Source organism: Brevibacillus sp. SYP-B805 (genome assembly GCF_011059135.1).
Classification (GTDB): Bacteria; Bacillota; Bacilli; order Brevibacillales; family Brevibacillaceae; genus Brevibacillus_F.
Map to the genome: position 1 here is coordinate 456,754 of NZ_JAALGD010000001.1, position 57,671 is coordinate 514,424.

General features: G+C 56.3%; 61 protein-coding genes (2 of these 61 only partly in view). All 61 read left to right on the plus strand.

Annotated elements, in window-relative coordinates:
* A protein-coding gene (gene flgC, locus G3578_RS02305; RefSeq protein ID WP_165208192.1) for a flagellar basal body rod protein FlgC crosses the window boundary here: on the plus strand, window positions 1-49 show its end. Its footprint begins 413 nt before the window's first position; only the last 49 of its 462 coding nucleotides appear in the window; its start codon lies beyond the left edge, outside the window; its stop codon occupies window positions 47-49.
* A 14-nt stretch (window positions 50-63) separates the two neighbouring features.
* Window positions 64-369 carry a flagellar hook-basal body complex protein FliE gene (gene fliE / locus G3578_RS02310; RefSeq protein WP_165208421.1) on the plus strand — a complete coding sequence of 102 codons (306 nt, stop codon included), beginning with the start codon at window positions 64-66 and terminating at the stop codon, window positions 367-369.
* A 31-nt stretch (window positions 370-400) separates the two neighbouring features.
* Window positions 401-1,981: a flagellar basal-body MS-ring/collar protein FliF gene (gene fliF, locus G3578_RS02315; protein WP_165208194.1), complete on the plus strand. Its 1,581-nt coding sequence runs from the start codon at window positions 401-403 to the stop codon at window positions 1,979-1,981.
* A gap of 13 nt (window positions 1,982-1,994) precedes the next feature.
* Window positions 1,995-3,008 (plus strand): flagellar motor switch protein FliG, encoded by a 1,014-nt coding sequence (gene fliG / locus G3578_RS02320; RefSeq protein WP_165208196.1) that lies wholly within the window; start codon window positions 1,995-1,997, stop codon window positions 3,006-3,008.
* A complete protein-coding gene (locus G3578_RS02325; protein ID WP_165208198.1) occupies window positions 2,992-3,822 on the plus strand; it encodes a FliH/SctL family protein in 831 nt (276 codons plus the stop codon). The genes fliG and G3578_RS02325 overlap by 17 nt, the downstream gene beginning before the upstream one ends.
* Entirely contained in the window at window positions 3,809-5,128 is a 1,320-nt protein-coding gene (fliI, locus tag G3578_RS02330; protein ID WP_165208200.1) for a flagellar protein export ATPase FliI, read from the plus strand. The genes G3578_RS02325 and fliI overlap by 14 nt, the downstream gene beginning before the upstream one ends.
* On the plus strand, window positions 5,128-5,574 hold the full coding sequence (fliJ, locus tag G3578_RS02335) for a flagellar export protein FliJ (RefSeq protein WP_165208201.1): 447 nt from the start codon (window positions 5,128-5,130) through the stop codon (window positions 5,572-5,574). Before fliI ends, fliJ begins: the two co-directional genes overlap by 1 nt.
* Before the next feature lie 14 nt (window positions 5,575-5,588).
* Window positions 5,589-6,479, plus strand: a complete 891-nt coding sequence (locus G3578_RS02340; RefSeq protein ID WP_165208203.1) for a MotE family protein — start codon at window positions 5,589-5,591, stop codon at window positions 6,477-6,479.
* Window positions 6,480-6,537: 58 nt separating this feature from the next.
* Complete coding sequence (locus G3578_RS02345; RefSeq protein WP_165208205.1) at window positions 6,538-7,929, plus strand: flagellar hook-length control protein FliK; 1,392 nt, start codon at window positions 6,538-6,540, stop codon at window positions 7,927-7,929.
* 22 nt (window positions 7,930-7,951) lie between these two features.
* Complete coding sequence (locus tag G3578_RS02350) at window positions 7,952-8,344, plus strand: TIGR02530 family flagellar biosynthesis protein (RefSeq protein ID WP_165208207.1); 393 nt, start codon at window positions 7,952-7,954, stop codon at window positions 8,342-8,344.
* Window positions 8,345-8,445: 101 nt separating this feature from the next.
* Window positions 8,446-9,270: a flagellar hook-basal body complex protein gene (locus tag G3578_RS02355; RefSeq protein WP_165208209.1), complete on the plus strand. Its 825-nt coding sequence runs from the start codon at window positions 8,446-8,448 to the stop codon at window positions 9,268-9,270.
* Window positions 9,271-9,351: 81 nt separating this feature from the next.
* On the plus strand, window positions 9,352-9,573 hold the full coding sequence (locus G3578_RS02360) for a flagellar FlbD family protein (RefSeq protein WP_165208211.1): 222 nt from the start codon (window positions 9,352-9,354) through the stop codon (window positions 9,571-9,573).
* A gap of 13 nt (window positions 9,574-9,586) precedes the next feature.
* On the plus strand, window positions 9,587-10,045 hold the full coding sequence (locus G3578_RS02365) for a flagellar basal body-associated FliL family protein (protein WP_165208213.1): 459 nt from the start codon (window positions 9,587-9,589) through the stop codon (window positions 10,043-10,045).
* Window positions 10,046-10,088: 43 nt separating this feature from the next.
* Window positions 10,089-11,084 carry a flagellar motor switch protein FliM gene (gene fliM / locus G3578_RS02370; RefSeq protein ID WP_165208215.1) on the plus strand — a complete coding sequence of 332 codons (996 nt, stop codon included), beginning with the start codon at window positions 10,089-10,091 and terminating at the stop codon, window positions 11,082-11,084.
* Window positions 11,077-12,378: a flagellar motor switch phosphatase FliY gene (gene fliY, locus G3578_RS02375; protein ID WP_165208217.1), complete on the plus strand. Its 1,302-nt coding sequence runs from the start codon at window positions 11,077-11,079 to the stop codon at window positions 12,376-12,378. Before fliM ends, fliY begins: the two co-directional genes overlap by 8 nt.
* Before the next feature lie 28 nt (window positions 12,379-12,406).
* Window positions 12,407-12,769 (plus strand): response regulator, encoded by a 363-nt coding sequence (locus G3578_RS02380; RefSeq protein ID WP_165208219.1) that lies wholly within the window; start codon window positions 12,407-12,409, stop codon window positions 12,767-12,769.
* A 2-nt stretch (window positions 12,770-12,771) separates the two neighbouring features.
* Window positions 12,772-13,461, plus strand: coding sequence for a flagellar biosynthetic protein FliO (locus G3578_RS02385; RefSeq protein ID WP_165208221.1), 690 nt, complete (start codon window positions 12,772-12,774; stop codon window positions 13,459-13,461).
* The gene (gene fliP, locus G3578_RS02390; RefSeq protein WP_165208223.1) at window positions 13,458-14,216 is read left to right on the plus strand and encodes a flagellar type III secretion system pore protein FliP; all 759 of its coding nucleotides are present in this window, start codon (window positions 13,458-13,460) and stop codon (window positions 14,214-14,216) included. Before G3578_RS02385 ends, fliP begins: the two co-directional genes overlap by 4 nt.
* A gap of 36 nt (window positions 14,217-14,252) precedes the next feature.
* Complete coding sequence (gene fliQ, locus G3578_RS02395; RefSeq protein WP_165208225.1) at window positions 14,253-14,522, plus strand: flagellar biosynthesis protein FliQ; 270 nt, start codon at window positions 14,253-14,255, stop codon at window positions 14,520-14,522.
* Window positions 14,523-14,525: 3 nt separating this feature from the next.
* The gene (fliR, locus tag G3578_RS02400; protein ID WP_165208227.1) at window positions 14,526-15,308 is read left to right on the plus strand and encodes a flagellar biosynthetic protein FliR; all 783 of its coding nucleotides are present in this window, start codon (window positions 14,526-14,528) and stop codon (window positions 15,306-15,308) included.
* Window positions 15,305-16,402 (plus strand): flagellar biosynthesis protein FlhB, encoded by a 1,098-nt coding sequence (flhB, locus tag G3578_RS02405; protein WP_165208229.1) that lies wholly within the window; start codon window positions 15,305-15,307, stop codon window positions 16,400-16,402. Before fliR ends, flhB begins: the two co-directional genes overlap by 4 nt.
* Before the next feature lie 169 nt (window positions 16,403-16,571).
* Window positions 16,572-18,554, plus strand: a complete 1,983-nt coding sequence (gene flhA / locus G3578_RS02410) for a flagellar biosynthesis protein FlhA (protein ID WP_241254430.1) — start codon at window positions 16,572-16,574, stop codon at window positions 18,552-18,554.
* Window positions 18,554-19,879, plus strand: a complete 1,326-nt coding sequence (flhF, locus tag G3578_RS02415; protein WP_165208233.1) for a flagellar biosynthesis GTPase FlhF — start codon at window positions 18,554-18,556, stop codon at window positions 19,877-19,879. The genes flhA and flhF overlap by 1 nt, the downstream gene beginning before the upstream one ends.
* Window positions 19,872-20,738, plus strand: coding sequence for a MinD/ParA family protein (locus G3578_RS02420; protein WP_165208235.1), 867 nt, complete (start codon window positions 19,872-19,874; stop codon window positions 20,736-20,738). Before flhF ends, G3578_RS02420 begins: the two co-directional genes overlap by 8 nt.
* Window positions 20,739-20,773: 35 nt before the next feature.
* Window positions 20,774-21,868, plus strand: coding sequence for a protein-glutamate methylesterase/protein-glutamine glutaminase (locus G3578_RS02425; RefSeq protein WP_165208237.1), 1,095 nt, complete (start codon window positions 20,774-20,776; stop codon window positions 21,866-21,868).
* Between the two features lie 17 nt (window positions 21,869-21,885).
* Entirely contained in the window at window positions 21,886-23,931 is a 2,046-nt protein-coding gene (locus G3578_RS02430; RefSeq protein WP_165208239.1) for a chemotaxis protein CheA, read from the plus strand.
* A 13-nt stretch (window positions 23,932-23,944) separates the two neighbouring features.
* Window positions 23,945-24,433: a chemotaxis protein CheW gene (locus G3578_RS02435; RefSeq protein WP_165208241.1), complete on the plus strand. Its 489-nt coding sequence runs from the start codon at window positions 23,945-23,947 to the stop codon at window positions 24,431-24,433.
* Window positions 24,426-25,061, plus strand: coding sequence for a chemotaxis protein CheC (locus G3578_RS02440; protein ID WP_165208243.1), 636 nt, complete (start codon window positions 24,426-24,428; stop codon window positions 25,059-25,061). Before G3578_RS02435 ends, G3578_RS02440 begins: the two co-directional genes overlap by 8 nt.
* Complete coding sequence (locus G3578_RS02445) at window positions 25,048-25,533, plus strand: chemotaxis protein CheD (protein WP_165208245.1); 486 nt, start codon at window positions 25,048-25,050, stop codon at window positions 25,531-25,533. Before G3578_RS02440 ends, G3578_RS02445 begins: the two co-directional genes overlap by 14 nt.
* Window positions 25,534-25,536: 3 nt before the next feature.
* Window positions 25,537-25,911, plus strand: a complete 375-nt coding sequence (locus G3578_RS02450; RefSeq protein ID WP_165208247.1) for a hypothetical protein — start codon at window positions 25,537-25,539, stop codon at window positions 25,909-25,911.
* 17 nt (window positions 25,912-25,928) lie between these two features.
* Entirely contained in the window at window positions 25,929-26,717 is a 789-nt protein-coding gene (locus G3578_RS02455) for a FliA/WhiG family RNA polymerase sigma factor (protein ID WP_165208249.1), read from the plus strand.
* A gap of 57 nt (window positions 26,718-26,774) precedes the next feature.
* Complete coding sequence (locus G3578_RS02460) at window positions 26,775-28,181, plus strand: DUF342 domain-containing protein (protein WP_165208251.1); 1,407 nt, start codon at window positions 26,775-26,777, stop codon at window positions 28,179-28,181.
* A 19-nt stretch (window positions 28,182-28,200) separates the two neighbouring features.
* On the plus strand, window positions 28,201-28,527 hold the full coding sequence (locus G3578_RS02465; protein WP_165208253.1) for a hypothetical protein: 327 nt from the start codon (window positions 28,201-28,203) through the stop codon (window positions 28,525-28,527).
* Between the two features lie 18 nt (window positions 28,528-28,545).
* On the plus strand, window positions 28,546-29,055 hold the full coding sequence (locus G3578_RS02470) for a DUF6115 domain-containing protein (protein WP_165208255.1): 510 nt from the start codon (window positions 28,546-28,548) through the stop codon (window positions 29,053-29,055).
* Window positions 29,048-29,656: a hypothetical protein gene (locus G3578_RS02475; RefSeq protein WP_165208257.1), complete on the plus strand. Its 609-nt coding sequence runs from the start codon at window positions 29,048-29,050 to the stop codon at window positions 29,654-29,656. Before G3578_RS02470 ends, G3578_RS02475 begins: the two co-directional genes overlap by 8 nt.
* 355 nt (window positions 29,657-30,011) lie before the next feature.
* Complete coding sequence (rpsB, locus tag G3578_RS02480; protein WP_165208259.1) at window positions 30,012-30,719, plus strand: 30S ribosomal protein S2; 708 nt, start codon at window positions 30,012-30,014, stop codon at window positions 30,717-30,719.
* A gap of 166 nt (window positions 30,720-30,885) precedes the next feature.
* Window positions 30,886-31,773 (plus strand): translation elongation factor Ts, encoded by an 888-nt coding sequence (gene tsf / locus G3578_RS02485; RefSeq protein ID WP_165208261.1) that lies wholly within the window; start codon window positions 30,886-30,888, stop codon window positions 31,771-31,773.
* A 79-nt stretch (window positions 31,774-31,852) separates the two neighbouring features.
* On the plus strand, window positions 31,853-32,575 hold the full coding sequence (gene pyrH, locus G3578_RS02490; protein ID WP_165208263.1) for a UMP kinase: 723 nt from the start codon (window positions 31,853-31,855) through the stop codon (window positions 32,573-32,575).
* 3 nt (window positions 32,576-32,578) lie between these two features.
* On the plus strand, window positions 32,579-33,136 hold the full coding sequence (gene frr / locus G3578_RS02495) for a ribosome recycling factor (protein WP_165208265.1): 558 nt from the start codon (window positions 32,579-32,581) through the stop codon (window positions 33,134-33,136).
* 81 nt (window positions 33,137-33,217) lie between these two features.
* Window positions 33,218-33,982, plus strand: coding sequence for an isoprenyl transferase (locus tag G3578_RS02500; RefSeq protein WP_165208267.1), 765 nt, complete (start codon window positions 33,218-33,220; stop codon window positions 33,980-33,982).
* A gap of 20 nt (window positions 33,983-34,002) precedes the next feature.
* Window positions 34,003-34,791 carry a phosphatidate cytidylyltransferase gene (locus G3578_RS02505; RefSeq protein ID WP_165208269.1) on the plus strand — a complete coding sequence of 263 codons (789 nt, stop codon included), beginning with the start codon at window positions 34,003-34,005 and terminating at the stop codon, window positions 34,789-34,791.
* A gap of 38 nt (window positions 34,792-34,829) precedes the next feature.
* On the plus strand, window positions 34,830-35,978 hold the full coding sequence (locus G3578_RS02510) for a 1-deoxy-D-xylulose-5-phosphate reductoisomerase (protein WP_165208271.1): 1,149 nt from the start codon (window positions 34,830-34,832) through the stop codon (window positions 35,976-35,978).
* A gap of 52 nt (window positions 35,979-36,030) precedes the next feature.
* Entirely contained in the window at window positions 36,031-37,296 is a 1,266-nt protein-coding gene (gene rseP / locus G3578_RS02515; RefSeq protein WP_165208273.1) for an RIP metalloprotease RseP, read from the plus strand.
* A gap of 55 nt (window positions 37,297-37,351) precedes the next feature.
* Window positions 37,352-38,410 carry a flavodoxin-dependent (E)-4-hydroxy-3-methylbut-2-enyl-diphosphate synthase gene (gene ispG, locus G3578_RS02520; RefSeq protein ID WP_165208275.1) on the plus strand — a complete coding sequence of 353 codons (1,059 nt, stop codon included), beginning with the start codon at window positions 37,352-37,354 and terminating at the stop codon, window positions 38,408-38,410.
* A 324-nt stretch (window positions 38,411-38,734) separates the two neighbouring features.
* Window positions 38,735-43,042, plus strand: a complete 4,308-nt coding sequence (locus G3578_RS02525) for a PolC-type DNA polymerase III (RefSeq protein ID WP_165208277.1) — start codon at window positions 38,735-38,737, stop codon at window positions 43,040-43,042.
* A 281-nt stretch (window positions 43,043-43,323) separates the two neighbouring features.
* Window positions 43,324-43,782, plus strand: a complete 459-nt coding sequence (rimP, locus tag G3578_RS02530) for a ribosome maturation factor RimP (RefSeq protein WP_165208279.1) — start codon at window positions 43,324-43,326, stop codon at window positions 43,780-43,782.
* Between the two features lie 59 nt (window positions 43,783-43,841).
* The gene (nusA, locus tag G3578_RS02535) at window positions 43,842-44,936 is read left to right on the plus strand and encodes a transcription termination factor NusA (RefSeq protein ID WP_165208281.1); all 1,095 of its coding nucleotides are present in this window, start codon (window positions 43,842-43,844) and stop codon (window positions 44,934-44,936) included.
* Window positions 44,936-45,226, plus strand: a complete 291-nt coding sequence (gene rnpM, locus G3578_RS02540) for an RNase P modulator RnpM (RefSeq protein ID WP_165208423.1) — start codon at window positions 44,936-44,938, stop codon at window positions 45,224-45,226. Before nusA ends, rnpM begins: the two co-directional genes overlap by 1 nt.
* Window positions 45,223-45,531, plus strand: coding sequence for a YlxQ family RNA-binding protein (locus G3578_RS02545; RefSeq protein ID WP_165208283.1), 309 nt, complete (start codon window positions 45,223-45,225; stop codon window positions 45,529-45,531). The genes rnpM and G3578_RS02545 overlap by 4 nt, the downstream gene beginning before the upstream one ends.
* Before the next feature lie 11 nt (window positions 45,532-45,542).
* On the plus strand, window positions 45,543-48,023 hold the full coding sequence (gene infB / locus G3578_RS02550) for a translation initiation factor IF-2 (protein WP_165208285.1): 2,481 nt from the start codon (window positions 45,543-45,545) through the stop codon (window positions 48,021-48,023).
* Entirely contained in the window at window positions 48,023-48,304 is a 282-nt protein-coding gene (locus tag G3578_RS02555; RefSeq protein WP_165208287.1) for a DUF503 domain-containing protein, read from the plus strand. The genes infB and G3578_RS02555 overlap by 1 nt, the downstream gene beginning before the upstream one ends.
* Window positions 48,305-48,325: 21 nt before the next feature.
* Complete coding sequence (rbfA, locus tag G3578_RS02560) at window positions 48,326-48,688, plus strand: 30S ribosome-binding factor RbfA (protein WP_165208289.1); 363 nt, start codon at window positions 48,326-48,328, stop codon at window positions 48,686-48,688.
* Window positions 48,681-49,676, plus strand: coding sequence for a DHH family phosphoesterase (locus G3578_RS02565; RefSeq protein ID WP_165208291.1), 996 nt, complete (start codon window positions 48,681-48,683; stop codon window positions 49,674-49,676). The genes rbfA and G3578_RS02565 overlap by 8 nt, the downstream gene beginning before the upstream one ends.
* Window positions 49,669-50,598 (plus strand): tRNA pseudouridine(55) synthase TruB, encoded by a 930-nt coding sequence (truB, locus tag G3578_RS02570; protein WP_165208293.1) that lies wholly within the window; start codon window positions 49,669-49,671, stop codon window positions 50,596-50,598. The genes G3578_RS02565 and truB overlap by 8 nt, the downstream gene beginning before the upstream one ends.
* Window positions 50,595-51,536, plus strand: coding sequence for a bifunctional riboflavin kinase/FAD synthetase (locus G3578_RS02575; protein WP_165208295.1), 942 nt, complete (start codon window positions 50,595-50,597; stop codon window positions 51,534-51,536). Before truB ends, G3578_RS02575 begins: the two co-directional genes overlap by 4 nt.
* A 124-nt stretch (window positions 51,537-51,660) precedes the next feature.
* The gene (gene rpsO, locus G3578_RS02580) at window positions 51,661-51,930 is read left to right on the plus strand and encodes a 30S ribosomal protein S15 (RefSeq protein WP_165208297.1); all 270 of its coding nucleotides are present in this window, start codon (window positions 51,661-51,663) and stop codon (window positions 51,928-51,930) included.
* Between the two features lie 130 nt (window positions 51,931-52,060).
* Window positions 52,061-54,184, plus strand: a complete 2,124-nt coding sequence (locus G3578_RS02585; protein WP_165208299.1) for a polyribonucleotide nucleotidyltransferase — start codon at window positions 52,061-52,063, stop codon at window positions 54,182-54,184.
* A gap of 137 nt (window positions 54,185-54,321) precedes the next feature.
* Window positions 54,322-55,308 carry a polysaccharide deacetylase family protein gene (locus G3578_RS02590; protein WP_346773942.1) on the plus strand — a complete coding sequence of 329 codons (987 nt, stop codon included), beginning with the start codon at window positions 54,322-54,324 and terminating at the stop codon, window positions 55,306-55,308.
* Window positions 55,309-55,428: 120 nt separating this feature from the next.
* Entirely contained in the window at window positions 55,429-56,685 is a 1,257-nt protein-coding gene (locus G3578_RS02595) for an insulinase family protein (protein WP_165208301.1), read from the plus strand.
* 165 nt (window positions 56,686-56,850) lie between these two features.
* Window positions 56,851-57,111 (plus strand): YlmC/YmxH family sporulation protein, encoded by a 261-nt coding sequence (locus G3578_RS02600; RefSeq protein ID WP_165208303.1) that lies wholly within the window; start codon window positions 56,851-56,853, stop codon window positions 57,109-57,111.
* Window positions 57,112-57,262: 151 nt separating this feature from the next.
* On the plus strand, window positions 57,263-57,671 hold the 5' end (the start) of the coding sequence (dpsA, locus tag G3578_RS02605) for a dipicolinate synthase subunit DpsA (RefSeq protein ID WP_165208304.1). It continues 491 nt past the right edge of the window; only the first 409 of its 900 coding nucleotides appear in the window; its start codon is at window positions 57,263-57,265; its stop codon lies beyond the right edge, outside the window.

The following is a 57,671-nucleotide window of genomic DNA, read 5'->3' on the forward strand; positions in this document are numbered from 1 at the left end:
CGCTGCGAAAAGCATGATGATGAAAGCATTCGAAATCAATGGAAAATAAGGACTGAGTAAATGATGGAACTGAATCGTCTTTCATCGGTGACAGGGCTCTCGTTCGCGCAGCAGCCGCAGCCTGCCACCGCTGCTCCTTCGGAAGTTGGCAAGTCGTTCGCATCCTATTTGGCAGATGCGTTGAATGAAGTGAACCAGGCGCAGCTTGACTCGGAAAAGATGACCAAGCTCTTTGCTGCCGGTCAGGTCGAGGATATCCACCAAGTGATGATAGCTAGCCAAAAATCAACAATCCTCCTGCAAACAGCGCTGCAAGTAAGAAACAAGGTAATCGAGTCCTATCAAGAGATCATGCGTATGTCGATTTGACGATTGTTGGTATCCCCTGGCGAGGTGAATCATGAACGAACGTCTGCTACGATACAGAGAACTGGTAAAAGAAAAATGGAACAGCCTGAACAGCAAGCAAAAGTGGCTGATTTCATCCCTGTCGCTGTTTCTTCTCCTCTCACTTGGCCTATACATATATTTCGCATCGCAGCCGGTTTACAAGTCGCTGTATAACCAGCGATTGAGTGAACAGGAAGTGGGGCTGATTCGGCAGCAGCTGGAGAGTCAGGGCATTCCATACCGGATCACCGGCAACGGTACCGGCATCGAAGTCCCGGAAACAATGGCGCAGGATGTGATTGTGGACCTGGCGGCGCAGGGGATTCCCAGCGAGGCTGGCATCAACACGGAGATTTTTTCCGGGACGGGATCATTTGGCATCACCGACCGGCAGTTTGACGTGCTGGAGAAAGACGCGCTCCAGCAGGAATTGAAGAATATGCTGGAGCATGTACGCGGCGTGCGCAGTGCACAGGTGATGCTGACCCTGCCTGAAGAAAGCGTCTGGGTAACAGAGACCCCCGATCAGGCAACCGCCTCCGTGATCGTCGAAGTGGAACCGGGAACACGGCTCGGCCCTGAACAAATCCGATCCCTCTATTACATGGTTTCACGCAGCGTAAAAAAGCTTCCGCTGGAAAACATCACGATCACGGACCAATATTCCAATCTGCTTGAGCTGCCGGACAAAGACGCCAGCAAGGGGTCGCTTACCCAATACCAGCAGCAGGAAGAGATCAAGAAGAATGTGGAAAAAGAGATCCAGCAGAACTTATATAACCTGCTGGGCACCCTGATGGGTCGTGACAAGGTTGTGGTACACACCACCGTGCAGATGGACTTTTCGCAGGAAACCCGTGTCGAGAACCGGGTGGAAGCGCCTGACAGGGAAAACAATGAAGGCCTGATCATCAGTGCCCAAAAACTGTCCAAAACCTTTACCGGTCAGGGAACGCCTCCGGGCGGCGCGGCCGGTACCGGCCAGAACGATGTGCCCAGCTTCCCGGGATCCAATCCGCAGGGAACAAACAGCCAGTATGAAGAGATCAACGATACGGTCAACCGCGAAGTGGATCGTATTACGCGCAACATCACCTTAAGCCCTTATAAAATTGTAGATATCGGCATCAACATTGGCGTAGAGCCGCCGGATGGCGGACAGCTGGATGAACAGACGATCGCCAACATCCGGCAGATCCTGGGGACGGTCGTCCGCGTCACGCTCAGTGACAAGAACCTGACGCAGGATCAGATTGATCAGCGCATTACCGTATTCCCGCGCACCTTCTCCGGCAAAATCGTCCAAGAGCAGTCGCTCTTGAGCCCGGCTCTTCTCTATGGCACGGGAGCCGTCGCTCTGCTGGCCCTTGGGGCGGTCGGATACCTGATTTTCCGTCGGCGCCGACAAGTGCAGCAGCAGCAGGAAGAGAGCATTCCGGATCTGCCACCACCGCAGCCGTTCGAGGTTCCGGACCTCCAGTACAAGGAGGATACGGACGAAGTGGTCGTCCGCAAACAGTTGGAAAAGCTGGCGCGCAGCAAACCGGACGAGTTTGTCGTTTTGCTCCGCACATGGCTAGCTGAAGATTAGGGAGTGAGGACCAATGGCTCGCGGCACCAAAGAATTGACAGGTAGACAAAAGGCTGCGATTCTTCTCATCTCGCTTGGGCCCGAAGTGTCCGCACAGGTGTTCAAGCATTTGCGGGAAGATGAAATTGAACAACTAACACTGGAAATCGCCAATGTCAGAAAAGTAGATAATGAAGAAAAAGAAAGGATCCTGGCCGAATTTCACCAGATTGCCGTCGCCAAGGAAGTGATCGCCCAGGGCGGGATCACCTACGCCAGAGAGATTCTGCAAAAGGCTCTCGGCGATAGCAAGGCGATGGACATTATCAACAGGCTGACCGCCAATCTCCAGGTGCGCCCGTTCGATTTTGCCCGCAAGGCGGATCCGGGGCAGATCCTGAACTTCATCCAGAACGAGCATTCGCAGACGATTGCGCTGGTGCTGTCCTATCTGGAGCCAACCCAGGCCGCCATGATTCTGTCCGCCCTGCCGCAGGAGCGCCAGGCCGACGTGGCGAAGCGCATCGCCTTGATGGACAGTACGTCGCCGGAAGTGATCGCGCAGGTGGAGCAGGTGCTCGAACAGAAGCTCTCCGCCACCGTCACCCAGGATTACACGCAGGCGGGCGGCATCGAGGCGATCGTCAGCATCCTCAACGGTGTGGACCGGGGGACGGAGCGGACGATTCTCGATTCGCTGGAGATTCAAGATCCCGAGTTGGCGGAAGAGATCAAGAAGCGGATGTTCGTCTTCGAAGATATTGCCACGCTGGACAATCGCTCCATTCAGCGGGTTATCCGCGACGTGGAAAACACCGACCTGCAGCTTGCGCTGAAAGTGGCAAGCGAGGAAGTGCGCGAAGTGATTTTCCGCAACATGTCCAAGCGGATGGCGGATACTTTCAAGGAAGAGATGGAGTTTATGGGTCCGGTTCGCCTGCGCGATGTAGAAGAGGCGCAATCGCGCATCGTGGCGATCATTCGTCGCTTGGAAGAGGCTGGTGAGATTATCATCGCCCGCGGCGGAGGAGATGATATCATTGTCTAGGATCATCAAGTCGACCCGTTACGCCCATTCCAAGGAAGCGATCATACTCTCCGTAAAAGCACCACCACTTCCTAAGACGGTACAAGCTTCCGAAAAGTTGCAACTAATTCATCCGGAAGTGGAAAATGCCAAAATCGAGGCGGAAGCCATTCTGCTCGACGCGGAAAAGACGGCCAACCGCATGCTGGAGGATGCCGCCGCGCAGGCGGAACAGCTGAAACAGCAGGCGCTGGCCGAGATTGCCGCATGGTGGGAGCAGAAGCGGCAGGAGGCGGAGCAGCTTTTTCAAGAGACGGAAGCGGAAGCACGGCAGGCCGGGTTCGCGCAGGGGGTTGAGGAAGGCAAGGCGTTTGTCATCCAGGAAGAGCAGCAGACCATCCAGACTGCCCGTGACGTGCTGGAGTCCGCCTATCGGGCAAAAGAGCAGATCATAGCGGAAGCGGAACCGTTCGTGGTGGAACTGAGCATGGAGGTTGCCAAAAAGGTGATCGGGCAGGAGCTGTCGGAGGCGCCGGAGAAAATTCTGGAGCTTGCCCGCCGCGTCCTGCGCCGCTCCCGTGTGCAGGGCCCGATTACCTTGTGTGTCAACCATCGCTACTTTGATTTTCTGATGGAACATCGCCAGCAGCTGTTGGCCCTGCTTGACGGCCAGGCGGAATTGTCGATTTTTCCGGATTACACGGTACAGGACGAAGGCTGCGTGATTCGAACACCGCTTGGCAGCGTCGATGCCCGCATCGATACGCAGCTGCAGGAAATCAAGCAGGTACTGATGGAGATCGCACAGGGAAGTGAGACAGATGAGCGTTCTTGATCTCTCCAAATACCGTCACGCGCTTCATCATCTCGATCCGGTGCGGGTGAACGGAAAAGTGACGCAGGTGGTCGGCCTGACCATCGAATCGCAGGGCCCGGAAGCCAAGCTGGGGGAGATTTGCCTGATCCACTCCCAGCAGCATCAGGAGCCGATACTGGCGGAAGTCGTCGGGTTTCGTGACAACAAGGTGCTGCTGATGCCGCTTGGCGAGGTATCCGCCATCGGTCCCGGCTGCGATGTCGTGGCGACCGGCAAGCCGCTGATGGTGAGGGTGGGGCCGGAGATTCTGGGCACGGTGCTGGACGGGTTGGGACGCCCGCTGGAGGGGAGTCTGCCGTTTGGACTGGCCAGTGTGCCAACCGATAACCAGCCTCCCAATCCGCTGAAAAGACCGCGCATCGCTGAACCGCTTTCCGTGGGAGTACGCGCCATCGACGGCCTGATCACCGTGGGCAAGGGGCAGCGTGTCGGCATTTTTGCCGGGTCGGGCGTGGGGAAAAGCACGCTGTTGGGCATGATCGCCCGCAATACGACGGCGGATATCAATGTGATTGCCCTGATCGGCGAGCGGGGACGCGAAGTATTGGAGTTTATCGAGCGCGATCTTGGGGAAGAAGGATTACAACGGTCTGTCGTGATCGTCGCCACCTCTGACCAGCCCGCCATGATCCGGATCAAGGGAGCCATGATCGCGACCGCCATCGCCGAATATTTTCGCGACCGCGGGTTGAACGTCATGCTGATGATGGATTCGGTAACCCGATTTGCCATGGCCCAGCGGGAGATTGGGCTTGCCATTGGCGAACCGCCCGCCACCCGAGGCTATACACCGTCGGTTTTTGCCCTGCTGCCGAAGCTGCTGGAGCGGGCTGGCACCGCCCATAAGGGAAGCATTACGGCTTTTTATACGGTGCTGGTGGATGCCGACGACATGAACGATCCGATTGCGGATGCGGTGCGGGGGATTTTGGACGGGCATATCGTCCTTGACCGCAAAATCGCGCAAAAAGGCCACTTTCCGGCGATCGATGTGCTGGCCAGCGTCAGCCGGGTGATGTCCGAAATCTGCTCGGACGAACACCTGGAAGCCGCGCGCGAACTGAAGCGCCACCTGGCTACCTACAAGGAAGCGGAAGATCTGATCAACATCGGTGCCTACAAGATGGGAACCAACCGCGATATCGATGCTGCCATCCGCTATCGCGACATCATTCGCGAATTTACCGCACAGGGTACTCATGAGCCATCCGACTGGGAGAGCACCCTCAAAGCCTTAACCGCTCACTTTGGAGGCGTACGCTGATGAAAACCTTTCATTTTCATCTCCAAAAGGTTCTGGATTTGAAAGAACGGGAAAAGGAACAGGCGGCGTGGGCGCTCGGCAAATCCATGCAGCGGCAGCGGGAAGAAGAGGAGAAGCTTTATCAGCTGAACGAGCGGCGGGAAGAGCTGACGCAATTTCTGTACGAGGTGCAGGTTCAGGCATGTACGGCTGCCCGGCTGATCGATATTACCCGCTACCGCCAGGCTGTGGACAAGGCCATCCTTTCCCAACAGCGCACCTTGCATGGCTGCGAACAGGAAGTGGAAGCGCGCAAGCAAACCTTGACGCGAAAGATGCAGGAAACCCAGCTCTGGCAGCGGCTTCGCGAAAAAGCAATGGAAAGATTCCACAATGAACTAGGCAAACGTGAGCAAAAAGAACTGGATGAAATCGGGATCAACCGTTATGTGCGGAGGAGCCATTAGGGGGTGAGGAGCATATGGAAGAGATCCAGGAAGAGAGATCGTACAGCAAGTGGGAATGGTTCTTTTACATGATTCTGATCCCCGCGCTTTTTGCGGCTCTCCTGGGCGGCGTGCTGTTATCGCTGCTGGGGGTGAACGTCATCGGAGGCGCTCTCCGCTGGGCCAATTCCATCCCGTATGTGGAAAAGATCGTGCCGGACACCGCCGTAGAACCGCAAGCGGATCCGAACAGCAGGGAAAGCCTGGAGAAACAGCTGGTTACCCTGCAGAGCGAATTGGCCAAAAGCAAACAGACCATCAGTACTTATGAGACAGAGGCTGCCAAAAAGGATGCCACCATCCAGGAGCTGCAAAAGAAGACGCAGGATTTGCAGAAGATGATGGAAAACAAGCGCACCACGGAGGAAGAACGTCAAAAACAATATCAGAATCTGGCCAAAATCTATACGACCATGTCTTCCAAAAATGCCGCCTCGATCATCTCCAATTTGTCGCTGGAAGAAGCGGTTACCGTGATGACGAAGATGAAGCCGGAGCAGCAGTCGGAGATCCTGTCCAAGATGGACCCCAAGAAAGCGGCGGACATCTCCATCCTGTTAAAAGATACGGTCGTCAATGAGAACGAAGATATCGCCGCGCTGCAGCAGCGCGAGCAGGCGTTGATCAAAGCGTTGAGCGACACACGGCAGGATTCCACCAGCCTGAATTCGCTGATCAATACGCTCTCGGCCATGCCGGCGGAAGATGCATCGACCATCTTGATGAGCCTCATGACGACCAATCAGAAAAGGGCCATCTCGATCATTGCCGGCATGGCAGACGACAAGCGGGCACAGGTGATGTCCGCGATCACGAAGAAGGACGGCCAATTGGCTGCCATCATTACGAACGAGTTGCTCCGATAAGCGTACATACGTTTATCGTTCCATAGCAACTAAACCCATTTCATGAGGAGGTGACGCAATGAATGTAGCCAATCCGATCTTGGCGCCGATCGGCCCTGCGGCAGGAGTGCCGATGGGACAAGCCTCACCGGCTGCTTCCGTATCGCTTGGCGGATTGTTCGCATTCGAACTTGGCAGCGCCCTGCAGGGCATGCAGCCGATGGATGCGCTGCCTGCTGTGGCGCTGGACATGAACCCGGAGGACATGGAAAAGCTGGCTGATCTTCTCGCCGTCCTGCAGCAGATGCTGGCTGGCGGCAGTCAGCAGCTCCCGCAGCTGACCGATCCGCAAACCGACGCTTGGTCCGAGCAGGATCTTGCCACTCTGCAATCCTTGCTTGCCAACTATCCGCAGGCAGGTGGGAACAATGCGGCGGCAACCGGCGTACGGACCGATCTGCAGCCATTGATCACTACATTCATGCAGCAAGGGCTGTCGCCAAATGAAGCGGAAAGCTTCACGCAGCTGCTTCTTGCCCTGGCCAAACAAGATGTGCCCGATACCCAAACGGGACCGGCCACGCTAGCCCAACAGGCCAAACAACTGTTGGAGTCGCTTGGTGTGGAGGTGCAAAAGGGAGAGACTACAACCACGGCGGTGAAAGGAACGGCGCTGCAGCCGTCCGGCTTACAGCTGGCGGTCCAATCCAACCCGTTCAGCCGACCCTTCCACCAAAGCGCGTTGAAAAACGAGCCGTCTTCCCACACGCTGCGTCTCAATCAGGCGCTGGCCGTATACCGGGCTGAAGCTGGGGTTGCTTCGACGGCGTGGAGACCGGCGGCTGACGTTCCGGTGGTTCAGGGGGCGCAAGCAGGGGAATCCGTTCAGCCGGATGGACAGCCGATCCCATTGTTCCACCTGTCGGCAGGGCCCGGAAATGGCAGCGCGGTTTCCGGTGTATCGACCGAACAGACGGCCAGCTTCAACGGCCATGTTGTCCATGCCGACCAGTTTGCCAAAGAGATGGGCGAGCTGCTGGTGAAACAGATGAAGCTGGGCAATTTCCGCGGCATTTCTGAAGCGAAAATTACCCTGCATCCGCAAAACCTCGGGCACGTGGATGTCAAAATCATTGCGCACAACGGCGTGATTACGGCACATTTCACCGCGGAAACGGCAAGCGGCAAAGAAATGCTGGACAATCAGATGTCACAGCTGCGGGCGGCGCTCGTTCAACAAGGTCTGCAGGTCGACCGTCTGGAAGTGACCCAACAGCAGCATCACCAGCCGGAATTTGGCTTCCAGCAGGAGCGGGGACAGTCCCGTCAGCAGCAAAACCAGCAGCAGAAAAAGCAGCATGACGAGGAAAAGGCTGAATTCTCCATTGAGAAGCTGGTGGGCGGCATCGAATCCGCCGCAGCTGCGTGGAACCGGCTCCAAGGCAAGCTGAACATCGAGTATTCCGTATAAGGGAGTCGGGAGGAGTGGCACCATGAATCAATCATTTCGTGTGGGTCAGGCCTACTTTCCTCCAAAGCCGCATCATGCAGCGAAACCGCAAGCTTCCCCAACCGTCCGGAAACCGTTTCAGCAGTGGCTGACGGAAACGGTACAGGCGGACAAGGAACACAGGCCTCTTACGTTCAGCCAGCATGCGCTGAACCGTTTGCAGGAGCGGGGAATCGCATTGGCTCCGGCCGATGTGACGAGGTTGGAACAAGCCGTACAGAAAGCGGCGGATAAAGGAGCGAAAGAATCGCTGGTCATGATGGACAATGTCGCCTATGTCATCAGCATCGTGAACCGCAAAGTGATTACCGCCGTCGACGAAGGGCATATGAAGGAGAATGTGTTCACCAACATAGACAGCGCCATTTTCGTGTGAAGACCCATGATGATCAAACGGGCTGGCCCTCGATGAGGAAGCCCGGGATTACCGAACGATTGACGTAATCCGCATTTACGAAACGTGAGGGGGAATTGTGAATGATTCGTTCCTTGTATACGGGCATTTCCGGGTTGCGCGGCTTTCAGACGAAGCTTGATGTCATCGGCAACAACATCGCCAACGTCAATACCGTTGGTTACAAGAAAAGCCGCGTGATGTTCCAGGATGTGCTCAGCCAAAACATTCAAGGGGCCACCGCTCCGAACGAAGATACCGGCAGGGGCGGGATCAACCCGATGCAGGTCGGCCTTGGCTCCCAGGTAGGTTCGATTGAGATGGCCTTCTCCGCAGGCAGCCCGATGACCACCAACCTGCCGACGGATCTCTCGATTGAGGGAGATGCTTTCTTCGTCGTCAGTGCAGGCGCAGATGGCCCTCTGTATTACACCCGCGCTGGCAACTTCACCCGCGATGCAAACGGCACGCTGGTGAACTCCCAAGGGTTGAAACTGCAGGCGGCGGGCGGCGGGGATATCACGATCTCCCGTGAAGATTATACGTCATACTCCATTGGGAAAGACGGAAAGGTAATCGGTGTTTTACCGGACGGGACATTGGAAGAGATTGCAACGGTTGGCGTCATGACGTTCAACAACCCGGGAGCGTTGAAAAAAGTGGGGAACTCGCTCTATGAATATACCAACAACGCCGGGGCCGTCGGCGGCGATCCGGCCACACCGTTGGATCCTACTGCTGATGAGGCGAAGGTAAACATCATCTCCGGCCAGTTGGAAATGTCCAACGTGGATCTGTCGGAAGAGTTTACGGAAATGATCGTGGCGCAGCGCGGCTTCCAAGCGAACTCCCGCATCATCACCACATCGGACAGCGTGCTGGAAGAGCTGGTCAATCTGAAACGATAAGCTTTCATGACGGAATGAATGCGGCCGGGAGAGGAGACGCACGCTCCTCTTCCGCCCATTCATAAATGAAGGGTGGGACCCATGCTTGAATTGACCCGGTTGAACGGCACCAGGTTTTTTCTCAATATCACGCATATCGAGACGGTTGAGGCAACACCGGATACGGTGATCACGCTGAGCAACGGCAAAAAGTACATCGTAAAGGATAGGGCAGCCGATGTGGCGGAACGAATCAGCGCCTTTTACCAGAAGTCGGGCATGCCTGCGATCATTCCTCGTCCTGTCGATGATTTTAACGAATAGCGGGAGGCGTACGATGTTTCAGAACAAATTGTTTAACATGGCTCTTATCATTTTAATCGCAATCACCCTGCTGGGAGTGGTTTCGTTTGTCCTGTGGCAGACCTATCTTTCGCCCACGGCTCAAACCGCTGCCCATGAGGAACCCAAGGAAGCCGAACCGTTATCCGCAGACGAAATGCAGGAATATACGGTTGACACCGGCGAAATTACGACCAATCTGCTCACCAACAATTACATCATCGTTCGCTTCAGCATCACCGCTGACAGCGCGGATGGCAAGGAAGAGCTGACAAAGCGCATGCCGCAGATCAACCAGATCATCATCAAAACCTTGGCTGGCCTGACTCCGGATGATATCAAGGGAACGGAAGGGATCAACAAGCTGGAAGCGAAAATCATGAATGAAGTAAGTGCCATCATGCAAGAAGGCAAGATCGTTCAGGTGATTACCACCAAAAAAGTGCTGTCCTGACAGCCTTGGACAGATTGATACATAGGCAGGGAGGTGACGGTATATGGCCGAGGTTCTCTCACAGAGTGAGATTGATGCGCTGCTGGCCGCTCTCTCATCGGGAGAAATGGATGCCAATGAGCTGAAAAAGGAAGAGACTGAGCGAAAAGTCAAAGTGTACGACTTCAAACGGGCGCTTCGCTTTTCCAAGGATCAGATTCGCGGACTGACCCGCATCCATGAAAACTATGCACGATTGTTGACGACATACTTTTCAGCTCAGCTTCGCACCTTCGTACAGATCAGTGTCGCTTCCGTTGACCAGTTGCCATATGACGAATTTATTCGCTCCATACCGAAAATGACGATTTTAAATATATTTGAAGCCCCGCCGCTGGAAGGCCGCATGGTCATGGAGGTCAACCCCAATATCGCCTATGCGATGCTTGACCGTCTTCTGGGCGGGCAAGGGTCGATACCGGACAAGATGGGGGCCCTCACGGAGATTGAAACGACCGTGATGGAGAAGGTCTTCAGCAAGGCGCTGGACAGTTTTCATGACGCCTGGAAACAGATCATCGAGCTGGATCCGTACCTGGAAGTCATGGAAATGAACCCGCAGTTTATGCAAATCGTCTCCCCGAATGAAATCGTTGCCGTGATCTCGTTCAGTACCAAAATCGGTGATACAACCGGAATGATCAACCTGTGTTTGCCGCACGTCGTGATCGAACCGATCATGCCGAAGCTGTCCGGTCAATACTGGTTCTCGACACAGAAGAAATCGAGGGACGAGCATGAAAAAATCAGGCTCGAGGAACATGTCAAGACAGCCAAGCTGCCCATCATCGCCGAATTGGGAACCTCCACGATTACCGTGGGTGAGTTCCTCAGTCTGGCGAAGGGCGATGTGATTCAACTGGATCAATCGATCGAAAGCAAATTGAAGATCAAAGTGGGGGAGCGCCTGAAGTATCTGGGGCAGCCGGGTACGCTGAAAGGCCGCGTCGCTGTCCAGATTGACGAAGTCCTCGAGGAAGGGGAGGAAAACTATGAGTAGGGATATGTTGTCACAGGAGGAGATCGACGCGCTGCTGCGTGCAAACAATCTCGTCGGGGAAGAGCAGGAAGCTCCCGAGATGAATGTAGACAGTCTGCTCTCGCCGTTTGAGCAGGATGCGCTGGGCGAGATCGGCAACATCACGTTCGGCAGCGCCGCCACGGCGTTGTCCACACTGCTGAATCAAAAGGTGGACATTACCACACCGACCGTCTCCCTGATTAAACGCAGCCAGCTGCACGAAGAGTTTCCGCGGCCGCATTTCGTCATCCACGTGGAATACACAGACGGGTTTGAAGGCATCAACCTGCTGGTGGTCCGGGTGGAAGATGCTGCGGTGATTGCCGATCTGATGATGGGGGGCAACGGGAAACCGGAATCGACCGAGATGACCGACATTCACATCAGCGCCGTCCAGGAAGCGATGAACCAGATGATGGGCTCGGCAGCCACCTCCATGTCCACGATCTTCAACCAGCTGGTAAACATTTCGCCGCCGGGCATCGATTTGATCGATCTGGCGAAAGAGGATCACAATATCCTGTCGGGAGAGTATCTGGTAAAGATCTCTTTCCGGCTGAAAGTCGGGGAGCATGGCGAATTGATCGACTCTTCGATCATGCAGCTGCTGCCGGTTCCGTTCGCCAAGCAAATGATCGATATGCTGATGGGCACGGGAACCTCAGGGGAGTTGTCGTCTGACACGAGCGCGGCGGCACAGGATGCACCCGCAGCGCAGCCAAGCGCCGCACCGCAGCCGCAGCAGCCGACTCAGCCGGCGGCAGCCCAACAGCCGCCAGCCCAGCAACCGCCTGTCGAGGGGTATGCGGGATACGGACAACCTCCGCAGCCGGGTGGCTATCCGCCTTATCCGTATCCACCCTATCCCTATCCGTACCCGCCATACTATCAACAGCCGCCTGCGCCGCATGTACCCCAGCATATTGGGGGAAGCGTTGCGGCTCAACCATCGGCCAATGTGCAGCCGGCCCAGTTTTCGCCGCTGGGAGGCGGACGCTTGCCGCTGGAAGAGGAACAAAACCTCAACCTGCTGCTTGACATCCCGCTGCAGGTAACGGTTGAACTGGGACGTACCAAGAAAGTGATCAAGGAAATCCTCGAGCTGTCTGCGGGCTCCATCATCCAGCTGGACAAGCTTGCCGGTGAGCCGGTGGACATCCTCGTCAACAACAAACTGATCGCCAAAGGCGAAGTCGTGGTCATCGACGAGAACTTCGGCGTGCGTGTGACGGATATTATCAGTCAGTGGGATCGCGTTCAGAAACTACAGTAATATTCACTAACCTAAGGAGGACTATACCATGGCAAACAAAGTATTAATCGTAGACGACGCTGCCTTCATGAGAATGATGATTAAAGAGATTCTGACGAAGAACGGCTATACCGTTGTCGGCGAAGCCAGCGACGGAGCTCAGGCGGTCGAGAAATACAAGGAGTTGGGGCCGGATCTGGTGACGATGGATATCACGATGCCGGAGATGGATGGGATTACGGCGTTGAAAGAAATCAGAAAGATCGACCCGAATGCGCGTATCATCATGTGTTCGGCGATGGGGCAGCAGGCCATGGTAATCGATGCGATTCAAGCAGGGGCGAAAGATTTCATTGTAAAACCATTCCAAGCCGATCGCGTCATTGAAGCGATCAAAAAGACCCTGGGCTGATCATGAGCACCTTCAAAGCCGGAGCCAAGCTGGTCAGGATCTGCTTGGGCTTCCTGCTGCTGGCTGGCTTGTTTCCTGCCTGCGTACATGCCAATGAGCCGTCAGCCTGGGATGCGCTCCACAACCAATCCCCCGCCCAGCAGACAGACGGCGGCACTGCTGCAACGACCAACAACGCTGCCGCACTCGGCGGCGAAGAACCCCCCAGCGGGTGGACGCTGCTCCTGCAGGTGTTCTTTTCCTTGGGATTGGTCATCATCCTGATTTATCTCCTGCTGCGTTTCCTGGCGAACCGGAAAATGGGCCTGCAAGAAAACGGCCCGATGCGGATTGTCAGCAGTTTGCCGGTTGGCAACGGGAAAACCATCCAGATGGTGATGATCGGCGACTCGCTTTACATTCTGGGGGTCGGCGATACCATTCAGCTGATCCGCCACATCCCGCCGGGCGATGAGTTGGATTTGCTGCTGGCGGAAGCGGAAATCAAGAGCACTCCGGGCATCTTGCCGAGCTGGCTGCCGTTCCTGCGAGGCAACCGGCAGGAAGAGAGCATGGCGGCCGCGATCCGGCAAGCGAATCCCGATGATACGTTTGCAGACCTCCTGGAGCGGCAGTGGGACGAAGTGAATCGGGAGAGTTCCGTCAGGCCGGAGCAGTGGAACAGCGATGGCAAGAGAGGGGGACAGCCATGAGGAAAAGTTTTCCACTCATGCTGATGTTCCTTTTGGTGCTGTTGCTGCCGACCGCGGCTTCTGCGGCGCCAACGCCCCCCGTTATTCCCAGCGTGGATCTGAAGATCGGAGCAGGGACGGGCAGTCCGCAAGAAACCTCCACCGTCGTACAGCTGCTGCTGATTCTGACGGTGCTCTCGGTGGCACCCGCCATTCTCCTGCTGATGACCTGTTTTACGCGGATCGTGGTTGTTCTCTCCTTCACCCGGAATGCCTTGGGAACCCAGCAAATGCCGCCCAATCAGGTATTGATTGGCCTGGCCCTGTTCATGACGTTTTTTGTCATGGCACCCACCTTTGCCAAGATGAACGAGACGGCGGTACAGCCCTTTCTCCAGGGCAAGATGAACCAGCAGCAGGCGCTCGCGGCGGCTGCCGTTCCGCTCAAAGAGTTCATGGCGAAGCAGACCCGCCAGAAAGACCTGGCGCTTTTTCTCGCCTACACAAAAGCGGAGAAACCCAAGACGGTGCAGGATATCCCGCTGTCCGCACTGGTGCCGGCCTATGTGATCAGCGAGCTGAAGACAGCGTTTCAAATCGGCTTCATGATCTTTGTGCCTTTTCTCGTCATCGACATGATCGTCTCCAGCATCCTGATGGGGATGGGGATGATGATGCTGCCGCCTGTCATGATCTCGCTGCCGTTCAAGATTTTGCTGTTTATCATGGTGGACGGCTGGTATTTGATCGTCAAGTCGCTGCTTGCAAGCTTTTAGCATGGCGGGCCGCAAGAAAGAGGAGGGAGGACAAGCATGACGCAGGAACTGTTGATGCAGATCGCCCAAGGCTCTGTCTACACCATCCTGTTGGTAACGGCACCCGCACTGGGAGCCGGCTTGCTCGTCGGCTTGCTGGTCAGCGTATTTCAAGCGACGACGCAAATTCAGGAACAGACGCTTGCCTTTATCCCGAAAATCGTTGCCGTTCTGGTGACCCTGCTCGTGGTGGGGCCGTGGATGATGCGCGTGGTCGTTGAATTCGCGATGAATATTTTCGGCAATTTGCACCGGTTTGTGGGATAGGCGATGGACGCGATCTTTCTCTATTTGCCCGTCTTTTTGCTGGTGTTGGTCAGAATGGCCTCGTTCTTTTTGACGGCACCCATTTTTTCCACGCGGGGGATTCCCAATCAGGTGAAGATTGGGCTGGCCGTTTTGCTCGCCCTGATCAGCTTTTCGTATGTGCCGGTGAAACACACGATTCCGATGGATCTGCTGTTTATCGTCTACGCCGTCAAGGAAGCGCTGATCGGACTGCTGCTCGGGTTGGTTTGCGAGATGGTTTTTCATACGATTCAGATCGCGGGCGGGCTGATGGATCTGCAGATGGGTTTTGCGATGGCCAATATCATTGACCCGCGAACGGGCGTTTATGTCCCGATCACGGGGACGTTTAAAAGCATACTGGCTACGCTCTATTTCCTCTCGATCAACGGCCACCACATGCTGATCCGGGGAATGCTCGCCAGCTATCAGGCTGTGCCGGTTGACCGCCTCTGGATTCCCCTGGGCGACGAGAAGGTTTTCCTGCATGTGCTGAAGGTATTCAGCAACATGTTCGCGGGCGCGCTGCTGATGGCGGCCCCCATCGTTGCGGCCCTTTTTCTCGTAGATCTTTCTCTTGGTATTATCGCCAAAACGGTGCCGCAATTTAATATTTTTGTGGTCGGCTTGCCGATCAAAATGATTGCCAGTTTTTTGATGCTGATTGTGGTCATGCCGGCTTTCTTTCTGATCCTGAGCGGCTTGTTTGACCAAATGTTTCAGGCGATGGCCAAAATGATGACGCTGCTGGGGGGCTCCTCATGAATGGGCTGAAGCTTCGGTTTCCGCTCGATTTGCAGTACTTCAACGGAGAAAAAACGGAAAAAGCCACCCCTCGCAAGAAGCAGGATGCCCGAAGGAAAGGGCAGGTGGCGAAAAGCACCGAGCTTTCGCCAGCCATTACCTTGACGGGAGTCTTCTTTTTGTTGATGATGCTGGGATCATCCATGTACGACACTTTTCTGCGGATCATGCGCGAATCGCTGTCCACCTATCTGCGCTGGGACGTCACCCAGGAGAATCTCCGCGTGATCGCCTCGCAGCTGACGGTGGAATCAGCCAAGATCGTGGGGCCGGTATTGGCGGTGAGCATCGTGATTGCCCTCGCCACCAACTACGCGCAGGTAGGGGTGCTGTTCACCACCGAACCCCTGCAGATCAAGCTGGAGAAGCTGAATCCGATCCAGGGTGCGAAGCGTCTCTTCACTCTGCGCTCCCTGGTGGAACTGCTGAAATCGCTTTTCAAGATGGCGGCCGGAATCCTGGTTGCCTATACGCTCCTGTGGGACGCCAAGGATCAGCTGATCAAACTGTCGCTCACTTCGTTAAACGGCGTCCTGGCGTTTGTCGCGCATGAAACCGTCAAAGTCGGCCTCTACGTGGGCGCACTGCTCATCCTGCTGGCTGCTTTCGATTATTTGTACCAGCGTTACGAGTACGAAAAAAGCTTGCGCATGTCCAAACAGGACATCAAAGATGAATACAAGAAGACGGAAGGGGACCCGCTGATCAAAAGCAAGATCAGAGAGCGGCAGCGTCAGATGGCGATGCGCCGGATGATGCAGGAGATCCCCAAGGCGGATGTGATCATCACCAACCCGACCCACTACGCCGTGGCGATCAGGTACGAGGCCAGTACCATGTCGGCCCCTACGGTCATAGCGAAAGGGCAGGATTACATCGCCTTGAAGATCAGAGAAATTGCCAGGAAACACGGCATTGTAACCATGGAAAACAAGCCCTTGGCGAGGGCTCTCTATAGTCAGGTGGAGATTGGGCAGCAAATTCCCGAAGAGCTGTTCAAGGCGGTAGCCGAAGTGCTCGCTTACGTGTACAAGCTGCAAGGGAAAGTGAGGTAAACCCCCACCCGGCTGCCGCTGTCGCTGAGCCGGACGGGGCTCCGAACCTTCTCCACGCAGCGAAACCGGGTCACAAACTCATGTAAATGCTTATCGCTTTTCGAAAGGAGGAGGCGCAGTGAGATTCAAAGAGCTTGGCGTCATTCTGTTTGTGATCAGCATCGTCGTGATGATGGTTATTCCGCTGCCGACGGCATTGCTGGATTTGCTGTTGATCATGAACGTTTCCTTATCCCTGACCATCTTGCTCGTCTCCATGAATACGAAAGAAGCGCTGCAATTTTCCATCTTTCCGACCCTGTTGCTTGTGACGACGTTGTTTCGCTTGGCATTGAACGTGTCGACGACGCGGAATATCCTCTCCCATGCGGAAGGCGGACGTGTGATCGAAGCTTTCGGCAACTTTGTGGTGGGAGGAAATCAGGTCGTCGGCTTTGTTGTTTTCCTGATTCTGGTCATCATTCAATTTATTGTGATCACGAAGGGTTCGGAGCGCGTCGCTGAGGTGGCAGCGCGTTTTACGCTCGATGCGATGCCCGGGAAACAGATGAGTATCGATGCCGATCTGAACGCCGGGTTGATCAATGAGGCGGAAGCGCGGGCCCGCCGGCAGAAAATCGAGCGGGAAGCGGACTTTTACGGAGCGATGGATGGTGCCAGCAAATTCGTCAAGGGGGATGCGATCGCCGGCATCATCATCTTCGTGGTGAATATCATCGGCGGGTTCATCATCGGCATGGTGATCCACGACATGAATTTCAAGGATGCGCTGTCCAAGTTCACCACCATGTCGATCGGGGATGCGCTGGTCAGCCAGATTCCGGCGCTGCTGATCTCTACCGCGACGGGGATGATCGTCACCCGGGCAACCTCCGAAGGCGGATTGGGACAGGATATTTCGGAACAGGTGTTCAACAATCCGCGCCTTCTCTATATCGTGGCGGCGGCGATCACCTTGCTGGGGCTTTTGACGCCGATCTCGCTGCTGCCCGTGCTGCCCATTGCGGCCATTATCGCCTACGCCGGATGGAAGATGTCCAAGAACCAAAAGAACAAGATGGAAGAGTCCGCCTATCAGGAGGAAGAGCAGCAGATCGAAGAGGTGCGCAGTCCCGAAAGCGTGGTCAGCCTGCTGCAGGTGGACCCGATCGAATTCGAGTTTGGCTACGGGCTGATCCCGCTCGCGGATGTCAAACAGGGAGGAGACCTGCTTGACCGGGTGATCATGATCCGACGCCAATGTGCGCTGGAGCTAGGCATCGTGGTGCCGGTGATCCGGATCCGGGACAACATTCAGCTGCGCCCCAATGAATATGTCATCAAGATCAAGGGCAACCAGGTAGCCAAAGGGGAGATCATGCTGGATCACTATCTGGCGATGAGCCCGGGCGTTGACGACGAACATGTCGTGGGCATTCCGACGACGGAGCCCGCGTTTGGATTGCCGGCATTGTGGGTAACAGAAGAACAGAAGGAAATTGCCGAGCTTTCCGGTTATACGGTTGTCGACCCGCCATCGGTGGTCGCGACGCATCTTACCGAGATTATCAAACGCCACGCACACGAACTCCTGGGTCGTCAGGAAACGCGCGCGCTTATCGACAATATCCGGGAAACCATGCCGGTGCTTGTGGACGAGCTGATTCCCAACCTGCTGTCGATCGGCGACGTGCAGAAAGTGCTGCAGAAACTGCTCAAGGAAAAAATCTCCATCCGCAACCTCAGCATCATTCTCGAAACGCTGGCCGATCATGCGGTATACACCAAAGATCCGGACGTGCTGACCGAATATGTGCGGCAGGGGTTGTCCAGGCAGATCACGCTGCAGTATACCGAACCCGGGTCCCCGCTGCGCGTGATTACGGCCGGGCCGGGACTGGAAAAGGCCATTTCGGAAAGAATCGAACAGACCGATCACGGCAGCTATCTGGCCATCGACCCGGAAACATCGCAGCGGATCTACGAAAATTTGACCGAGCAGGTTAACCGAATGGTGAGCGCTGGCCAACAGCCGATCATTCTTGCGTCTCCGGCGATCCGGATGTATCTGCGGCAGCTCATGGAAAGAATGATGCCGGATATTCCCGTCATCTCTTACAGCGAATTGGAACCCCATGTTGAAGTTCAAAGTGTAGGGATGGTGAACATCTAGTGAGAGTGAAGCGATACATCGTTGACACGATGCCGGACGCACTGGAGAAGATCAGGCAGGAACTCGGCAAGGATGCGATCATCCTGAATACCAAACCGGTCAAGACAGGCGGTTTCCTGGGGTTGTTCAGCAAACAGCAAATCGAAGTGATCGCGGCGGTTGATCAAAAGGCAACCGATCGAGAGAAGGCGGACGCTGCGATCAAACATGATCGGACTCCGGCGCCGGTAAACGGCCATGTTGCCGCGCAGGCATACAAGAGAACCAGCGGTACAGCCATGGCAGATCGTCCGCTGGCTGCATGGCGGGAGACGGCGGAAGAAACCCGTCCTCAGCATCGACCGGCAGCTCCTGCGGCGACCGCAGCACCGTCCATCCAACCAATCGCAACACCATCCGCCCACCCAACTGCGAAGCCGGGCGAGAAGAAAGCGGCTGCGGAAGATCCGCACGAACTGGCCCGGGAGCTCCGGGACATGCGGGAGATGTTCCGCAAGCTGCTGCTGAAAGGACAGGAGTCCTACCTGCCTGCGCCGGTATTGGCGGTGCGCAACAGGCTGCAGCAGCAGGATGTGGATGACGAACTGATCTCTTCGATCATCTCGGAACTGTTGAAACGGATGGAGGACCCTACCCGGTACTCCGACGAGGACGCACACAAGCTGGCGGCAGTGATCGTGAAGGCCATGCTGACGGAGAAGAGCTCCATGCCGGCGAGGATCGAGCGCTCCGCCAAATACGCTTTCTTCTTCGGGCCGACCGGCGTCGGGAAAACGACCACCATCGCCAAGCTGGCGGCGGAGTGCATGCTGAAGGAAAAACGAAAAGTCGGCTTTATCACGTCGGATACATACCGAATCGCGGCGGTCGAGCAGTTGAAAACCTACGCCAATATCCTGAACGTGCCGCTGGAAGTCGTGTTCTCCCCGAAAGAGATCGAGCAGGCCATGGAGAGGCTGAAACATTGCGACCTCGTCCTGGTCGATACCGCCGGTCGAAACTACCGCAACGACGAGTATGTGGCGGGGATCAAGGAGCTTCTTGCCTACGGGGATGCCAGCGTTCATTATCTGGTGCTCAGCCTGACGGCGAGGTACGCTGACATGAAAGCCATCGCCGCCCATTTTTGCGACATCCCCGATGCCCGGGTCATTTTTACGAAAGCGGATGAGACCCGTGCGTACGGAACGATCTTGAACATCGTGAAGCAGTACGGCCTTTCCCTTTCGTACATCACCACCGGTCAGAATGTGCCGGACGATATAATCCTGGCCACCCCGGAGAAGGTCACCAATATGATTGTAGGAGACGAGACGTATGCATGATCAGGCGGCACGACTCCGAGAGCGTTTGCAGCGTAGCGTCCAGACGCGTCCCACCCGGCTGGTGACGGTGACGAGCGGTAAAGGCGGCGTAGGCAAGTCAAACTTTACGCTCAATTTTGCGCTGGGATTGATGGAAAAGGGACAGAAGGTGGTCATCTTTGATGTTGACCTGGGGCTGGCCAATCTGGATGTCCTGATGGGTATCAGCCCGAAAATGCATCTGCTCCATCTGCTGGAGCCGGACCGCACGATCTGGGATATTCTCGAGAAGGGGCCCAACGGCTTGGAGTTCATTGCCGGGGGTTCCGGCTTTACCCAGATCCTGCAGTTTGACGACCAGAAGCTGGATACCTTGTTCTCCCGGCTGGAACATCTCCAGGGGTACGCGGATACGGTGTTTTTTGATACGGGGGCGGGGATTTCCCATGAATCGCTTCGGTTCATGCTTTCGTCCGATGAGGTGCTGCTGGTCACCACACCCGAACCGACGGCCATTACCGATGCGTATGCCGTCATCAAAATGATTCATTCCAAGAATCCGCATGCACGGATCCGGCTGATCATCAACCGTGTCGGATCCAGGCAGGAAGGAAAAAACACGGCGGACAAGCTCTCTCTGGTTGCCAAGCGTTTTCTCGGGATGGAAATCGGCACGTTGGGATACATTCCCGACGATGCATCGGTATCGAAAGCGGTCAAGCAGCAAAAACCGTTCTTTCTCTCCTATCCGAACTCTCAAGCCGCCAAAGGCATACGCGAGCTCGTCGATGCATATCTGGACAACGCTGCCCGCAATCCGCAAAACGATGGCGGGGGATTGCGGGGTTTCTTGTCAAAGATGAAGAATTTGATTCGCTAGGATTCCACCAGAATCGTTGAAGGGAGCGGCGCAGCATGAGGAAAATTCGGGTTCTGGTCGTGGATGACTCCGCCTTCATGCGGAAAGTGATCTCCGACATACTGAACGGGGATCCAGCCATCGAAGTAATCGATCGAGCAAAAAACGGACTCGAGTGTATCGAAAAAGCAAAAGAACTGAATCCGGACGTCATTACCCTCGATATCGAGATGCCGTTCATGAACGGTTTGGAAGCGCTGGAACAATTGATGCGGGAGAATCCGCTGCCGGTTGTCATGCTGAGCAGCTTGACAAAGGAGGGAGCGGATGCCACCATCCGCGCGCTCGAATTAGGAGCGTTTGATTTTGTCACCAAGCCGTCCGGCCCCATATCGCTGGACATCCACAAGGTGGCTGACGGTATTCGGGAAAAGGTGAAAGAGGCGGCCCAAACGAAAGGCAAGCAGCGAAAATTACAGATGCCGCCCCTGAAAAAGGAGGGAACTCTGCCGCAAAAGCCCATACCGGCTGCGCGTCCGCCATCGACAAGCGGGGGAGCGCAAGCGGTTGGAGGAAAAGAACAAAAGCTTGTTGCGGTGGGAACATCCACCGGCGGACCGAAGGCGCTGCAAACCGTTCTCACGGCGCTTCCGGCAGGGTTCGATGCCCCAATCGTCATTGTCCAGCATATGCCCCCCGGTTTCACCAAATCGCTGGCCCAGCGTCTGGATGCCCTGTGCGCCATCCGCGTGGTTGAAGCGGAAGACGGGCAGCCGATCGAAGCGGGTACGGCTTACATCGCGCCCGGCGGGTATCATCTCGAGGTGCGGCAGGCTGGCGACAGGCTGAAGGTGCATCTCCACCAGGAGGAACCTCGCGGCGGCCATCGCCCATCCGTTGATGTTTTGTTTGAATCGGTCTGTCGATTGACAAACCTTAGAAAATGGGCAATTATCATGACAGGTATGGGAAATGATGGAACTAAGGGCCTGAAAAAAATGAAAGACTGCGATCAAGTGACCAGCATCGTCGAAGATGAATCCAGCTGTGTCGTGTTTGGAATGCCGCGGGCTGCGATCCAGGCGGGGCTCGCGGATCATGTGGTCCCCCTGGAAAAAATAGCGGAAACGCTGGTCAAGCTTGTGAACTGACTGGGAGGTGGAAGTACATGGACATGAATCAATATTTGGACATGTTTATCGAGGAGTCAAAGGAGCATTTGCAAGCGATCAACGACAACCTGTTGTTGTTGGAAAGCCAACCGGAAAACATCCAGATCGTAAACGAGATCTTCCGTTCCGCCCATACCCTGAAAGGAATGGCGGCCACGATGGGGTTTGAGGATATGGCCAGCCTGACCCATGAAACGGAAAATGTTCTTGACTTGATTCGCAACCACAAACTGAAAATCAACAGCGATATCATGGACGTTATTTTCCAAAGCGTCGACCTGATCGAAGGCATGCTGTACAACATCATCGACGGCGGAGACGGTTCCGCCGATGTATCCGCCCCGGTCAGCAAGCTGCGGGCAATCGTGGCCGGCGACCTGTCCGCCATCGTGGAAGAGCAGGCTGCTGTCCAGGAAGCGGCAGGCCCTGCGGCGGCTGCGGAGCAACCGGGCAAGCATTATGATCTCGACGAGTACGCGGTGACCGTCATGCGTCAATCCAAGGACGCCGGCAATCATCTTTTCTGGATCAAGGTCACGCTGCAGGAAAGCTGCCTGTTGAAGGCGGCACGGGCTTACATGGTGTTTGACCAGCTTGAATCGGTCGGGGATATCATCAAATCGACGCCATCCGTGGAAGATTTGGAAAACGAGCGTTTTGACCGTTCCTTTGAGATCGCATATGTGACGATGCAGCCGGCCGACGCGATTCGCACAATGATTGCAAACATTTCCGAAATTCAAGAAGTGATCGTCGAACCGATCGAACTGAAGCAGCATCAGCCCGCCGCCCCGCAGGCAGCGCAGGAAACGGCGGCGGCCGCTCAAACGGCGGAAGCCAAACAGCGGGCGGAGAATACGCCGGTCGGCGGCACCGGCAAGAAAGGATCGGCCGGGAAAACCATCCGCGTCGATATTGACCGTCTGGACATCTTGATGAACCTTTTCAGCGAATTGGTGATCGACCGCGGACGTCTGGAACAGCTTGCGCGGGAGATCGACCGCAGCGATCTGTCGGAAACGGTGGAGCATATGAGCCGGATCAGCGGCGACCTGCAAAACATTATCCTGACCATGCGGATGGTCCCGGTGGAACAGGTGTTCAACCGCTTCCCGCGGATGGTGCGCGATTTGGCGAAAGACTTGAACAAGAAAGTCAATTTGGAGATTTACGGCGCGGAAACCGAACTGGATCGCACCGTAATCGATGAGATCGGCGACCCGCTGGTACATCTGCTGCGCAACTCCATTGACCACGGCATCGAATCCCCGGCCGCCCGCCGGCAGGCTGGCAAACCGGAGGAAGGGACCGTTCAGCTCAAAGCGTACCACAGCGGCAACCATGTCTTCATCGAAGTGAAAGACGACGGCGCCGGCATCAACAAGGAAGGGGTTCTGAAAAAGGCGATCGAACGGGGCCTTGTGACCCCCGCAGCAGCGGAGAACCTGAGCGATAAACAGATTTACGACCTGCTGTTCGCTTCCGGTTTCAGCACGGCGGAAGTGATCACCGATATCTCCGGCCGCGGTGTGGGGCTGGATGTGGTCAAGAACAAAATCGAATCGCTGGGCGGCAGTGTCAGCGTCGATTCCGTGAGAGGACAGGGCACCACGTTCCTGATTCAACTGCCGCTGACGCTCTCCATCATCTCCGCCATGCTTGTCCAGGTGGAAAACGAGAAGTATGCGGTGCCGCTGAGTTCGATCATTGAAACGGCCGTCTTCCGCAAAGAGGAGATCATGCTGGCGCACCGTCAGAAAGTGATCGACTTCCGCGGCCGCGTCGTGCCGCTCGTCTCCCTGAAAAACATTTTCCAGGTGCCGGACAGCGGCAGGGGGAACGACGACGAAGTGGCCGTTGTGATCGTCCGCAAAGGGGAAAAGATGGCCGGTCTGGTGGTGGATTCCTTCATCGGACAGCAGGAGATTGTCTTGAAATCGCTGGGTAAATATCTGGTCAACGTCTTCGCCATTTCCGGCGCCACGATCCTGGGAGACGGACAGGTCGCGCTGATCATCGATTGCAACGCTTTGATTAAATAAGGAGGGCTGCAACATGTTGGAACAAAAAGAGATCGTTGGGGAAGTAAAGGTCATCGTTTTCCGCCTGAAAGATGAAGAGTACGGCGTCGAGGTGAATCAGGTCCGCTCGATTGAGAAGCTGGATCATATCACCCGTGTGCCGCGCACGCCCAAATTCGTCAAGGGGGTAATCAATCTGCGCGGCGTCGTGACGCCGATCATTGACCTGCGCAGCCGGTTCGGCCTGGATGAAGCCGCGTATACCGACGCCACCCGGGTGATCATCGTGGCGGTTGGCGAACTGGAGGTCGGCCTGATCGTGGATGCGGCCAACGATGTGATCGATATTCCGGCCGATGCCATCGAGCCCGCTCCGGAAGTGGTGGGCGGTGTGGAAGCCGCATACCTGCGCGGCGTCGCCAAATTGGAGAAGCGTCTCTTGATCCTCTTGAACCTGGACAAAGTCCTGAACACGGAAGAAATGAAGCAGCTGGATTCGTTTGAGGGAAAACACCATGACTGATTTTAACCGCTTTGGCGATTTTCAGATCGATGTGCTGCGGGAGATCGGCAACATTGGTGCCGCCCATGCCGCGACAGCCTTGTCCCAAATGATCCAGAAAGCCGTGGATATGAAGGTCCCGCAGGTGAAAATCATTGCCTTCGACGAGATCGCCGATTTTGTCGGCGGGGCGGAAGCGATCGTCCTCACCGTGTTTCTCCGTGTCGAAGGCGATTGTCCGGGCAACATGTTTTTCATTGTCGATTTGCCGTCTGCGCGCAATTTGCTCCGCCAATTATTGGGGCTAAGCGAAAGTACCGAAGAGGATGCGCCGCTCTCGGAGATGGAGCTGTCCGCCTTGCAGGAGATCGGAAATATTTTGGCGGGATCCTATCTTTCTTCTCTCGCCGATTTTACCAAGCTAAACATGCAGCCATCCGTCCCGGCGCTTGCCATTGACATGGCGGGGGCGATCCTCTCCTATGGGTTGATCGAACTGGGCAATTCCGGGGATTTTGCGCTTACCATCGATACCGCGTTCTTTGAAGGTCATGAAGAGGTGGAAGGCCACTTTTTCCTGATTCCCGATCCGGATGCGCTGGAAACATTATTTACGGCACTAGGAGTTCCTCTCGATGGAAATTATTAAAATTGGGATGGCTGATTTAGGGATTGCCAAATCTCCGGATCGCTTGCGGACGACTGGCCTGGGGTCATGTGTCGGTGTCGTCCTGTATGATGCAACCAAGAAAATCGCCGGAATGGCCCATGTGATGCTCCCGGATTCGTCGCTCGCCAAGGGCAGTGATTATAATATCGCCAAGTACGCGGACACGGCGATTCCCGAATTGATCAAGGAGATGGTTCACGCAGGTGCTGCCGTCCGCCATCTGGTGGCGAAGATGGCGGGCGGCGCCCAGATGTTTTCTTTCCTCTCCGGACATGATACCATGAGGATAGGGCCGAGAAATGTCGAAGCCTGTAAGGCCGCGCTGCAGCAGGCTGGCATCCCCATCGTGGCAGAAGATACGGGGGGAAACTGCGGACGTACCATTGAGATGGATGCAGAAACCGGACTTTTGCAGATACGCACGGTAAATCAAGGGGTTAAGGAAGTATAACATATGGTTGGGACGAATACCTTCAATCTGGCAGTAGGCCTATTCGCATTTTTGGTGACACTGGTAACGGCACTTTCAGGAAACGTTTTTCTCGTTTCCCTTGAACGTGCCGTATGCGCCTTTCTTTTGTTTTTTCTCCTCGCCTATCTGATTCGTTGGCTGGCAGCCCTCATCACGAGGCAGGCGGCGGAAAAAACGGGGACTCCGCATCAGATTGACCTGGTCACTCCGCATGAATCAACGGGAGAGCCAGCAGAGCGGACGGATGACCCTGCGGAAGGGTTCTCCCCCCTGGTGGCCCCCCGAATCGAACGAACAGATGAACCTACCCATCCGATCAACATTGCCAATACGATCAGGCGGTTTACTGACGACTAAAGGTTGGTGATTGACGCATGACCCGACTCAACCATCAGGAAAAGGCGAAGGAATTTGACAAGTGGATATCCTGGAAGCAGGAAGGCAACAAGGATGCCGAGACCGAGCTGATCATGCGTTTCCTTCCGCTGGTGACAAAGGTTGCCAACCGCCTGGCCATCGGACTGCCGGCCACGGTTGACAAAGAAGATTTAATCAGTTTCGGCCGCTTCGGTCTGCTGGATGCCCTGCAAAAATTTGATCATACGCGCGGCCTGCAGTTTGAGACCTATGCGATGTGGCGCATCCGCGGCGCCATGATTGACGGATTGCGGGAAAACGATTGGATTCCCCGGACGGTGCGTGACAAAGCCAAAAAAATCGAAGAAGCGTACACCCGGCTGGAGCAGGAAAAACTGCGAACGCCGACGGATGCGGAAGTATGTGAATACTTGGGGATGACAGAAAAAGAACTTCAGCAGGTTCTTTACGATACATCACTGGCAGCCATGGTGTCCATTGACGAAGCGGTTGGCGAGGAAGACGAGCAAAAAACGGCTCGCCACTCCTATATTGTCGATGAAATGACGCCCCGTCCCGAGTCGGTTGCGGAAGCCAAAAGCTTGAAAGAAGTACTCAGCAAATGCATAGACAAGCTGCCGGAAAAGGAGCGTTTGGTCGTCTCCTTGTTTTACTTTGAAGAACTGACGTTGTCGGAAATCGCAGACGTGATGAATCTTTCGCCTTCCCGTATTTCCCAGCTCCATTCCAAAGCGATCTTTCGACTGCGTTCCGCATTGACTCGCTGGAAAAGTCAATTGCTATAAGGGTGGAGAAGAGCCATTATAGAAAAAGACCCGTACATGATCGGGAGGGGAAAGAGGATGGAAGGGAATGACATGTACAAACTGGAAGTGAAAATCTCCCAGGACAAACTGACGGCCGAGATTATTCTGCACACGGATGCCAAACAGATCTCCATCGAGGAACAAGAGATACGGGATGCCCTGCAGCGAAACGGTGTTACATACGGCATTATCGAGAGCGCCATACGCCAGCTCTGTGACAATCCGAACCTTTTTGTCAACCAACCCGTGGAGGTGGCGGTTGGCATCCCGCCAATCGATGGCACCGACGCCCGCATCGAATATACCTTTTTGGAAAACATGTCCGACCAGGTAAGACCGAAAGAACTGGAAGACGGCCGCGTCGATTATTATACCGTGACGACCATCGCCAACGTGACGAAGGGACAGCTCCTTGCCCAAAAAATCCCGGCCCAGCCGGGGACACCGGGAATGGCCGTGACAGGGGAACCGATCGCTCCCAGGCAGGGGAAGGAAGTTGTCATCAAACCCGGGAAAAACGTGCTGCTGAATCAGGATCGCACCCTGCTTTATGCGGCGATCGATGGACAAGTCTCCTTTACGGATCATGAAAAAGTAAACGTTTTCCCTGTTTATGAAGTGAAGGGGGATGTTGACTTCGGCGTCGGCAATATTGATTTTGTCGGGACGGTGGTGATCCGGGGCAGTGTCCCGACCGGCTTTCGGATCAAGGCATCCGGTGACATTCGCGTGCTGGGAAGCGTGGAAGGAGCCGAGCTGGAAGCGGGGGGCTCCGTGGAAATCAAGAACGGCATCGTCGCTCAGGACAAGGGGCACGTCATCGCCGGCATGAATGTGATCACCTCGTTTATCCAGAACGGGAATGTAACCGCCGGCAGAGATGTGCTGGTGTCGCAAAGCATCATGTTTTCCCATGTCAGGGCGGGCAGGGACGTGATGTGCAACGGCGCGAAAGGGATCATCATCGGTGGCACGATTCAGGCGGGGGAACGGATCGTGGCCCGGGTGATCGGCAACTCCAACGCCACCCCCACCGCGCTGGAAGTCGGCGTGAAGCCGGAACTGCGCGCAGAAATGGCCGAAATCACCAAGGAGTTGCAAAATATCCATGAAAACCTGCGCAAGACCGATCAGGGGCTGAGCGTGCTTGACCAGATCCTGCAGACAACCGGGGAATTGTCTCAGGAGAAAAAAATCCTGCAGCTGAAGCTGACCAACACCCGTCTGATCCTGGACAAGGAACTGAAGCGGCTGGAGCAACGCAGAAAAGAGGTGGAGGAACAGCTGGCCGGAGAGTCGCCGGCGGTTGTAGACGTATACAGCATGATGTATCCCGGCATCAAGCTGGTGTTTGGCCGCCTGGTTCGCTTTATCAATCAGGAGATGTCCAGAACCCGCTTTATGGTGCTGGACGGTGAGATCAGAACAGCCACACTTCTCTAAATAAGGGAGCGATTTGGCCATGAGCCTGAAAAATGTCGAACTGCAGGTCGCATTGCCTCGAACCCAGGAAGTCGGACGGATTCAAGAACAGCAGCAGCACAGACAGATGCATGAGCATCAGTACGGGATCGATGCGCGCAATCAGCAGGACCGCCAGATGCAGCAGCGGACGACCAACATCAGCGAAACGGACAAGGGACAGATCAAGGACAAGCAGGAGAAGGAGAAAAAACGGAACCGGCGTGCGGCCGGGGAGCACAAACAGGCAGCGGAAGGCAAGGCGCAGGGAGACAAGGGCAGCATCCCCGATCCGATTCGCGGACGTCATATTGACATTTCATTGTGATGAGAAAAGGTGAAACATATGGACCAACCAATCTACCTGCTCCTCGGGGCAGGCGTGCTCATCCTCGCCATCGCCTTGTTCATGAAGAAGGAGAAGGGTGAACAGGGGAACCTCCAGCAGGCGATGATGAGCCAGCCGATGGAGCGGGCCGAGATGGAGAAGGCGCTGCAGCGCTTCGTCAAACAGGTGAAAGAAGAGAACGAAAAGCTTGCAGGCGTGATGCGCCTATCCAAGCAGTCTCTCCAACAGCAGATCGCCCGCCTGGAAGAGAGGGTTCAGGCGGCCGAACAAAAGCTTGCCGCCATGCCTGGCTTTTCGCCGTCCGGAGGGAACGCGGGGGAAGAGGCGGCAGCAGCAGAGGAAGAAGATGTGCTGGCGCTGCATGAGCGATACAGGCGTGTCTTTGAATTGAAGCAGGAAGGGCTGCATATCGAAGAAATCGCGAAACGACTGGGGGCGGGGCGCGGGGAGATCGAACTGATCCTGTCGCTGGCGGCCCCCCATGAGAGAGGTTCAACCCATGGATAAGCGCAGTCTATTGTTCGGATTCGGAGCGGGTGTGGCGTTTGCTGCCGGTTTTATGCTGGTCTTTCCCGCTCAGGGGCCGACAGCCTTCTCCTTGACCAAAGAGCAGCTGCAGGCCGCAGCGGAAGCAAATCAGATGGTGCTCGTACCCAAACAGGAGTATGAAAAATGGCAGCAGCATAAGCAGAGCGAGGCGCCGGTAACGCCGCCGTCCGCCCCCGGGCAGCCGACAGCCCCCGCTGTGCAGCTACCCTCAGCCGCAGAGCCGTCGCAGCCGCAGGCGCCGGCCGCTCCGCAACCGCAAAAACCCGCCGGACAGGCACCCGCGACCCATTCTCAGCCGCTAAAGCCCACAGGCCAGCCCCCCACAGCGCCGTCCGCACCCAAGCCGACGGTCAGCTTTACCGTCAAGCCGGGGATGACAAGCACAGATGTGGCTCGCGGTCTGGTGCAGGCTGGCGTGCTGCCGCCGGACAGCCCCTTTGTGGAGAAGCTGCGCGAACAGAAGAAGCTGAACCGGATCCGCAGCGGAATCTACACGATTCCCAAAGGCATCCCGGTGGATGAGCTGATCCGCCTGCTGACGACACCGCCCAAAAGCTGATGGGGCGGTTTTTTGCTGGCAGCAAGGAACGTGCAAGCGAGAAAGATGGCCCCAACCGACACCGGCAAGGGCCCCCACTCGGCAAAGCGTCGGCTGCCGCCGGTTGGGTGGAGTGCCAGCTTCCGTCAGCGGGTGATTATTCGGGGGCCCCCGCCGACATCGGCGTAAGCTTAAGTCGGCTGGGTAAATATTATTGGTTTCTTGCATTTGCGAATCCTGTGTGTTATATTTTTCTTCGGTGTTGAATTCGCACGCCGACCAATTCCGGCAACGGTGCTGCTTCCAGCAGTCTTGTCGGGAGATGCGGGCGGCGGAGGTAGGCACAAAAAAACCATGCTGAAGGAGGTGTGAAATTATGGCGGTAATCTCCATGAAACAGCTGCTCGAGGCTGGTGTTCATTTCGGTCACCAAACTCGCCGCTGGAATCCGAAAATGGCCCGCTATATTTTCACCGAACGTAACGGTATCTACATCATCGACCTGCAAAAGACGGTCAAAAAAGTGGAAGAAGCGTACAACTTCGTGCGCGATCTCGCTGCGGCAGGCGGCAAAATGCTGTTTGTCGGCACCAAGAAACAGGCGCAGGAATCCGTAAAGGAAGAAGCGGAGCGCACTGGCCACTACTACATCAACCAGCGCTGGCTGGGCGGTACGCTGACCAACTTCGCTACCATCAAAAAGCGTACGGCACGCCTCGCTGAACTGAAGCGTATGGAAGAGGACGGTACCTTCTCCGTACTGCCGAAAAAAGAAGTGATCAACCTGCGCAAAGAGATGGAGCGCCTGGAGAAATTCCTGGGCGGTATCGCGAACATGGATAAATTGCCGGACGCCCTGTTTGTGATCGACCCGCGCAAAGAGCGCATCGCGGTTGCAGAAGCGCGCAAGCTGGGCATCCCGATCGTGGCGATCGTGGACACCAACTGCGATCCGGATGAAGTGGACTACGTCATCCCGGGGAACGACGATGCAATCCGTGCCGTCAAATTGCTGACCAGCAAGATGGCGGACGCTCTCCTGGAAGGCAGCCAAGGCGGCGAACAAACGACGACGACTGCGTAAGTTCGGTTCTGAGGGTGGACTGAGGGTTTCAGAACCCCGTCCACTCTTTTTTAAGGGCCCCGCCCGGCGCAGCGGCAGCGATGCCGGGTGGGTTTCTTCACAAGCCGGACCGTTGGCAATATAGACCGAACCATCCAAAATTCAGATGATCAAGGAGGGCCATTCGATGGCAATCAGTGCACAAGCCGTAAAAGAACTGCGTGAAAGAACCGGTGCCGGTATGATGGATTGCAAAAAGGCACTGGAAGAAACCAACGGCGACATGGAAAAAGCGATTGACCTTCTGCGCGAACGTGGTATCGCCAAAGCGGCGAAGAAGGCCGGACGCATTGCGGCAGAAGGACTGACCTCTCTGGCGATCCAAGGCAACATCGCGTCGATCGTCGAAGTAAACTGCGAAACCGACTTCGTGGCGAAGAATCCGGAGTTCCAGGCACTGGTGAAAGACATCGCGGAGCATGTGGTGAGCCAACGCCCTGCCACCCTGGAAGAAGCGCTCCAGCAGCCGTTCAAGGGTGCGGGTGAAACCCTCTCCCACGTGATCAGCGAAAAGATTGCCACCATCGGGGAAAACATTTCGCTCCGCCGTTTCGCCGTATTGGAGAAATCCGACAATGGCGTGTTCGGCGCTTATCTGCACATGGGCGGAAAAATCGGCGTGCTCGTGGTGCTGGAAGGAACCAAGGACGAGAGCCTGGCGAAAGACCTGGGCATGCATGCCGCAGCGTCCAACCCGCGTTTCATCGATCGCAGCGAAGTGTCCGCCGAAGAGATCGAGCGTGAACGGGAAGTATTGAAAAACCAAGCGCTGGCGGAAGGCAAACCGGCCAACATCGTGGAGAAGATGGTGGAAGGCCGCCTCGGCAAATACTACGAAGAGTACTGCTTCGTTGAACAACCGTTCGTCAAGGATCCGGACAAGAAAGTGGCTGCCCTGCTGAAAGATGCCGGCGCAACGCTGAAAGCGTTCGTTCGTTTCCAAGTGGGCGAAGGCATCGAAAAGAAACAGGAAGATTTTGCCGCGGAAGTCATGGCGCAAGTGAATAAGCAATAACGAACAATAGGGAACACCGGCGTGTTCCCTATTTTTAAAAAAAGAGAGAAGATAGATAGATGAATGGAGGCGCTCGAAAATGCCACTTCCTGCCTATAAACGAGTTGTGTTAAAGTTAAGTGGAGAAGCGCTGGCCGGGGATATCGGGTACGGAATCGACCCGAAAGTGATCTTTTCCATCGCCAATCAGATCAAGGAAATCGTCGAGCTGGGCGTGCAGGTAGCGGTTGTCGTCGGCGGGGGGAACATTTGGCGCGGGCTGTCCGGCAGTTCGAAGGGAATGGATCGGGCAACTGCGGATTACATGGGCATGCTGGCCACGATCATGAACTCGCTCGCTCTGCAGGATGGACTCGAAAAGGTGAACGTTCCCACGCGCGTCCAGACGTCCATCGAGATGCGCCAGGTGGCTGAACCATACATACGCAGAAGAGCAATCCGTCATCTGGAGAAAAACCGGGTGGTCATTTTTGCGGCCGGTACGGGGAATCCGTATTTCTCCACGGATACGACGGCTGCCCTGCGTGCGGCCGAGATCGAGGCGGAAGTCATCTTGATGGCCAAAAACAAGGTGGATGGCGTTTACTCGGCTGACCCGACGCTTGATCCGCACGCGAAAAAATACGACGAACTCACATTCCTGGAAGTGCTGAACAAAGGCTTGGGTGTCATGGATTCGACCGCTTCCAGCCTCTGTATGGACAATCATATACCGCTGATCGTCTTTAACATTTCCGAAGAAGGCAACATTCGCCGTGCCATCATGGGTGAAAAAATCGGAACGCTTGTAAAGGGGGAATAACGCATGCCGCAAACCGTGTTGAAAGATATGGAAGAACGCATGGCAAAAGCGATCGCAACCTTGAAAAAAGATCTGGCAACGCTCCGTGCCGGCCGCGCCAACCCGGCCATGCTGGATAAAGTGGTGGTGGATTACTACGGAACCCCGACGCCGGTCAGCCAGCTGGCAAACATCAACGCGCCGGAACCCCGCCTGCTGCAAATCCAGCCGTGGGACAAATCGGCGCTGAAGGAGATCGAACGCGCCATCCAGCAATCCGACCTCGGATTGACGCCAAGCAACGATGGCAGCATCATTCGGATTGTGATTCCTCCGCTTACCGAAGAGCGCCGCAAGGAATTGGTAAAAGTGGCAGGCAAGAGCGGGGAAGAGGCGAAAGTGGCGATCCGCAACATCAGACGGGATGCCAACGATGAGATCAAGAAACTGGAAAAAGCGGGCTCCATTTCGGAAGACGAGTCCCGCCGCTACCAGGAAACGATCCAAAAGACGACGGACAAGTATATTGCCGACGTTGACAAGATTGTGAAAGAGAAAGAAAAAGATATCCTTGAAGTGTAACAACGGATGGACACGGTGCTTGGAATCCCCCTCGGCTGAGGGGGTATTATGTCTATATCTCGCTTTCTGGGGGAAAGCTTTATGTTAGAACAGCTCACGCAAATGTTTACGCGCAAGTCAAAGCAAGCGGCGGCCATTGAGGCATCCAGCGATATACCCGTGCATGTGGCCGTCATCATGGATGGAAACGGCCGTTGGGCCAAAATGCGCAACTTGCCGCGGATTGCCGGCCACCGTGCGGGAATGAAAGCGGTCAAGGAGATCGTCAAGGCGGCCGATGCCATCGGCGTCAAATACATGACGATGTACGCGTTTTCGACCGAGAACTGGAAGCGTCCGCAGGAAGAAGTGGATTTTCTGATGAAGCTTCCCCAGGAATTTTTGTCGACAGAATTGGATGAATTAATCGAACGGAATGTTTGTCTGAAAATGCTGGGCAGCAAGGATGAGCTGCCTTCTCATACATTGGAAGCGCTGGAGATCGCCGAAGAGAAGACCAAGGGCAACACCGGCTTGCAGTTGAACTTTGCGTTGAATTACGGCAGCCGGAAGGAAATGATCCATGCCATGCAGGAGCTGGCCCGCAAAGTGCAGGCAGGCGAGCTGCAGCCGGAAGAGATCGACGAAGCAGCGGTTGCGCGCCATCTGTATACGCGCGACATTCCGGAACCGGATCTGATGATTCGCACCAGCGGCGAGATTCGGTTGAGCAACTTCATGCTGTGGCAGTTGGCCTACACCGAATTGTGGTTTACCGATGTCTTGTGGCCGGATTTTACCAAAGAGCATTTTTACCAGGCTATTGCTGAATACCAGGGCCGCGGTCGCCGATACGGGGCGGTTTGAGCCGAAGAGGTGGAAAACAGTTGAAGCAGCGCATCGTCACTGGTGTAGTAGGGGGTATCCTCTTCCTGTTTCTCGTGTATGTGGGAAATGTGTGGTACTCGTTGCTACTTCTTTTATTAGCATTGCTGGGTCTGTATGAATTTTTGCAGATGGCAGGAATCAGGGTGTTCTCCTTGCCGGGCATCCTGGGGTATGCACTGATGCTGAGCATCCTGTGGCCGCAGCTATTTTTCCTGCCGCAGCGAGAAAGCATGTTTACGCTTGTGTTGATGCCCGTTACCATCCTGCTGCTGCTCTATTCCGTTTTTCGGAAGAACAAATTTCACGTTGAACATGCCGCCCTGACCATTTTAGGGGCGTTATACATAGGATACGGTTTTTTCTTTATGGCGCTGGCTCGCCATGTGGCGGAGAACGGCTTTTTCCTGACGATCCTGGTCTTTTTGGGGATCTGGGCGACGGACTCCGGGGCCTACTTTGTCGGCAAGGCGGTCGGCAGACGGAAGCTTTGGCCGGAGATCAGTCCGAATAAAACCGTGGAAGGGTCGATCGGCGGGCTTGTGGCGGCTGTCCTCGTCGTGCTGGCTGCCAACGGGGTGTTGGGAGCCTTTCCTGTTACGCACGCGCTGATCCTCGCCCTGGTATCGGGTGTGACCGGACAAGCAGGGGATTTGATTGAATCCGCCTTGAAACGCCATTTTGGCGTCAAGGACTCCGGGAAAATCCTGCCGGGCCATGGCGGCGTGCTGGATCGTACGGACAGCTGGCTGATCGTGTTCCCCATTTTGCATCTGATGGGCATTATCTGATGATTCGGCTTGGAAAGGAAAGGGAGAGGATGAGCCAGATGAAGAAAATCGCGCTGCTCGGTTCGACCGGCTCCATCGGCAAAAGCACGCTGGAAGTGGTGGCCCAGCATCCCGACGCGTTTCAGGTTGTGGCCATGGCGGCAGGCACCAATGTCGGCCTGTTGGCGGAACAGGTCAAACAATACCGGCCGGAGCTGGTCTCGGTCGGCACCGCAGAAGCCGCTGCCGAGCTGCAGGATCTGCTGGGAGCGGAACAAAAGCCCCAGATCGTGTATGGAGAGGAAGGGCTGCTTGCGGTTGCCACCCATGCGAATGCCAGTTTCGTGATGACGGCCATTGTGGGCAGCGTGGGGGTTGCTCCTACGCTGGCAGCGATTGAAGCCGGCAAGACGATCGGCCTTGCCAACAAGGAGACGCTGGTGAGCGCCGGCCATCTCGTCATGAAAGCGGCCAAAGAGAAGGGCGTGGCCATCATTCCCGTTGACAGCGAACACTCCGCCATTTTTCAGTGTTTGCAGGGAGAGCGCAGGGAGGACGTGGCTCGCATCATTCTGACGGCTTCCGGCGGCTCGTTTCGCCACCTGCGGCGCGAGGAACTGACCGGGGTGACTGTGGCGGATGCCCTGAAGCATCCCAATTGGAGCATGGGGGCCAAAATCACCATCGATTCGGCGACGATGATGAACAAAGGCTTCGAGGTCATTGAAGCCCACTGGCTGTTTGATCTGCCCTATGAGCAAATTGAATGTGTTCTTCATTATGAAAGTATCATACATTCTATGGTAGAATATAAAGACAGGGCGGTATTGGCCCAATTGGGCACACCGGATATGAAGGTACCGATCCAGTATGCGCTGAGTTATCCGCACCGCATGCCGCTCGCAACACCGCCGCTTGATCTGATCAAGTGCGGTGCCCTTCATTTTGCCCGGATGGATTTTGAACGCTATCCGCTGCTGCGCCTGGCCTATGCGTGCGGCAAGCAGGGGGGGACGCTGCCCGCTGTCCTCAATGCCGCCAATGAGGTGGCCGTGGCCCGTTTCCTGCGCGGAGAGATCGGCTTTCTCGACATCGAACGCATTGTGGAGCGCGTCTGCGACACCCATGCGGTCATCGCCGACCCCTCGCTCGAAGCGATACAGGCTGCGGATGCGTGGGCACGGCAAGAAGCGCTCTCCGCCTGGTAAGTCAGCGTAATGCCCGAAACAAACAGTCTGGTAGGAAAGGTGGCTAAACTCCTTGCCATTAGCTCTGGATTCGCTTGAATCGATTCTTGCGATCATCGTTGTGTTCGGTTTGCTTGTGTTTGTCCATGAACTGGGCCATTTTCTCCTGGCCAAACGGGCCGGCATCCTTTGTCGGGAATTCGCGCTGGGGATGGGGCCGAAGATCTTCCGCGTCAAGCGCGGGGAGACGGAGTATACCCTGCGATTGCTGCCCATCGGCGGCCTGGTGCGGATGGCGGGGGAAGATCCGGAACTGGACATGCTGAAACCGCATATGGAGGTTGCCGTGGAATGCGACCCGGCGGGCAGAGTGACGCGCATTCTGCTGGATGGCAAAGGGGCATCCCAGCCGTCCTTGCTTGCGGGAACGATCGTCCGCTATGACCTGGAACAGCAGCTGACGCTTACCCTGGAAACCAATGGGGAACAGCGCACATTGCCGGTCCATCCGAGGGCGCAGCTGGTGAAAGGGGACCAGGAAGTGCAGATCGCTCCCCTTAACCGCCAATTCAAGGGAAAGACGATTCCGCAGCGTTTCTGGACAATTTTTGCCGGTCCCGCCGCCAACTTCCTGCTGGCCTTCCTGTTGTTTGCCTCCATCGGCATGCTCTACGGCGTTCCCAGCAACGAAGCCCGAATCGGCGAGGTTCCCGCAGGCGGTCCGGCGGCTGTGGCCGGCTTGCAGCAGGGAGACCGGGTCCTCTCCATTGAAGGGAAGCCGACAACCACCTGGAAGGATATCGTCGAGATCGTCAGCGTGTCGCCGGGCAAAACCCTCACGTTTGTCGTGGAGCGCGAGGGCGAACGGAAAACGATCCCGGTAAAAGTGGCCAATGAGGGAAATGAAGGCAAGATCAAGGTGTACAATCCGGTGACCTATTCGCCGTGGGCCGCGGTAAAATACGGCGCAGTATCCACCTATCAATTTACCGTGATGATGCTGACCGGATTGGTGCAGCTGTTTACCGGCCATGTCGGTCTTGATCAGTTGAGCGGCCCCGCCGGCATCTTCATCATGACGGGCGAGTTTGCCCAGCAGGGGCTGGCGATCCTGATGAAGTGGGCGGCGGTGCTCAGCATCAACCTGGGGCTCTTTAACCTGCTGCCGCTGCCGGCGCTGGATGGCGGACGGCTGGCGTTCCTGTTCGTGGAGGCCCTGCGCGGACGCCCGGTCGACCCGCACAAGGAAGGGATGGTTCACTTCCTCGGCTTCGCGTTTTTGATGCTGTTGATTCTGGTTGTAACGTGGAACGATTTGCAGCGGTTTATCTTTAACTGAAGCGTGACGGACGATTCGCCGTTTGGGTGAAATAGTCAAAGGATGGTGCCAAACAATGTATAAACGTGAGGAGACGAAACCGGTATTTGTGGGAGGCGTGCAGATCGGCGGGCAAAAAAGCGTGGTCATCCAGTCCATGACGACAACGGACACCCGCGATGTGGAAGGAACCCTGGCCCAGATCCAGAGCCTGTATGAAGCAGGATGCCAGATCGTGCGGCTGGCCGTCATCAACGAGGATGCCGCGCGGGCGATCAAGCAGATCAAGGCGCGTTCCCCGCTGCCGCTGGTGGCGGACATCCACTTCGATTACAGGCTGGCGTTGATCGCCCTGGAAAGCGGCATCGACAAGATCCGGATCAATCCGGGCAACATCGGTTCCAGGGAAAAGACGAAAGCGGTCGTGGAAGCGTGCCGGGAGCGGAATGTGCCGATCCGCATCGGGGTTAACTCCGGTTCCGTCGAAAAACGGCTGCTGGAAAAATACGGGTATCCCAGCCCGGAAGCGATTGTGGAAAGCGCGATCGATCACGTCGAGATTCTGGAAGATCTGGATTATACCAATATCGTGATTTCGCTGAAGTCCTCCGATGTGCCGACGATGATCCAAACCTATTCCCTCATGGCGCAGAAGCGGAATTATCCGCTGCACGTGGGCGTCACGGAAGCGGGGACCGCATTCTCCGGCGGCATCAAGTCGGCCGTGGGAATCGGGACGGTGCTTTCCATGGGGATCGGGGATACCATCCGGGTATCGCTGACGGCCGATCCGGTGGAGGAGATCAAGGTTGCCAAGCAGATTCTGCGCAGCCTGGATATCGTCAACAACGATCCCGTGGTGATCGCGTGCCCGTCCTGCGGCCGCTGTGCGATTGATTTGATCGGCCTGGCGACCAAGGTAGAGGATGCGGTTGCCAACCTGAAAACCCCGCTGAAAATCGCCGTGATGGGCTGTGCCGTCAACGGTCCGGGCGAGGCGCGGGAAGCCGATGTCGGCGTGGCCGGCGGAAACGGCGAGGGCTTGATTTTCCGCAATGGCGAAATCGTGCGCAAGGTGAAGGAGCACGAGCTGTTTGATGAATTGATGAAAGAGATTCATTCCATGGTGAAATAGCCGGGGAAATCGTGGTCACCAGTCGGGCCTTTGATGGACATGCGCGACCGGTTTGTCCTAGATCGACGTTTGTCCAGCAGGAATTGGCTCGGAAGCTGTCGAACTATACGGAGGTACTCCTGAGTGGGTACCTCTTTTGTTTTCGACGCGATCGACACAGCGATCGGCTGCAGGCGCAGCATCGGGTAGGCGCCGACACCTGGGGGCCAGGGTACTTTTGCCGGGCAGCCGCCCGCACCGGGTCTGGACCCGACAGGTTTGCTGGCGAAGCTGCCGCCGATTCGGTGAGCATACAGACGGACGGGGAATGGAGGGGATTTCAGGATGGATCGAAGCACCGAACAAAAACAACGGTTCACACTGCTTTGTTCGCAGCTGGGACTGCCCGGTGAATGGCAGGAGCGCTATTTTCCGGATGCGACCATTGATAAATTGGAAGTGATCAAGGCAACGAGGGAATGGGTGTTTTCCTTTACCCTTCCGCAGCTTTTGCCGATTGACATTTTTGAGGCATTCGCCAGCAGGCTGGTACATACCTATGCCCATCTGGCGCGAGTGCACGCCCGTTTTTCTTACCGCAGCAAACCCATGCTGGAGCAGGCGGTGGAAGAATACTGGGAGTATGTGCTGAAAAGCCTGGAGAGCCAGATCAATTCGCTGGCGGTCACCATCAAATCGGCCCGGCGGCAGGTCGCAGGGGAGGACGTAAAGGTTTACATGCCCACCGAGATGGCCGTCGAGATGGCCAAACGGAAAAAGGTGGACGAAGCGCTGGCGGAAGCCTTTTTCCAGGTGGCGGCGATTCGGCCGCGCTTCCGCTTCCATGCAGAAGAAAGCGACGAGGCGTATCAGGCGTTTCTCGAACAGCGGCAGGAGGAAGAGCGGGCCCTGCTTGAAGAGGTGATGAGCGCGCAGGCGGAGAAGGAGACAGCCGCTGCGGTGGAAGCGGTCACCACCCTGGTGATCGGCTATGACATCAAGGAAGAGCCCGTCCCGATTCGGGAGATCCAGGAAGAAGAGCGGCGGGTGGTGATTCAGGGAACGGTGTTTGGCGCAGAAATGAAGGAGCTGAAAAGCGGACGCCATCTGCTCACCTTCCATCTGACCGATTTTACTGATTCATTGACCGTCAAGATGTTCTCGCGCGACAAGGAAGACGTGAAGCTGCTGGAAGCCGTCAAGGACGGGATGTGGCTCAAGGTGCGCGGCAGCGTCCAGCATGATCCCTTCATGCGGGAGCTGGTGATGACCGCCAACGACATCAACCAGATCGAACAGCGCGGCCGCAGGGATCAAGCGGAAGAAAAGCGGGTGGAGCTTCACTGCCACAGCCCCATGAGCGCGCTGGACGGCGTCGCCTCGCTGAAGTCCCTCTTCTCCACCGCCGCCAAGTGGGGGCACAAGGCGCTGGCCGTGACCGACCACGGAGTCGTGCAGGCCTTCCCCGAGGCGTACAGCATGGCAAAGAAGAACGGCATCAAATGCATCCTCGGGATGGAAGCCTACGTCGTGGAAGACGGGGTCAACATTGTCTACAATCTGGAGCCGGATGGCAAAAATGACATGGCGATCGACGAACAGACGCCGTATGTGGTCTTTGACACGGAAACCACGGGGTTGAACGCGGCGGAGCATACCATCATCGAGATCGCGGCCGTCAAGATGCGCGGCACCGAAATCATCGACAAATGGACGGAACTGATCGACCCGCAGGTCCCGATCGGCCCCAAAACGACCGAAATCACCGGCATCACCAATGAGATGCTGCAGGGGAAAGAGACGATCGATGTCGTGCTGCGCCGTTTCAAGGAGTTTGTCGGAGATGCGGTGCTGGTCGCCCACAATGCGGAATTCGACCAGAGCTTCCTCAACGCCTGCGCAAAACGCATCGGGCTGGAACCGTGGAGCAATCCGTTCCTCGACACCCTGCCGCTCGCCCGCATGCTGTATCCTGGCATGCGCAACTACCGCCTGGGGACGCTGGCGAAGAAATTTAACGTGGAGCTGATCAACGCGCACCGGGCATTGGACGATACGGTGGCGCTCGCCCATGTTTTTCAATACATGCTCAAGGATCTGCGGGAGCAGGGCATCAACCGCTTAAGCAGTTTGAATGAAGAGAGCAATGCGAGGGCCGATTACAAAAGCTCCCGGCCGTTTCACGCCACGCTGCTTGTCAGGAACAAGGCAGGCCTGAAAAACTTGTACAAGCTGGTGAGCAAATCGCATGTGGAGACGTTTTATCGCGTCCCGCGCATCCTGCGCAGCCAGCTCGTCAAACACCGCGAAGGCCTGCTGATCGGCACGGCGTGCAAAGAGGGAGAACTGTTTCAGGCGATCCTTAGGGGGAAGACGCGGGAGGAACTGCTGGAGATCGCCCGCTTTTACGATTTCATCGAAATTCAGCCCCCTGCCCATTATGCGCCGCTGCTGCGCGATGAAAGCATCGCATCCCTGGAGATGGTTCACGGCTATCACAAGATGCTTGTTGAGATCGGGAAAGAGCTGGGGAAACCGGTGGTGGCCACCGGGGATGTCCACTTCCTCAACCCGCAGGACGATGTGTTCCGGGATGTTTTCCTGCTGTCGCAAGGCGATCCCAATGCGGGCAGCCAGCCTCCTCTCTATCTGATGACCACGGATGAGATGCTGGACGCCTTCGCCTATCTGGGGGAAGAGCTGGCCAAAGAGGTGGTGGTTACCGCCTCCAATGCCATCGCCGACATGATCGAAGAGGTCAGCCCGATCCCGGACAAGCTGTATACGCCGGTCATCCCGGGGGCGGACGATGAACTGCGGGAGATGTGCTACGCCAAGGCGCGGCGCCTGTATGGCGATCCGCTGCCTGAGATCGTGGAGAAGCGCCTCGAAAAAGAGCTGAACAGCATCATTACGCACGGTTTCGGGGTGATCTATCTGATTTCCCAGCGCCTGGTCACCAAGTCGCTGTCCGACGGCTATCTCGTAGGTTCGCGGGGGTCCGTCGGGTCATCGTTCGTGGCGACCATGGCGGAGATTACCGAGGTGAACCCGCTGCCGCCGCATTATCTCTGTCCGGGCTGTCAGCACAGTGAGTTCATCACGGACGGCTCCATCGGCTCCGGCTTCGATTTGCCTGACAAGAACTGCCCCCGCTGCGGCCAGAAATACAACAAGGACGGCCAGGACATTCCGTTCGAGACGTTCCTTGGGTTTAAAGGAGACAAGGTTCCCGATATCGACTTGAACTTTTCCGGGGAATATCAGCCGCGGGCGCACAAATATACCCAGGAGCTGTTCGGGGTGGATAACGTCTATCGGGCGGGCACGATCGGTACGGTCGCGGAGAAAACCGCCTACGGCTATGTGCGCAAATATGCGGAGGAGCGCAAGCTGACCTTGCGCGGAGCGGAGATTGCGCGGCTGGTGAACGGGTGCACCGGCGTGAAGCGGACGACGGGACAGCACCCGGGCGGGATTATCGTGGTGCCGGACTATATGGAGATCGAGGATTTCTGCCCGATTCAATATCCGGCCGACGACAGCGATTCGGAATGGCGCACCACCCATTTCGACTTCCATTCCATCCACGACAACCTGCTGAAGCTGGATATTCTGGGGCACGACGATCCGACCGTCATCCGCATGCTGCAGGACCTGACGGGCATCGATCCCAAAACGATCCCGTTGGATGATCCCAAGACGATGTCCATTTTCAGTTCGACCGAAGCGCTGGGCGTCACGCCGGAGCAGATCCGCACCAATATGGGAACGCTGGGCATTCCGGAATTTGGTACCAAATTCGTCCGGCAGATGCTGGAGGATACCAAACCGACCACGTTTGCCGAGCTGGTGCAGATCTCCGGTCTGTCCCACGGGACGGACGTCTGGCTGAACAATGCGCAGGACCTGATCAGAAGCGGCACCTGCAAGCTTTCGGAAGTCATCGGCTGCCGGGACGACATCATGGTGTACCTGATTTACAAAGGATTGGAACCTTCGCGCGCTTTCAAAATCATGGAATCGGTGCGCAAGGGGAAAGGCGTGCCGGAGGAAGACAAGGAAGAGATGCGCCGAAACAACGTACCGGAGTGGTACATTCAATCCTGCGAAAAAATCAAGTACATGTTCCCAAAGGCCCACGCCACCGCGTACGTCATGATGGCCGTACGGATTGCGTACTTCAAGGTGCATTATCCGCTGGAGTTCTACGCCACCTATTTCTCCGTCCGCGCCGACGACTTCGACATTCCGCTGATGGTAAAAGGATCATCGGCCATTCGGCAGAAGATCGAAGAGATCGAGGAAAAAGGGCATGACGCCCAGCCGAAGGAGAAGGCGCTGCATACGGTGCTGGAGATGGCCCTCGAAATGGTGGAGCGGGGATTCCGCTTTGCCAACGTGGACCTGTACCGCTCGGATGCGACCCGCTTCCTGATCGACGGCAACAGTCTGATCGCGCCGTTCCGCGCCATTCCCGGCCTTGGCACCAACGCTGCCCTGAGCATCGTCAAAGCCAGGGAAGAGGGGCCCTTCCTCTCCAAGGAAGACCTGCTGGCCCGTTCCAAGATCTCCAAGACGATCCTGGAATATTTGGACGAACAAGGCGCGCTCAAGGATCTGCCGGAGTCCAACCAGCTCTCCCTTTTCTAGGAACCACTCGGCACAGAAAAGAGCCCCACTCGATAACGCGATCGCTGACGCCGAGTGGGCAGTGCGTATGCTTAAGCCGGCTGGATGATTCGGGAATCGGTGGTTGTCAAAGGAATGTTGTTATGCTATAATCTTTTTGGAAATACTGGTGATACACGCTGCGAATGAGAGTGGGGAAACCCACTCTTTCTTTCTGGCCGAAACGTATGATGACAAACGGTCGACAGCACGCGGGCGCGACGCGAAAGACGCCCAACGCCCAACAGGAAGGAGGTATCGAGTTGAGCAAAGTAACGCAGATCGTAGAAGAACTGCTGGCTCCCATCTTGACCGATATGGGGCTTGAACTTGTCGACATCGAATACAAGAAGGAAGGCAGCAACTGGTTTTTGCGCATTTTTATCGACAATGAGACCGGCGATATCGACATAGATGAGTGCAGCGCCGTCAGCGAGCGACTGAGCCAGCGATTGGATGAAACAGACCCGATCCCCAACGCCTACTTTCTGGAGGTGTCATCGCCTGGTGCGGAGCGGCCGCTTCGGAACGAGCGCGATTTTCGCAAGGCTGTGGGCAGGCACGTACATATCACGACGAAGGAACCGGTGGACGGGGCGACGGTTTTTGAAGGGGAACTGCTCTCTTTTGAAAACGGGGAGCTGACGGTGAAAGAAGCGAAGAAAACCCATGTGATCACCCTGGAGCAGATCGACAGCGCCCGCATGGCGATTGTTTTCTGACCAGCCCGGATCACCTGTTTGACAGATTGGGACCATTGAAAGGAGGAGGCACCAGCAAGATGAACGCCGATTTTATTGAGGCACTGGAAGCCATCGAAAGAGAGAAAGGAATCACCAAAGAGGTATTGATTGAGGCCATTGAAGCAGCGCTTATCTCCGGTTATAAACGCAATTTCAACTCCGCGCAAAACGTGCGTGTCGACGTGAACCGGTATACCGGCCAGGTGCGTGTCTTTGCCCGGAAAACCGTGGTGGAAGAAGTGACCGATTCGCGCCTGGAAATCTCCCTGGAAGCGGCCCAGGAGATCGATCCCAACTACCGGCTCGATGATATCGTCGAGATCGAGGTGACGCCGCGCGATTTCGGCCGTATCGCGGCGCAGACGGCCAAGCAGGTCGTGACCCAGCGCATCCGCGAGGCGGAGCGGGGACTGATTTACAGCGAATTTATCGATCGTGAAGATGACATCATCACAGGCGTCGTACAGCGGCAGGATGCCCGTTTCTACTACATCGATCTGGGCAAGGCCGAAGCGGTGATGCCGCTGTCGGAAAAAATGCCGACAGACGATTTCAAACCGCAGGACCGCATCAAGGCTTACATCCTGAAGGTGGAAAAAACGACCAAAGGGCCGCAGATCGTCGTCTCCCGCACCCATCCGGGCCTGCTGAAGCGACTGTTTGAGCTGGAGGTGCCGGAGATCTATGATGGCACCGTTGAAATCAAATCCGTCGCCCGGGAAGCGGGGGACCGCTCCAAGATCGCCGTCCATTCCATCAATCCGGAGGTGGATCCGGTGGGGGCCTGTGTCGGGCCCAAGGGCATGCGGGTGCAAACCATCGTCAATGAGCTGAAAGGTGAAAAGATCGATATCGTTCGCTGGTCGGATGATCCGGCCGAATACGTGGCCAATGCGCTCAGCCCTTCCAAGGTGCTGCATGTGGAAGTGAATGCTGCGGAGAAGGTAACCCGTGTCATCGTACCCGACTATCAGCTGTCGCTGGCGATCGGCAAGCGCGGGCAAAATGCGCGCCTGGCCGCCAAGCTGACCGGCTGGAAAATCGATATCAAAAGCGAAAGCCAGGCGGAGCAAGAGGGGATTCAATATCCGAAACACTCTGAAAGCCTGGATTCCATGGATGTGGATGCATGATGAAAGTCAAAAAGGTACCGCTTCGCAAATGTATCGTCTGCCAGGGCATGTTCCCGAAGAAAGAATTGATCCGTGTGGTTCGCACGCCGCAGGAGACGATCGAGATTGACCTCACCGGCAGAATGGCGGGAAGAGGGACGTATGTATGCAGGCAGGAAACCTGCATGAAGCCGGATACCTTTGCGGCCGGCAAATGGAAGAAAGTGCTGGAAAGGGCGCTGAACATGACGATCAGCCAGGAGCAGTATGAAGAATTCCGCAGCCGGTGGCTGGAGCTGATCGGCCGATGAACCGGCAGGCGGGACAGCTGCTGGGGCTGGCGATGCGGGCCCGCAAGATTGTCACGGGGGAAGAGCTTGTGCTGAACGCGATTCGCAGCAATCAGGCAAAACTGGTCCTCCTGGCTACCGATGCATCCGCCAACACCGTGAAAAAAGTGACGGACAAATGCGCCCATTACGCCATCCCGCTCTGTTCCCCGGCCGATCGTTTCGAGCTGGGAAGAGCGATCGGCAAGGAGGCGCGCGTGACGATGGCCGTGACGGACGCGAAGCTGGCGGAGAACATCCGGCACCTTCTCACACCTAATTCATAAGGGGTGACATGATGAAAACACGCGTTTACGAATATGCCAAACAGCATAATATGAGCAGCAAGGAAATTCTCAACTTGTTAAAGCGATTGAATATGGAAGTTGCCAATCACATGAGCATCATGGATGAAGCGATGATAGCCAAGATTGAGGAGCATATGGCCAAACTCCGCGCCAATGCCCGTTTTGACAAACCGGCAGGGACAGCCCCGGCGCCGGCCCAGCCGGCGGAACGGAGCGCCGAGAAGACGGAGAAGCAGGCGCATGCGTCGGCAGCGCCGGAGAAACGCAAGGATGGCGGCAAGACCGGACAGCAGGCTGCCGCCGCGGGTCAGCAGCCGCGCAAGAATGACCGGTCGGCCGGAGGAAATGACCGTACCAAAGGGAATCGTCCCGACAATCCGCAGCGGCCGCCGCAGCAAAAAAATCAGGGGAAACAGCAGGAGCGAAAACCATTCGATATGAGAGGCCAACAAAGCAGAGCGCAGGATCAACAGGCAGGTCGTGCCGCCAACACCGTGGACGACCAGGATGATGTGAAAGTTGATGATTTCGAAGACAAGGTAAAGATCCCGGCCAAAGTGGCCCTGGAGAAGCGCGAGAAAATCAAAAAAGCGCCTCCGGCCAAAAAAGGTTTTGAGGAATCGAAGAAAAGCAGCCAGCCGTTTAAGAACAACAACAAACGGCATGACCAGCGCAAGGGAAGCCAGCAGCACCAGCAGCAGCAGCGACCGGCGGCTGAACCGCCGTCGAAGATTACGTTTACGGAGTCATTGACGGTTGCCGAACTGGCGAAAAAACTGCGTAAAGAACCTGCGGAAATCATCAAGAAGCTTTTCGGCCTTGGCATCATGGCCACCATCAACCAGGCTCTTGACAAGGACGCCATCGAGCTGATCTGTGCGGAATACGGCGTGGAAGTGGAAGAGAAAATCGTCATCGACGAAACCAACTTCGAAACCATCGAAGAAGTGGATAACCCGGCCGATCTGGTAGAACGTCCGCCGGTCGTTACCATCATGGGTCACGTCGACCACGGCAAAACCACCCTGCTGGACGCGATCCGCTCCACCAATGTGGTGGCAGGCGAAGCGGGCGGGATTACCCAGCATATCGGGGCCTACCAGGTGGAGATTAAAGGGAAGAAAATCACCTTCCTCGATACGCCGGGTCACGCCGCGTTTACCACGATGCGGGCACGCGGTGCGCAAATCACCGATATTACGGTCCTCGTCGTCGCGGCGGACGACGGCGTCATGCCGCAGACGGTGGAAGCGATCAGCCACGCCAAGGCTGCCAAGGTGCCGATCATCGTGGCGGTCAACAAGATCGACAAGCCGGAAGCGAACGTTGACCGCATCAAGCAGGAATTGACCGAGTACGGGCTGGTTGCCGAGGAATGGGGCGGCGATACGATTTTCTGCCCGATCTCCGCGAAGCAGCGCATCGGGCTGGAAGAGCTGCTCGAATACATCCTGCTGGTAGCCGAAGTGCAGGAGCTGAAAGCCAATCCGAACAAACGGGCGCGCGGTACCGTCGTGGAAGCCGAGCTGGATAAAGGGCGCGGTCCGGTGGCAACCGTACTGGTTCAGCACGGGACGCTCAAGGTGGGCGACCCGATCGTCGTTGGTTCCGCATACGGCCGCGTGCGCGCGATGATCAACGACAAGGGGCGCCGCATCAAGGAAGCGCCGCCGTCCACGCCGGTGGAAATCACGGGGTTGAACGATGTGCCGCAGGCGGGCGACCCGTTCATGGTATTTGAGGATGAGAAAAAAGCCCGGGCGATCGGGGAAGCGCGGGCGACGAAGCAGCGCGAATCGGAGCGCCGCGCAAACAGCCGCGTCTCCCTTGACGATCTCTTCCAGCACATCCAGCAGGGCGAGATCAAGGAGCTGAACCTGATCATCAAGGCCGATGTGCAGGGATCGGTGGAAGCCCTGCGCGGTTCCCTGGAAAAAATCGACGTCAATGGCACCCGTGTGAAAATAATTCACACCGGCGTCGGCGCGATTACGGAATCCGATGTTACGCTGGCCAATGCCTCCAATGCGATCATTATCGGATTCAACGTCAGACCGGAGCCGAACGCGCGCAACATGGCGGAGCAGGAGAAGATCGACATCCGCCTGCACCGCGTCATCTACAATGTGATCGAAGAGATCGAAGCGGCCCTCAAAGGCATGCTCGATCCCGTCTTCAAGGAATCGATCATCGGGACGGCGGAGATCCGTGAGATATTCAAGGTTTCCAAGGTGGGCAACATTGCCGGTTGCTATGTCACCGAAGGGAAAATCACCAGAGACGCGGGAGCCCGTGTCATTCGCGACGGCGTCGTCGTCTACGAAGGCAAGCTGGATACGCTCAAGCGGTTCAAGGACGATGTTCGCGAAGTGATGGCCGGCTATGAGTGCGGCATCACGCTGGAGAAATTCAGCGATTTCAAACAGGGAGATATTATCGAAGCCTTTGTCATGGTCGAAGTGAAGGCCTGATGGTGGGTGTGGAGCGAGTGGAACTGTTTCTGCCCGCCTGCCGCAGCCTGAAAGAGAAGCGGGCGATCATCAAAAGCATCTTGAGCCAGCTCCGGCAGAAGTTTAACGTGTCTGCCGCCGAGATGGCGTACCTGGAGCAGTGGCAGCGATCCGAACTGGCAATCGCTGCCGTTGCCAATGAATCCGCTTTTCTGCAACAACAGCTGGAGGCGGCCGTGCGCCTGGTGGAAATCGCTCCCGGCGTGGAGTTGATCAGGGCCGATACGGAATACTACGACTAAGGCAAATGCGGGGTGATTGCATTGAACAAAACGCGGTTGAGTCGTGTTGGGGAAGAAATCAAAAAGGAACTGAGCGTCCTGCTGCAGCGGGAGATGAAAGATCCGCGAATCGGGTTTGTCACCGTCACCGGCGTAGAGGTAACGAGCGACCTGCAGCTGGCGAAAGTATATGTCAGCATCTTCGGCAGCGCGGAGCAGCGGGAAGCTTCCCTTGCCGGACTGCAAAAGGCAAAGGGATTCCTGCGCTCGGAGATCGGCAAACGGGTCAAGGTGCGCCATGTGCCCGATCTGGTGTTTAAGCTGGATGAGTCGATCGATTACGGCAACCGGATCGACTCCATCCTGCGTGAAATCTCCGCTGAAGGGGACGCAAAGCATGAATAACTATCAGGAAGCGTTGACAGAAGCAGCTCGTTTCATGAAAGCTCACGATCGCTTTCTGATTGTTTCCCATGTGAATCCGGACGGAGATACAACCTCTTCCGCTTTGGCTACCGCCCTGCTGTTGGAGCAGGCCGGGAAAAGCTATGTGATTGTCAATGAAGGGGAGACGCCTTCCAAATTCGGCTTTCTTCCCCGCTTTGAGCGCATTCTGAATTTGTCGGCAGATTCGCTGGAAGAGAGATTCGACGCCGTCATCGCGGTCGATGCCGCGGATGCCCGGCGGATGGGCGAAGTCCGCCATCTGTTCGCCCCGAATGCCCGGATTCTGAATATCGATCACCATCCGACCAACGATTTTTTCGGCACGGTCAATGTGATCCGCACCGATGCAGCCGCGACGGCCGAGATCATGTTTGAGGTGATGGAAGCGGGAGGATTTGCGTGCACGCCGGAGTTGGCGACCTGCCTCTATACCGGGCTGCTGACGGATACGGGCGGGTTTCGCTACTCCAACACCACCTCCCATGTGATGGAGATCGCGGCCAAGCTGCTGCGCTGCGGGGTGAAGCCGGGCGAGATCGCCGAGCGCTGTCTGGAGGAGATTACGCTCAAACATGTCCAGGTTTTGCGGCGCGCCCTGCAATCGCTGAAGCTGACCCACCGCAACCAGGTGGCTTCCCTGAAGATCAGCCACGCCGATCTTTGCGAGACGGGGGCCACGTCGGAGGATGCGAGCGGCTTGGTGAATTACGGACGCAATATCGAGGGCGTGGAAGTGGGCATCTCGTTTTGCGAGCCGGAGCCGGGCGTGGTGAAAGTAAGCTTTCGCGCCCGCGCCCATGTGGATGTCGCGCAGATCGCCAAAAGCTTTGGCGGCGGCGGCCACGCAAAAGCGGCGGGCTGCACCCTGAAAGGGGAGCTGGCGGCGATCGAAGAGCAGGTTTTGGCAAAACTGAGCGAAGTGCTTGGAGTGGGTGTGCATGAATAATCCGCACGGGGTATTGGTTGTACATAAACCGGCCGGCATGACCTCTCACGATTGCGTCATGCGGGTGCGCCGCCTGTTTCAGACCAAAAAAGCGGGGCATACCGGCACGCTGGATCCGGAAGTGAGCGGCGTCCTGCCCGTCTGCATCGGCCATGCCACCCGCATCGTGGAATATCTACAGGAGCTGCCGAAAACGTACGAAGCGGTGATGTGCCTGGGTTCCTCGACGACGACGGAGGATGCGACCGGCGATGTGCTGGAACAGTTGCCGGTGGACGCGTCGGTCATCACCGAAGAGCGCGTCCGTGCCGTTTTCCAACGCTTTCTGGGGGAGATCGAACAGGTTCCCCCCATGTATTCGGCGGTGAAAGTGAAGGGCAAGCGGCTCTACGATCTGGCCAGAGAAGGAAAAACGGTGGAACGGCCCCCCCGCACGGTCACCATCTATGATCTGCAGCTTGCCTCCATCCGCGCGGGAGAGCAGGTGGAGATCGCGTTTGCCTGCCGGTGTTCGAAAGGAACCTACATCCGGACATTGTGCGTGGACATCGGGAAGGCACTGGGCTATCCGGCCCACATGTCCCGGCTGGTCCGAACGGGAAGCGGTCCATTTACCCTGGAGGATGCCGTGACGCTGGACGCGCTGGAAAAGGCCCGGGAGCGCGGCGAGGACTTGTCCGCCTATCTCCTGCCGATCGAGCAGGCGCTTTCCTTTTTGCCGCGCCATGAACTGCCGGCTGCCAGGAAAAAAGCCGTGCTCAACGGTTTGGAAACATCGCTGCCGGATGCGGCCTTTCCCGAGGGAAGCCTTGTCTGCCTCTTTTCGGAGGGGCGGCTGCTGGGGATTCACCGGGTGTGCAAGGGGCCGACGGGCAGCTATGCAAAAGCAGAAAAAGTTTTTCCAGCCGAGGTGGGAATGTGAAGACCGTTCAACTGTCATACCCGTTGCCGGAACAATTGGAAACCGCTCCCTGCGCGATGGCCGTCGGCTTTTTTGACGGCGTCCATCTGGGCCATCGCCGGGTGATTCAAAAAGCCATCGATGTCGCCTCCGCAAACGGTTGGCAGAGTGCGGTGATGACCTTTGATCCCCATCCGCGCGAAGTGCTGGGACAATCCGGGTATACCCGCTATCTGACCCCGCTTCCCGACAAGCTGGAGCAGCTGGAGAAAATGGGGGTGGACACAACCTATGTCATGAAGTTTGATATCGGGTTCTCCGCCGTCTATCCGGAAGATTTCGTCGCGGAATGCCTGCTGCCGCTCCAGGCCAGGCACATTGTCGTCGGCTTCGATTACACGTTCGGCTATCGCGGGATGGGAACGGCACAGACGCTGCAGGAATTGAGCCGCGGCCGTTACGGGCTGGACATCATCAGCCCGGTCAACCGGTACGGGGAAAAGATCAGCAGCACGGTGATCCGGGAATACCTGCACCACGGCGATGTGGAGCAGGTGCGCCATCTGCTCGGCAGGCCGTACAGGGTGAAAGGCACCGTTGTTCACGGCGACAAGCGGGGAAGAACCATCGGCTTCCCCACGGCCAACATCGCCCTGACTGAACCGTATCTCGTCGGGAAGAACGGGGTGTACGGCGTGCGCTTCATCCTGGATGGGCAGCGCTACAACGGGGTGATGAACATTGGCATCAAACCGACCTTTGCCCTGGAGAAAAAAGAGAAATCGCTCGAAGTTCACGTTTTTGACTTTGACCGGGAGATCTATGGCAAGGACGTGCAGATCGAGTTTCTCTTTGCGCTGCGCGAAGAGCAGAAATTTTCCGGCGTGGACGCCTTGATCGCCCAGATTCAGAAAGATGTGGAGACCGCCAAGCAAAAATTTGCTTCCGGCCATTATTAACTTTGCTTTTCGACGTTTCCTGTGCTATAATTCCTTTTGTTCTTTCAAAACCGCAGCTTGGCTGACCGACTCTCACCGGCGGCAGACTCGGCTGTTGGGGATATCGACAAGGAGGTGAGTCATCATGGCACTGTCTCAAGAGCGTAAAAACCAGCTGATCCAGGAATTCCGCACCCATGAGAACGATACGGGTTCTCCGGAAGTTCAGATCGCGATCCTGACCGAGAACATCAACAATCTGAACGAGCACCTGCGCACACACAAGAAAGACCACCACAGCCGTCGTGGTCTGTTGAAGATGGTAGGTCAGCGTCGCAATCTCTTAACCTATCTGAAAGAGAAGGACATTACGCGTTATCGCGCATTGGTAGACCGTCTGGGTCTGCGTCGCTAACGTACGGGGAAAGCGGGAGTATCCCGCTTTTTCTTTTGGCCCATTTTATTTCACTTCAAGCAGGAAATAATACAGACAGGTAGAAAAGATTCATGACGTCATATTGAACCAAAGGAGGACAGCAAGCCACATGGAGCAGCAATTCCGTACATATGATTTCGATCTCGCCGGCCGCAAGCTGACGCTGGAATTTGGCAAGATGGCCAAACAGGCGCACGGTTCGGTGCTGGTGAGATACGGCGATACGGCGGTACTGTCTGCGGTAACGGTTTCGAAAGAACCGAAAGCGCTGGACTTTTTTCCGCTGACCGTCAACTATGAAGAACGTTTGTACGCGGTCGGGAAAATCCCGGGCGGCTTCATCAAGCGCGAAGGACGCCCCAGCGAAAAAGCGATTCTTGCCAGCCGTCTGGTAGACCGGCCGATCCGCCCGTTGTTTCCAGAAGGTTTTCGCAACGAAGTGCAGGTTGTCAATACCGTATTGTCCGTCGATCAGGACTGCTCGCCCGAAATCGCCGCGCTGATCGGCACTTCCGCCGCGCTCTGCGTCTCGGAGATACCGTTCGACGGCCCCATCGGCGGCGTGATTGTCGGACGCGTTGACGGAGAGCTGATCATCAATCCGACCGTCGAGCAGATGGAAAAGAGCGACATTCACCTGGTTGTGGCAGGGACCTATCAGGCCATCAACATGGTGGAGGCAGGGGCGAAGGAAGTGCCCGAAGAGGTGATGCTGGAAGCCATCATGTTCGGCCACACCGTGATTCAGCAGCTCGTCGAATTCCAGAAACAGATCGTGGCGGAGATCGGCAAACCGAAAATGGAAGTGGTGCTGCACGAGATTGATCCGGAGATCGACCAGGCGGTGCGCGCCTATGCGGACGCCAAGCTGCGCGAAGCGATCCGGATTGAAGAGAAGCAGGCCCGCGCCGATGCCATCGATGCCGTAAAAGCCGAGACAAAGGCTCATTTCGAGGCGATTTATCCGGAGCAGGGCGCGGCCATTGACGAAGTGCTGCACAACATCGTCAAGGAAGAAGTACGCCGCCTGATTACCCATGAAAAGATCCGCCCGGATGGACGGGCGCTCAATGAAATCCGCCCGATCTCCAGCGAAGTCTCCATCCTGCCCCGCACGCACGGCTCCGGCCTCTTTACGCGAGGACAGACGCAGGCCCTCAGCGTATGTACGTTGGGAGCCCTGGGCGATGTGCAGATCCTGGACGGCCTCGGGTTGGAAGAATCGAAGCGCTTCATGCACCATTACAACTTCCCGCCGTACAGCGTAGGCGAGGCGCGGCCGCTGCGGGCACCGGGACGACGGGAGATCGGACACGGTGCGCTGGGTGAGCGTGCCATCGAACCGATTATTCCGTCGGAGCATGAATTCCCGTATACGATCCGTCTGGTGTCGGAAGTGATCGAATCCAACGGTTCCACCTCTCAGGCATCCATTTGCGCCAGCGTGCTTGCATTGATGGATGCGGGCGTACCGATCAAAGCGCCGGTGGCAGGGATCGCGATGGGGCTGATCATGAGCGAAGACGGACAGAATTTCTCCATTCTGACGGACATCCAAGGGATGGAAGACCATCTCGGCGACATGGACTTCAAGGTGGCCGGTACGGCAGCAGGCGTGACGGCGCTGCAGATGGACATCAAGATCGCGGGCATCAACCGGGAGATTCTGGAGCAGGCGCTCACCCAAGCGAGAGAAGGCCGGCTGTATATTCTGGAACGCATGCTGGAAACCCTGCCGGCACCGCGCAAAGAGCTGTCTCCCTATGCACCGAAGATTCTCACCCTCACCATCAATCCGGACAAGATTCGCGATGTGATTGGACCACAGGGCCGCGTGATCAACAAAATCATCGAAGAGACCGGCGTAAAAATCGACATCGAACAGGATGGCCGCATCTACATCGCCTCGGTCGATGCGGAAGCCAACCAGCGTGCGAAACAGATCATCGAAGATTTGGTCCGCGAAGTGACGGTCGGACAGACCTATCTGGGAACTGTGAAGCGAATCGAGAAGTACGGTGCGTTTATCGAGCTGTTTGCCGGCAAGGAAGGGCTGTGCCATATCTCGCAGCTGGCGGAGGAGCGGGTGGCCAAGACGGAGGATGTGGTTTCCATCGGCGACAAGGTCATGGTGAAAGTGACAGAGATCGACGACCAGGGACGCATCAACCTCTCCCGCAAAGCGGTGTTGAAGGAGCAGGCTGCGGCTCAGGCGGCTGCGAAAGCGGAATAACATCTTTGCAGAAAAGCTTCGTATCTTTCGGGATCGAAAGCTTTTTTCTTTTTGCCTGCGCTTCTACCCTTCCCGTTTCCCACATACATTGGACAAGAGAAGAGGTTGCTTGGACGGGAGCTTGAAGGAGTGAGAGCGTGGCCAGAAAGAATGTGAAACGGCTGCTGGTGACGGGAACATGCACGGGGGTTCTGCTGTTGGCGGTGGTGAACTCATCCCCGGTCGATCATTTTGTGGGCGTGGTGAAGCAGGGAACCGTTGAGGCGAACCTGCCCATGAAGGAGAGTACGGATGAGCGGCGCAAACTGATTGCGGAATGGCGCAAGACGCGGGAACAAGCACCCGTCGATGCCCGGATCGATCCGGTTTGGAAAGGAGCCATTCCCGGTTATTACGGTCTGGCCGTTGACGAGGAGAAGTCGCTTGCGCGTATGGAACAGACGGGCTTGCTGATACCGGATCAGCTTGTCTATCGGGAAGTTCCGCCTTCTGTTACGCTCGACCAGCTGGGAGCTTACCCGATTTATCGTGGAAATGAACAGAAGCCGGTCGTCTCCTTCATGATCAATGTGGCTTGGGGAAATGAACATCTGGACCGGATCTTGAATACGCTGGACCACTACGGTGTAAAAACCACGTTTTTTCTGGACGGTTCCTGGGTGCGCAGATATCCGGAGCTCGCCCGAAAAATTGCCCAGCGCGGCCATGAGATCGGCAATCATGCCTATTCCCATCCCGACATGAGCAGGCTGTCGGCTGAGAGAATCCGCCAGGAAATCGGGAAAACGCAAGCGGTCATCAAACAGACGCTGGGCATCACGCCGCGCTTGTTCGCGCCGCCATCGGGAGCGTTTGGGCAGCAGGTCGTCACCATCGCCCGGCAGGAGTTCGGCATGAAAACCATCCTGTGGACAGCCGACACCGTTGATTGGCGGAACCCGCCCTTGCAAGAGATGGTCAACCGTGTGGCAGGAAAGATGGGGAATGGGGTGCTGATTCTGATGCATCCCACCGATGTCTCCGCCAAGGGCCTGGAACAGCTCCTGATGATCGCCAAACAAAAAGGGTTGAAAGCGACGACCGTGTCGGAGGTTTTGGATGAGCGGCGGCTAAGTGCACCATAAGGCTCATCTCATGTTGTGGGAATATATGAATTTTGTTATAGTTAGACATGTTCGTACATGACCGGCGCAGCTGGAGAAAAACCTGCCAACGTTTTGCTTTCATTCCAAAGGAGGATTTCTGTGATTCAGCGATACATTTGCGAAAACGGTCTGCGCATTGTGACGGAGAAGATTCCATCCGTACGCTCTGTGGCATTGGGGATTTGGGTGGGGACCGGTTCCAAATATGAAAACGACACCATCAATGGCATTTCCCATTTCCTTGAACACATGTTTTTCAAGGGAACGACTTCCCGCACCGCGAAGGAGATCGCGGAAACATTTGACGAAATCGGGGGAAATGTCAACGCGTTCACGTCAAAAGAGTATACGTGTTACTACGCGCGCGTGCTCGACCAGCATGCCCCGATGGCATTGAACGTGCTGGCCGACATGTTTTTTGAGTCCGTATTTGACAGCGACGAAATCGAAAAAGAGAAAAACGTCGTCATCGAAGAGATCAGCATGTATGAAGACACGCCCGACGATCTTGTGCATGATCTGATTGCCAGGGCCTCCTTCTCGGCGCATCCGCTCGGCTATTCCATTCTGGGAACGGAGGATGTGCTGCGTCGTTTGACCCGGGATGACCTGCTTCACTATATCGAAAAGCGTTATCTGCCGGAGAACACGGTCATTACCGTTGCAGGCAACTTTGACGACGCGCTGCTCGACGCGATCAAGGCCCGTTTTTCCGCCTTTGCCCGCCCAGGCCAGGCGGTTGACCTGCAGCCCCCGGGCTTTGCAGCCGGGACGATCGTCCAGCAGAAAGCGACGGAACAGGCCCATCTCTGCATCGCGCTGCCCGGTTATCATGTCGGCCATGATGATATTTATTCGCTGATCCTGCTCAACAACATCCTGGGAGGCAGCATGAGCTCCCGTCTCTTCCAGGAGATCAGGGAAGAAAGGGGCCTCGCCTATTCGGTCTATTCCTACCATTCCGCCTATAAGGAGACGGGCACCTTTACCATCTATACGGGAACGGCGCCGGAGCATGTGGGCCAGGTGTTCGACATCGTCTCCCATATCCTGGCGGACGTATGCGAAAAAGGGATTACCGACAAAGAGCTGAACAAGGGAAAAGAGCAGTTGAAAGGCAGCCTGATGCTCAGCCTGGAGAGCACCAACAGCCGCATGAACCGGCTGGGCAAAAACGAGCTGCTGCTGGGCAGGCATTTCAGCCTGGATGAGATCATCGCCAAAATCGACAAGGTCACCCACGCTTCGGTCCAGGCCGTCGCCCGCGAGCTGTTCCGTTCCAGCATGGCGCTGGCGATGGTAAGTCCGCTGGAAGGTTTCCCAGATAACGTGAAAAACGATGTCCTGGTTCGCTGAGAAGAGGGGATGCCCCTCTCAGGCTGTCGATAAAATCGGCAGCCATTTTTGTTTCACAGCGGTCTTCTGTTCCCGCAGCGGGGAAAAATCCGGCATAGGCCGGATTTTTTCGCGTATATGATACCAAAACGGACATGATGTTCCGGACGCAGGAGGTGGGGAGCGATGCGGCTGAGCGAATTCAGCGGCAAGGAGATTATCGGCCTTGATACCGGAGAGCGCATGGGGGTGATCGGGCAATCGGATCTGGAAATCAATGCCGCTACCGGCGAGATTACGGCCATCATCCTGCCGGAATCCTCATTTTGGGGATGGGGAAAACGGAAGGAGGAGGTGGTGATCCCCTGGAACGCGATTGTGAAGATCGGACCTGATATGATCATCGTCGGCGGGCTGAAGGCGAACAACCAGGTAGCGGGCAAATAGGTTCATTGTCACCTAACCATGGGGTTTCGAATAGGATGGGGTAGATCGCAACGCTTTTTTCCGAATTCCGTCTTTTGTGCAGTCGCACGGAAAAAACCTTTTGCGTTTCGCTTGTTTAATGCAGTAAAATGTGTGGAAAGGGGAACGCAGCATGCTAACGGGGATACATGTTGCCTTCGTCGGCGGTGACATGCGGCAGCTGGAAGTGATCAAACGCTGCATCCAGCTCGACGCAAGCGTTACGCTGATCGGCTTTGACAACCTGGAGAGCATCTTCACAGGGGCAACGAAAAAACCATTAACATGCGATGTGTTGAAAGACGTTGACGCACTCGTCCTGCCCATGGTGGGCACCGATGATCACGGGATTGTCGAGAGCATCTTCTGCTCGAAGCCGCTGCAGCTGGTGGAGGAACACGCAGATGCCCTGCCGCAGTCGTGCGTGGTTTACACGGGGATGGCGAAGCCTTATTTGAAGGCGCTGCTCGCCAAACGGCAGATCCCGCTCGTCGAACTGCTGGACCGCGATGATGTGGCCATCTACAACTCGATTCCCACGA

Bases quoted from the DNA above. Each gene is read 5' to 3' on its own strand.
- fliE (WP_165208421.1), top strand. From the start codon at position 64: ATGGAACTGAATCGTCTTTCATCGGTGACAGGGCTCTCGTTCGCGCAG.
- fliF (WP_165208194.1), top strand. From the start codon at position 401: ATGAACGAACGTCTGCTACGATACAGAGAACTGGTAAAAGAAAAATGG.
- fliG (WP_165208196.1), top strand. From the start codon at position 1,995: ATGGCTCGCGGCACCAAAGAATTGACAGGTAGACAAAAGGCTGCGATT.
- G3578_RS02325 (WP_165208198.1), top strand. From the start codon at position 2,992: ATGATATCATTGTCTAGGATCATCAAGTCGACCCGTTACGCCCATTCC.
- fliI (WP_165208200.1), top strand. From the start codon at position 3,809: ATGAGCGTTCTTGATCTCTCCAAATACCGTCACGCGCTTCATCATCTC.
- fliJ (WP_165208201.1), top strand. From the start codon at position 5,128: ATGAAAACCTTTCATTTTCATCTCCAAAAGGTTCTGGATTTGAAAGAA.
- G3578_RS02340 (WP_165208203.1), top strand. From the start codon at position 5,589: ATGGAAGAGATCCAGGAAGAGAGATCGTACAGCAAGTGGGAATGGTTC.
- G3578_RS02345 (WP_165208205.1), top strand. From the start codon at position 6,538: ATGAATGTAGCCAATCCGATCTTGGCGCCGATCGGCCCTGCGGCAGGA.
- G3578_RS02350 (WP_165208207.1), top strand. From the start codon at position 7,952: ATGAATCAATCATTTCGTGTGGGTCAGGCCTACTTTCCTCCAAAGCCG.
- G3578_RS02355 (WP_165208209.1), top strand. From the start codon at position 8,446: ATGATTCGTTCCTTGTATACGGGCATTTCCGGGTTGCGCGGCTTTCAG.
- G3578_RS02360 (WP_165208211.1), top strand. From the start codon at position 9,352: ATGCTTGAATTGACCCGGTTGAACGGCACCAGGTTTTTTCTCAATATC.
- G3578_RS02365 (WP_165208213.1), top strand. From the start codon at position 9,587: ATGTTTCAGAACAAATTGTTTAACATGGCTCTTATCATTTTAATCGCA.
- fliM (WP_165208215.1), top strand. From the start codon at position 10,089: ATGGCCGAGGTTCTCTCACAGAGTGAGATTGATGCGCTGCTGGCCGCT.
- fliY (WP_165208217.1), top strand. From the start codon at position 11,077: ATGAGTAGGGATATGTTGTCACAGGAGGAGATCGACGCGCTGCTGCGT.
- G3578_RS02380 (WP_165208219.1), top strand. From the start codon at position 12,407: ATGGCAAACAAAGTATTAATCGTAGACGACGCTGCCTTCATGAGAATG.
- G3578_RS02385 (WP_165208221.1), top strand. From the start codon at position 12,772: ATGAGCACCTTCAAAGCCGGAGCCAAGCTGGTCAGGATCTGCTTGGGC.
- fliP (WP_165208223.1), top strand. From the start codon at position 13,458: ATGAGGAAAAGTTTTCCACTCATGCTGATGTTCCTTTTGGTGCTGTTG.
- fliQ (WP_165208225.1), top strand. From the start codon at position 14,253: ATGACGCAGGAACTGTTGATGCAGATCGCCCAAGGCTCTGTCTACACC.
- fliR (WP_165208227.1), top strand. From the start codon at position 14,526: ATGGACGCGATCTTTCTCTATTTGCCCGTCTTTTTGCTGGTGTTGGTC.
- flhB (WP_165208229.1), top strand. From the start codon at position 15,305: ATGAATGGGCTGAAGCTTCGGTTTCCGCTCGATTTGCAGTACTTCAAC.
- flhA (WP_241254430.1), top strand. From the start codon at position 16,572: ATGATGGTTATTCCGCTGCCGACGGCATTGCTGGATTTGCTGTTGATC.
- G3578_RS02420 (WP_165208235.1), top strand. From the start codon at position 19,872: ATGCATGATCAGGCGGCACGACTCCGAGAGCGTTTGCAGCGTAGCGTC.
- G3578_RS02425 (WP_165208237.1), top strand. From the start codon at position 20,774: ATGAGGAAAATTCGGGTTCTGGTCGTGGATGACTCCGCCTTCATGCGG.
- G3578_RS02430 (WP_165208239.1), top strand. From the start codon at position 21,886: ATGGACATGAATCAATATTTGGACATGTTTATCGAGGAGTCAAAGGAG.
- G3578_RS02435 (WP_165208241.1), top strand. From the start codon at position 23,945: ATGTTGGAACAAAAAGAGATCGTTGGGGAAGTAAAGGTCATCGTTTTC.
- G3578_RS02440 (WP_165208243.1), top strand. From the start codon at position 24,426: ATGACTGATTTTAACCGCTTTGGCGATTTTCAGATCGATGTGCTGCGG.
- G3578_RS02445 (WP_165208245.1), top strand. From the start codon at position 25,048: ATGGAAATTATTAAAATTGGGATGGCTGATTTAGGGATTGCCAAATCT.
- G3578_RS02450 (WP_165208247.1), top strand. From the start codon at position 25,537: ATGGTTGGGACGAATACCTTCAATCTGGCAGTAGGCCTATTCGCATTT.
- G3578_RS02455 (WP_165208249.1), top strand. From the start codon at position 25,929: ATGACCCGACTCAACCATCAGGAAAAGGCGAAGGAATTTGACAAGTGG.
- G3578_RS02460 (WP_165208251.1), top strand. From the start codon at position 26,775: ATGGAAGGGAATGACATGTACAAACTGGAAGTGAAAATCTCCCAGGAC.
- G3578_RS02465 (WP_165208253.1), top strand. From the start codon at position 28,201: ATGAGCCTGAAAAATGTCGAACTGCAGGTCGCATTGCCTCGAACCCAG.
- G3578_RS02470 (WP_165208255.1), top strand. From the start codon at position 28,546: ATGGACCAACCAATCTACCTGCTCCTCGGGGCAGGCGTGCTCATCCTC.
- G3578_RS02475 (WP_165208257.1), top strand. From the start codon at position 29,048: ATGGATAAGCGCAGTCTATTGTTCGGATTCGGAGCGGGTGTGGCGTTT.
- rpsB (WP_165208259.1), top strand. From the start codon at position 30,012: ATGGCGGTAATCTCCATGAAACAGCTGCTCGAGGCTGGTGTTCATTTC.
- tsf (WP_165208261.1), top strand. From the start codon at position 30,886: ATGGCAATCAGTGCACAAGCCGTAAAAGAACTGCGTGAAAGAACCGGT.
- pyrH (WP_165208263.1), top strand. From the start codon at position 31,853: ATGCCACTTCCTGCCTATAAACGAGTTGTGTTAAAGTTAAGTGGAGAA.
- frr (WP_165208265.1), top strand. From the start codon at position 32,579: ATGCCGCAAACCGTGTTGAAAGATATGGAAGAACGCATGGCAAAAGCG.
- G3578_RS02500 (WP_165208267.1), top strand. From the start codon at position 33,218: ATGTTAGAACAGCTCACGCAAATGTTTACGCGCAAGTCAAAGCAAGCG.
- G3578_RS02510 (WP_165208271.1), top strand. From the start codon at position 34,830: ATGAAGAAAATCGCGCTGCTCGGTTCGACCGGCTCCATCGGCAAAAGC.
- ispG (WP_165208275.1), top strand. From the start codon at position 37,352: ATGTATAAACGTGAGGAGACGAAACCGGTATTTGTGGGAGGCGTGCAG.
- G3578_RS02525 (WP_165208277.1), top strand. From the start codon at position 38,735: ATGGATCGAAGCACCGAACAAAAACAACGGTTCACACTGCTTTGTTCG.
- nusA (WP_165208281.1), top strand. From the start codon at position 43,842: ATGAACGCCGATTTTATTGAGGCACTGGAAGCCATCGAAAGAGAGAAA.
- rnpM (WP_165208423.1), top strand. From the start codon at position 44,936: ATGAAAGTCAAAAAGGTACCGCTTCGCAAATGTATCGTCTGCCAGGGC.
- G3578_RS02545 (WP_165208283.1), top strand. From the start codon at position 45,223: ATGAACCGGCAGGCGGGACAGCTGCTGGGGCTGGCGATGCGGGCCCGC.
- infB (WP_165208285.1), top strand. From the start codon at position 45,543: ATGAAAACACGCGTTTACGAATATGCCAAACAGCATAATATGAGCAGC.
- G3578_RS02555 (WP_165208287.1), top strand. From the start codon at position 48,023: ATGGTGGGTGTGGAGCGAGTGGAACTGTTTCTGCCCGCCTGCCGCAGC.
- G3578_RS02565 (WP_165208291.1), top strand. From the start codon at position 48,681: ATGAATAACTATCAGGAAGCGTTGACAGAAGCAGCTCGTTTCATGAAA.
- truB (WP_165208293.1), top strand. From the start codon at position 49,669: ATGAATAATCCGCACGGGGTATTGGTTGTACATAAACCGGCCGGCATG.
- rpsO (WP_165208297.1), top strand. From the start codon at position 51,661: ATGGCACTGTCTCAAGAGCGTAAAAACCAGCTGATCCAGGAATTCCGC.
- G3578_RS02585 (WP_165208299.1), top strand. From the start codon at position 52,061: ATGGAGCAGCAATTCCGTACATATGATTTCGATCTCGCCGGCCGCAAG.
- G3578_RS02600 (WP_165208303.1), top strand. From the start codon at position 56,851: ATGCGGCTGAGCGAATTCAGCGGCAAGGAGATTATCGGCCTTGATACC.